The organism is Desulfothermus okinawensis JCM 13304 (genome assembly GCF_054654515.1).
The window spans coordinates 1-57,671 of the sequence record NZ_BAAIEW010000008.1 but is presented as its reverse complement, the minus strand read 5'-3'; the positions used below and the strand labels follow the sequence as shown (position 1 = coordinate 57,671).

Below are 57,671 nucleotides of genomic sequence, written 5' to 3'. Positions count from 1 at the left end.
GTCTTTTTGCCCTTGCTGGCAAAAGACGCCATCCATGCGTGATCCCGTCTCTTATAAGGTATATCCTCAACATCTTTTTCTCTTTCCTCTTCAGACTTAATTGACACCACCTGGGCAGTTCCAGTCTTGGCACCAATTCTTATTCCCTTGGTCTTCAATATATTTGCTGTGCCATGTTTTTCCTCTACAGTGGCAACCATTATTTTCTTTAACCTATCCAAATTTCTTTTTCTAACAGGCAATTTTCCAGAGATAATTATTGGCTCACCCATGGTGATCCTTGGCCTTATAAGCTTTCCTCCATTAACTATAGCACTAATTAACCTTGCTATTTGAATAGGGGTTGTCAAAATAAAGCCCTGACCAATTGAGACATTCAGAGTTTCTCCTTTTTGCCAGGGTGCGTGGAATCTCCTGAGTTTCCATTTCCTTGTGGGAATAAAACCAGATATTTCGCCAATCAATTTTATCCCGGTCTTTTGCCCAAGTCCACACCCTTTTGCAAATTGAGATATTTCATCAATTCCTAAAGATTCTCCTAGCTTATAAAAATATACATCGCAAGATTGCTTTAAGGCCTCCTTAAAGTTTAACCATCCATGTCCTTCTTTTTTCCAGCACCTAAACACCCTGTTCCCAAGTTTGTAAAATCCTGGACAATACTCCATGTGTCTCTGGATATTTGGAATCTTTTCCATGGCCAACATTCCCATAACCAATTTAAAAACAGAACCAGGAGGATATGCAGAGGAAATAGCCCTATTTTGAAGTGGATGTAATTTATTTTTGATTAATTTAATCCATTCTTTTTTTGAAATCCCGTGGGATAGACGGGTACTATCATAACTGGGGACACTAACCAATGCCAATACATCCCCTGAGGTTGGTTCCATAACCACACAGGCCCCTGCCTTATCCTTCATTTTGCTGAAAATAAAACTTTCTAAACTAAAATCCAAAGCAAGTTTTAGGGTCTGACCCTGTTTTCCTTTGTCTATAATTTTTTCTGATAAAGTCCTACCCCAGGCATCAACCTCCAATTTCTTTTTTCCCTTAACCCCTCTAAGTTCTGTCTCAAATACCCTCTCAACACCTGCCTTACCCACAATATCCCCAGGTTTTAGATATGAAAATCTCTTTAGATCATCTTCAGAAGGTTCCCCTACATAGCCAAGTACATGAGCGCCTACCTCTCCATAAGGATAAACCCTTGTGGGATAAGGAATAATTACTACACCTGGAAGCTCATTCAACCTAACTTCAATTTTACATATATCTTCAAATGAGAGGTCTCTTAATATAATAATTGGATTAAAGGGTTTTATACCCTTTTTTTTCCCAACATCAAATCTCTCAAGTAACTCACCTAAGTCTTTATTTAAACTATAAGAAACCTCTTTAATAGAGGCTTCACATTTTTTTCCCTTATAACAATCTTCTCTAATTATCCCTATTGCATAGGCTGGCAGATTCTGTGCAACTATACGATCTTTTCTATCTAATATTATCCCCCTTGGTACATAGATATCCTCAAATCTAATTCTATTTTTTTTTGATAAAATATAGTAATATTGCCCTTTAAAAATTTGTAAGTGCCACAGTCTAATGGTTATGGTCAAAAATAATATAAATATACATACGTAAATTAACTTAATCCTTCCAGAGACGATACTTTCTCCATTTTTAGCAGGCATTAATACTATTGCTCCACACCTTATAGATCTTGATATTCACATCATAATATTTATGTAGTACCAAAAAAATCTTTTTTTTCAAAGAAATATTTATTATATAGAAATGAATAAGACCACCAAAAAAAAGGGAAAAAAAACAAATTCTTCAAATCAGTTGCAAACAATACATGTATATCAATATAAATATCTGACATCTCTGAAATTATAACAATAGATATATGATAAAGTACAACAAAAATAAATGAAAGAATAATCACAAATAAAAAACTATCAGATTTTAAAAATTCCTTTAGCCAAAAATAAAAAAAGCTCACTCCCAGGTAGTATAGAAGTATAGCCCCAAAGGGCAAGTCTGAATATCCCTCTAGAATTAATATCCATAGACATCCAAAAAAGATAGCCTTAACATGGTTTTGTCTTTGAAAAAATAAAACCATTGCCGCAAGATATGGATCCACATGAAAATAACACCTAAAAAATACACCAACGCTTGAGATTAAGCACCACCACAACAAGTCTCTCATTTTTTTAAACTTTTTTCCTGTGGCTTACCTGATATTTGCATTTTTGATTTTTTAATTACCAGTACTTCTTCTATTTGGGATAGGTGTGCACAGGGCTTTATACGTACTTTTTTAAAGAGAGAGGTGGGATCTTTTTTTATAGACACAACAATACCTACAGGAATTCCCTTGGGGAAAATGCCCCCAAGACCAGACGTAACAAACTCTTCATTGGTGTCCAGGGGGGCTGTAATTGGAATGTATTTTACCTCCAATTCTTCTGCTGACCCAAGACCCTGGGCTATGCCTTTTATTCTGTGAATGGTTGAAATAACTGGTATTCTAGAGTTAGTATCAGATATGAGGAGCACAGTGGAAAAATTAAAAGATGTCTTTAAGACTCGACCAATCAGACCCCTTGGCACAATTACTGGAAGGTCTTTGACTATCCCCTGCCTTTCTCCAGAATCTATTAAAATACAATTTAAAAATTCTGATTCATTATTTTTATATAAAAGTACCCTTGCACCAACAAATTCCCAATTTTTAATTGGGTTAAAATTAAGTAGTTTTCTAATCCTATCCCATTCCCGTACCTTTATCTTTAAGGAAATATTTTCCAGCTCTAGCTCTTTATTTTTTTTTATCAATATCTTATTTTCTTCTCTCACCCTTCGAAGATCTATGTAATCCATCCACACATTTTTGATCTCTCTTTGTAAAAACTTTCCTGGTGTAAGGACCAATCCAACAATGTTTAAGCCCATCTCATGGGAGATCCAATCTAATTTATGTGTCTTTACATTCCAAGTAAATAAACCAAGATATATTAAGACTAATAAAACAATCCATTTCATTAAGGTCTTTATATTCTTCATAAATATCTTTTACACATACCCCATATAGTACTCTTAAATCTAGTCTATTGTTACTTCTTTTAGTATATCTAAATTATCTAAAACCATGCCAGATCCCATAACTACTGCAGTCAGAGGATCATCTACAATTGTTATGGGGAGTTCAGTCTCTTCCATAAGCAGTTTATTTAGCCCTTTTAAAAGGGCTCCGCCACCTGTTAACACAATCCCCCTGTCCACAATATCAGCAGCAAGTTCTGGAGGTGTCTGCTCTAATGTTATCCTAACAGCCTGAACTATTGTATTTACCTCTTCTAAAATGGCTTCGCGAATCTCAGGGGCTGAGACTTCAACCTGTTGAGGAATCCCAGAAACTAAGTCCCTACCTTTAACAATCATTTTTTCAGAATCATATTGCCCTGGATATGCGGAACCAATCTGTTTTTTTATCCTCTCGGCTATTCCAAGGCCAATCAACATATTGTATTTCCTCTTAATGTAGTGGAGTATAGCCTCATCCATCTTATCTCCCCCAACCCGCACAGACTTGCTGTATACAATCCCTGCAAGAGATATAACTGCTACCTCTGTTGTACCTCCCCCAATATCCACCACCATATTTGCTGTTGGTTCAGTAATGGGAAGCTTTGCTCCTATGGCAGCTGCCATGGGCTCTTCAATTAAATACACCTCCCTGGCACCAGCACTTTGCGCAGATTCTTTTACTGCCCTCATCTCCACCTGGGTAATACCTGTGGGAACGCAAATCACTATCCGAGGTCTTACCAGTCTCCTGCTATTGTGGACCTGGGAGATAAAATATCTAAGCATTGCCTCTGTTATTTCAAAATCAGCAATAACTCCATCTTTCATAGGTCTTATGGCAACGATATTTCCTGGAGTCCTTCCCAGCATTCTCTTTGCCTCATCACCAACTGCAACAACCTTGTTGTTTCCCTTTTTGTCCTTTTTTACAGCAACTACTGAAGGTTCGTTGACAACTACTCCCTTTCCCTTTACATAGACAAGGGTATTGGCAGTACCTAAATCAATTGCAAGGTCGTTTGAAAAAATACCTAAAATTTTGTCAATTATTCTGTTCATAACTAAGTTCTCTCTAAGTAATTTATTTTTTATGAAGAAAACAGAAACCTTATTTTTCCCGCCCTTAAAAATTGAACTAATAACAGAAAAAAATCTTATTTTAAAGATAGTACTATCAAAGATTAACTACCACCCCAATTTAACCCCATCTATAGAATCAGATATTGGCAAAGGGGCCCTTGATTTTTTTACTAAATACTTCATCCAAAAAAAACACCCCAAAAACCTGCCACCCTTAAATTGGGATATAGTAACCCCCTTTCAAAAAAGGGTTTATATAACACTATTTAAAAACACAAGATTCGGACAATCAATATCATATCAAAAACTTGCACAATTAATTGATTTGAAAAAGGGGCAAAGGGCAGTTGGCGGTGCATTAAACAAAAACCCCTGGCCCATTATAATCCCATGTCATAGGGTACTTAAAAAGAACAACCAGATAGGAGGATTTTCATCTGGTATAAAAATAAAACAGATATTACTCTCTCATGAACAAATTGGTTTTATCAAATAAATCAATCTAATTCATCTGGTCCGTCTAAAATCCCCACTATGGAGATTCCAGTCTCATTTGCCAGTGAAATCGCCCTTTCCTTTTCAAAAAAAAGACTCCTCTCAGCTTCTATAACAAGTACAGTGGCCCCTGCTTCCTTCATCACTTCAATGGTCTTTAAACCCACACTGGGTTGATCAACCACAGGGCTCTGATTGGGTTTAAAAATCTTTATTACCACTAATCCTTCTCTTACTAAAGAACCTGCCCTGAGTATTGTGTTGTTTGTCCCCTCCATAGCCTCTACTGCCACTACCATCTTATCTTTTACCACTATTGTCTGCCCAATGTCCATCTCTCCAAGCCTCTTTGCAATGGGCCAACCATATTTTATATCTTTTACTTCCCTTTTATTTGGCCTTCTCTTTGTCAATATTCCCTTAGGGGCCATAAGAGAAGGAACATATTTTGTAGGAGAAATCACAGCAAAACCTTCACCTGAAAGCTCATCTACCACTGCCTCTAAAAGGGCATTGTCTGAATGGGATTTAAGTTTTAAGAGTAATTTCGCTGCCCGAAAATCAGGTCTAATATTTAATGCCTTGGGTTTATTCACAGCACCTGCAAATACTATTTCATCCACTGCATTTTTTTTAAAAAAATTTATTAACTTTCCCAGCTGCCCCAAATGTATCCATAAGATATTTTCAGTGAGTGCAGATATCTCCTCCCTTGTGTGTCCTTTTATTGCAACCACACAAGGCTCCTTCCCCAGGTCCTTTATACCCTGGGTCACCAAAAAAGGAAATTCTCCTTCTCCTGCAATAACACCAATTTTATTAGACATAGAGCTACTTTATTTTTTCACCGGGGGAACCACCCCTCTTTCACTTTTTTTTACAAAATTTATCATCTCCATGACCTTGTCATCTTCTCCAAATTCCAGTTGAATCTTTTCAATGGCTTCTTCTTGTCTCAACCCTTCTCTCCAAAGTATCTTATATGCCTTTTTTAGTCTTTTTATATCTTCAGAAGAAAAACCTCTTCTCCGAAGTCCAACTAAATTGAGCCCGCGCATACTCCCCCTTTCACCTGCAATAAGTGTATAAGGAGGTACGTCCTGGGCAACCCCTGTCATGCCGCCAATATATGCGTATTTACCAATTCTAACAAATTGATGAACCGCTGTGAGCCCTCCCAATATGGCACCATCTTCTATTATAACGTGCCCAGCCAATGAAGCTGCATTGGCCATTATTACCTCATCACCAAGGATACAATCATGGGCCACATGGGCATATGCCATAATAAGACACCTTGAACCAATCTTTGTTACTCCTCCACCCTCTTCTGTTCCCCTATTTAGGGTCACATATTCTCTTATGCAGTTATCATCACCTATAATTAAATAGCTCTTTTCTCCTTTAAACTTCAAGTCTTGGGGAGGACCTCCAATGCATGCATATGAATGAATGTGATTATTTTTTCCAATTTTGGTATATTTCTTGATTTGGGCAAAGGGTTCTATCCTGCAGCCATCACCAATTTCCACTTCTCCTTCAACAACTACGTATGGTCCAATGTATACACCTTGACCAATGTCTGCTCCTGCATCCACAACTGCTGTTTTATGGATCTCTGTTGCCATTTACACCTCCCTGTGAACTAGGGCCGCTGTGAGAATACCATCAGTTGTTAATGTATCCCCAACCCATGCCTCTGCTTTCATCTTCCATATATTTAATTTGTGCTTTATATAAAATGCCTTTAAAATAAGCTGGTCCCCTGGGTACACTGGTCTTCTAAATCTCACCTTTTCTATACCACTAAACAAAAATATCTTTCCTTCTGGAACATTATCCATGCTGTTTATAGTTAAGATTCCTCCTGTTTGGGCCATTGCCTCTACTATAAGTACCCCTGGCATAACAGGGTAGTCTGGAAAATGTCCCTGAAAATATGGTTCATTTATTGTCACATTCTTAACTGCCACCAAAGATTTGCCCTTTTCAAACTCAATTACCCTATCTACTAATAAAAAGGGGAACCTATGGGGCAGTAGATCCATAATTTTCCTTATATCCATAAATGATTTTCCCATAACTTACCTGTCCTGTTCCTTTTTTACCTGTTTTTCCAATGATTCTATCTTATTCCTTAAATATCGAATTTCCTTATACATATCTGGAAGTTTCTGGATAGTGGAACATGTCCTTAAAAACCTTGTATGTTCCATAATAGGTGCTCCACTATAAATCCCCTTCTTTTTTATGTCCTTTGAAACCCCAGATTTAGCGCCAATAATAACTCCATCTGTGATATTTACGTGGCCAACAATACCCACTTGTCCTGCAAGTATCACATTGTTACCAATGGTTGTTGATCCAGCAATCCCCACCTGGGCAACTATAACAGAGTTTGCACCCACTTTCACATTATGGCCAATCTGTACCTGATTATCTATTTTAGTCCCTCTGCCTACTTTTGTCTCTCCCAAAGCTGCCCTGTCAATAGTTGAGTTGGCTCCCACCTCCACATCATCTTCAATTACTACTTTGCCAATTTGTGGGAATTTCTCCCTGCCTTCATCACCCAAGGCAAATCCAAAACCATCTGCTCCTATTACAACACCTGGATGTAAAATTACCCTATTTCCTATTTCACACCCACCCATTATTACAACATTGGGGTAAATGATACATTCTTCGCCAATTGAAACGTCTTCACCTATATAGACCCCGGGAAAAATTTTAGTGCTTTTGCCAATTCTAGCCCTGGGACCAATGTATACATAAGGATATATGGTAACCCCTTCCCCAACTACAGCATCCTCATGGACATAAGAGAATTCGCTGATTCCATGAAACTCTCCCTGCTCCTTTGCAAACAGGGATACAACCTTTGCAAAGTCCAGATAAGGATTGTCACTTATAATACTATTTTTGACACTATCTTTGTAACTATGGTCCACAATAACAGCACCAGCCCTGGTAGATTTGAGATATTTTGCATATTTTGGATTGGCCAAAAAAGAAATCTCCCATTCCCTGGCATCCATCAAGGTGTTGCAACCCAAAATTTCCACATCTTCGCCAATAAATTCCCTTTTTAAGAGGGCAGCCAGCTGGCTAAGTCTGTATTTCATAAAAGCGCCCCTATAAAATCTATTTTCTGCTTATTCCTCTAACTCCGAAGTCTCAAGCTTTTGATGTGTCTGTGTATGTTATCTGTGTCTGTGGGTGTCTAAAGTTCAAAGTTCAAGGTTCAACGTTTTAGTACTCTTCATCCTTCTTTGCTGTGATCTGTCTCTGTGGTCTGTAACTTCCATACACACACATACACTCACACTTTCACATACAACCTTCGCCCTTCTACCTTCTACCTTTCACTATTCACTAATCACTAATCACTTGATCCATAACCCAATCAATAAACAGAGCTAAAGAAATAGGCATAATCTATTTTTTCCTGGCCCTCCAGGCCTGATTAAACTTAACTATGACCTCTTTGGTAATTTCGATTTTGGGGCTATTGTAAACCACACCACTATTTCTCTTATCTATTATTAAAGTAAAATTTTTCTCTTTACCATACTGCTTTAATACTTTTTCAAGCTCTTTTACTATTGGTTCCCTTAGCTGACGTTCCTTAATCTGCATCTTTTGTTGATATGTTGAATACAATGTCTTAAATTCCTGGACCTTTTGTTTATATTCCAGTTCCTTGTCAATTTGTGCCTCCTGGGTTAACATAAGACGCTGTTTGTCAAGTTGTTGCCTAAGCTTATCAATTGCAGCCTTTTTCTTATCCAGTTTTTCCTTCAAACTTTTAAACTCTGTCTGCAACTTTGCTATTGCTGCCTTTCCAGCTTCACATTTTTCCAACACATATTGTAAATCCACTACACCTATTTTATAGTTTTCACAAAATCCAATATTTGCCCATACAAAAGACAACATTAAAACCCACATTAATACCTTTCTCATATCACTCCTCCTTTGTTTATTTAAAAAAATGTTCCTACAGAAAACTCAAATTTTCCCTTATTATCTTTTAAATTATCCAGGGGATATCCATATTCCAACCTTAAGGGACCCATTGGAGAATTCCACCTAATACCCACACCAACACTTTTGTAGAGGTCTAGATCAAACATCTCATTTTTGTCCCAGACATTTCCAGCATCAAAAAATACCAGACCTATAAGCCCAATATCTTCTTTCAGGGGAAATGTCAGTTCCACATTTGTAAAATAGGTCTTATATCCTCCAACATCATTTCCTTCACTGTCTTTGCAGGAAATGTCTCTATAATCATAACCTCTCACGCTGTTTAACCCACCAAGATAATATCTCTCAAAATCTGGCACATCTTCTCCACTGTTCTCAAATACCATGCCCATTTCATAGTGGAAATTAAATACAAGTTTCCACCAAATATCTTTGTGATAGCCAAACTCATAGCCAAATTTTATAAAGTTGTCATCACCCCCAAGTATTCCACCAGAATACTCTAAAGAGATCTTATTTAAGCTTCCCTTTGTGGGATTAAAGCTCCTATTGGTTGAGTCTCTAACTAATGCACCATACACTGAATTTGACCAGTTACTTCCTTCTAAATCCTTTATCTCGTCACTTGCATATTCGTCTATGTCATAAACTTTGTATTTTTCTGTGGAAAAATTCCAATAGAATCTAGAGAACCTCCCAATTGAATATCCAAACCTCAGAGATCCACCTGTCCTCCCCAGGGTATAATCGTCATATTCCCTCTCAGTATTGTAGAGATCGACTCCAATACCAAGTGGTCCATCATAGAGGTTAGGATTCCAAAAACTCAAAGAATAATACGAAGAAGTTCCACCAAAACTCCCCTGGAATGAAAGTTGATATCCCCTACCAAAGAGATTTCTCTCAGTTACTTTACCTGTAAAAAATACCTTGTCTATACTGGAATAACCTGCACCAGCACTGAAAAATCCCGTACTTTTCTCCTTGACTTTTACCTTAAGATCCATCTCATCCTCTTTGCCCGTTGGAGAAGTCTCAATATTCACATCATCAAAATAGTCCAATTTTGTTAACATCTCTTTGGAAAAATCGATCTTTTTTGCACTGAACCTATCACCATCAGAGATGGCAAGATATCTCCTGATTACATTCTCCCTTGTCTTGGTGTTTCCTTCTATTTCCACCCTGTTAATAAATACCATCTGCCTCTTTATTATATTAAAAATAACATTTACCCTTTTTTTCTCTATATTACGTGAAATATCCACATTTACTTCTGCATAGGCATAACCATAATCTGCATAAAATTTTCTAATAGCCTCTGAATCATCTCTGAGCACAGACCTGTCAAAATATTTATCTTTTTTCTTTAAGTCATCTAATTTAATAAGATTTAAGAGGTCTTTTTTAGGAACAATCAGGTCTCCCTTAAAACTTATATCTCCTATTTTATACCTAATACCTTCTATTACAGTGTATGTAATATAAATACCATCTTTTTTAAATTCAACCTTTGGCTGACCTACTTTTACATCAACAAAACCTTTATTGGCATAAAAAGCCTCAATTGCAGCAACATCTCTATCTAACATCTCTTCCTTAAATACTCCACTTCCTGTTAACCAAGAAAAAATTCCTCTGGTTTTCAAGGCCAGTACATCCTTTACATCATCTTCATCTAATTGTTTCACTCCTTTTATGGTTATTTTCTTTATATAGAGTTTCTTACCTTCATGGATTTTTAAAATTAGCTCAGCCCTACCAGGAGACACATCCTTTACATCATATGAGATCCTGACATTATAATATCCCTTTTTCTTGTATAATTCCCTTATCTTTTCTAAATCAGAACTAAGCACCTTTAAATTCAAAAGTCCTTTAGGTTTTGTATCCATTGTTTCCAATATATCGCTTTTATCAATATTTTTTGCACCTTTTATAATTATTGTCCCAATAATTGGCTTTTCTTTAACAATAAAAGTAACAATTTTACCATCTGATGTGTCTTGAACATCCACTGAAATATCATCAAAATATCCTGTTTTATAAAGCCTTTTTAAATCTTCATCTATTGTCTCCAAATTAAAAACACTCCCCTTAATGGTTTTAAGCCTCATCAATACAACATCAGACCCAAGTACTTTGTTTCCCTTTACCAATATATCTTTTACCACCATCTTGTGATACGCAGCCTCTTTCACCTTTTGAGCCAGTTCTGATACAGCAGACATAAGATCTATTATGGCGTTTTTTGAGATATAAATGGCCCGCGTCCCTCCCAGTTCATAGGGATCAACAACCATTGCATCGATACTAAATCCTTCACCTACTTGAGTAAAACTCCCATACAATCCAAAATCTGCCCCAGCCAATATGGTTAAATCTTTAACTATGCTAGAATCTAATTCAGTAATTCCCTGTTTCTTTAATAAGGACACTGCATCATTTAAAGGATAAACAGAAAAACCCTTTTTTTCCAGTTCCCTTTTTATTAGTTTTGGGAGGTCTTCAATTAAATAAGAATAATTTGAAGATCCATTGTATCCAAAGGGCAGGACCAATATATTCTTTGTTTTGCAATAACCAGAACTAACCAGAAAAACACTTAAAATTATCAACAAACCCAAGATCTTCTTCATTGTATTTTCCCATCTTTTAGTTTTAGAACACGTCCCATTAGATGGGCCAGCTCCATATTGTGGGTAACCAGGATTATTGTAAGTCCCATATCCCTATTTAAATTTGTAAATATTTCACCAATTTTTTCTGCATTTTCTAAGTCCAAATTTCCAGTGGGCTCATCAGCCAGTATCACCTCTGGCTCCCCAACAAGTGACCTTGCAACAGCAACAAGTTGCCTCTCACCCCCTGATAGGGTGTTTACCATCTGTTTTTTTTTATCACCCATTCCAACAAGACTAAGTACATTACCAGCCCTCTCATAGGCCTTTTTTTTATCTATCCCCCTTATAATCATTGGCATTGCCACATTGTCCAGTACATTGAACTCAGCAAGCAAGTGATGAAATTGGAACACAAACCCAATGTATTTATTTCTAAACAGGGCCATTTGAGACTCATCCATTGATGTTAAATCTGTACCCTTAAAAAAGACCCTCCCTGAACTTGGCTTATCTAACCCCCCAAGTATGTGCAACAAAGTACTCTTCCCAGACCCTGAGGCCCCCACAATTGCAACACTCTCTCCCCTTTTTATTTCCAGTTCTACTCCTTTTAGGATCGTCAGATTCTCAGTGGGAAGAACAATGGTTTTAGTTACTCCCTCCACCTTATACAACAACTCATTCATATCTAAGGACCTGCGCTGGTTCTACTTTAGATGCCTGGGAAGCTGGATACAGAGTAGCCAAAAAACAAAGAAGCATTGCCACAACCCCTATTGTCACAAGATCCAGTGGGCTATATTCAACTGGAAGGTGATCCAGATAATAGACATCCTTGGGCAATTTTATAAACTGGTACTTTTCAATGAGATATCCAATTCCCAACCCAAAACAATACCCAACACTGGTTCCAACAAGGCCAATCAAACTTCCCAGCCAGACAAAAATTCTCTTAATCTCTCCCTTTGTTGCACCCATGGATATTAAAATTGCTATATCCTTTTTCTTTTCCATAACAAGCATAAAAAGTGTTGTTATGATACTAAAAGAACCAACCAGGACTATCATGACCAGGATTACACCCATTGCGAATTTCTCAAGCTTTAGGGCAGAAAACAGGTTTTTATTCATATCCATCCAGGTCTGGATAAAAAATTTATGGCCAAGTGTCTTATTTAAAGAAGATGCAATGTCTCTGGCCTTGTACACATCATATAAACTGACCTCAATCCCTGTTACCACGTCTTTTTTAAATCCAATCAATTTTTGGGCAGAAGAAATATTGGTGTAGATTAGAGATGAGTCATATTCATACATTCCAGTATCAAATATCCCAACAACCTTAAATACCTTGATCTTGGGCATAAAACCAAAAGAAGAAGTCCCCCCTGTGGGACTTAACACATTTAAAAAACTCCCAATACCTAAACCCAGCTTAAAGGCAAGCTCTTTCCCAATAATCACCGGAGGGACAGAAGAATCTGATAGATCATCCACAGAACCCAATACCAGGTCCTTATTTAGGTTCAAGACATCCCTGGCAGATTGAGGATCAATACCCCTCAACACAACCCCCTTAACTCCGTTCTGGGAACTTACCATGACCTCGCTATACAAAAATGGCATAGCCCCCTTTACACCGCTAATTCCCTTTATTTTCTGACACAGACCTTTATACTTTCCTATGGGACCCTGGATACTGGTTATTATTATATGGGCATTAACCCCCAAAATCTTTTGCTGAAGATTGTTGGAAAAGCCATTCATAACCCCCAAAACCACTATGAGAGCAGCTACACCAAGGCCAATACCTGCTATGGAAAAAACAGATATCACAGATATAAAGCTGTGTTTTCTGCGGCTTAAAAGGTATTTCGTGGCAACAAAGAGTTCAAAAGAAGACATATCTTTGTGGTCTTATTTGTCTTTTTCTGGCTTAAGTAATGGGAACAATATAACTTCCCTTATGGATGGCGAATCTGTGAGCAGCATAACGAGCCTATCGATCCCTATCCCCTCACCTGCAGCAGGGGGCATCCCATACTCCAGGGCACGAACATAGTCTTCATCCATAAAATGTGCCTCTTCTTCTCCCTTTGCCTTTTCTTTTGCCTGCTCTTCAAACCTCTTTTTCTGATCCCTGGGATCATTAAGTTCTGAAAAGGCGTTTGCCATCTCCCTTCCTGCAATGAAGAGCTCAAATCTGTCAGTGATTGATGGGTCTTTATCATTCCTTCTAGATAGAGGTGACACCTCTGTTGGATAATGGTATATAAAGTGGGGTTGTATTAACTTTGGTTCAACCAACAGATCAAAGAGTTTTGTCTGGAGCTTTCCAAGGGTATCATATTCTTTTACATTTTCTCCAAGTTTCGTAACCAGCCTTTTTGCACTTTCAATGTCTTGATATTGGTCTTTTGAGAGGCCGCCAATCTTTTCCAATGATTCATAAAACCCAAGCTTGTTCCACGGTGGAGTGAGGTCTATCTCATTTCCCTGGTAAATAATCTTTTGAGAGCCCAATATCTCCTCTGCCAGGTAAGAAAACATCTCCTCTGTAACTTTAAACAGGTCATTGTAGTCTGCATAGGCCATGTAGAATTCTAACATGGTAAACTCTGGATTATGTTGTGTGGATATACCTTCATTTCTGAAATTCCTGTTTATTTCATATACCTTCTCAAAACCCCCTACCAAAAGCCTTTTTAAATAAAGTTCAGGGGCAATCCTAAGATAAAGCTTCATACCAAGGGCATTATGATATGTCTCAAAGGGCCTGGCAGTTGCCCCCCCTGGGATCACCTGCATCATAGGAGTTTCAACTTCCATAAATCCCCTTTCGTCTAAATACGCCCTAATCAACTTAAGGACCCTGGTCCTGGTTCTGAATATCTCCCTGGCCTTTGGATTGACAATCAAATCCACATACCTCTGTCTATACCTTACCTCAACATCCTTTAAACCATGAAATTTCTCAGGTAAGGGGCGAAAAGATTTAGTCACCAATTCAAAGTGGGTTACATTTAGGGTTAGCTCACCTGTCTTTGTAAAAAAGGGCTTTCCAATAACCCCAATAATATCACCAATATCCAATTTTTTGAAAAATTTATAGGCATCAGTGCCAAGCTGCTTTTGCTGCAAAAATATCTGGATCCTATCAGATTGATCCTGTATATGTGCAAAAGTGGCCTTACCAAATGACCTAATGGACATAACTCTTCCAGCTACCACAATCTTATCTTCTACTTTTTCCAACTCTTCATTTGATAGGGATCCATAATTTTCTTTGACTTCAATTATGTCTTGTTTTTTTCTAAAGGTATTTGGAAAAAGATTTATACCTTGTTTCTCTAAACTCTCAGCCTTTTCAAATCTCTGTTTTATTAAGTTACTCCTTTGCTCTGTACTGTTCAATTTTCACTCCTTACATAAAAATAAAATTAACTAAATCCATTGGCATACACTAAAAAATGGCCCATAAGGCCCAGCCAATAAAAATCCAGCAATCAAGCTTTAATAAGTTAAAAAGATTCTCCAGTCAAGGAAATTGAGACCAACCAAGGCATGGTCAATCATCCCCAGGACACAATCCTCCAACTACCTTACCGTCCCATGAGACTGTATCCTCTTCTGGTTCCACATGGATTATAATATGGGAATTTGGTAGTTCTTTCTGGATATCCTTCTCTATTTCACAGCAAATATCGTGACTTTCCTTAACTGTCATACCCCCTGGAAGTAAGAGGTGAAATTCAATAAATCTTTTTGAACCTGCCCGTCTTGCCTTTAAACCATGCCATTTCCCCTTATCGTTCCTGTGCTTTTTTATTATAGACTTAATCTTCTCCATCTCATTATCTGGTAGGGCATTATCCATAAGCCCTGAAATTGACCTTTTTAATAGGGGATAAGACATCCTTAAGATATTTAAGCCAATAAAAATACCCAAAATAGGATCTACAAACCACAATTTTTCTGGGCTTAGATACATAATTGAAAGGCTAAAGACAAGTCCCATGGAACTTAGCACGTCACTTAAAAGGTGTTTTGCATCTGCTTCCAAGGCGATGGAGTTAAATTTTTTTGCACCTGTAAAAAGTAAAAGAGAGGTTAGTAAGTTTATTACTCCACAAACAATTGAGAGTATAACCCCATATCCAATGCATGAAATAACATGTGGATTGATTATCCTGTTCACACTACTGTATAAAATAGCGAGACCAGCTATTAAGATAAAACCCCCTTCCAATGCACTGGAAAAATACTCTATTTTACCGTGCCCATACAAATGGTTCCTGTCACTGGGACGCTGACTGATAATTACAGAATACAATAAAAATATACTTGTAAATAAATTTATAAAGGACTCAAGTGCATCTGACAAAATACCTATACTTGAAGTTATATAATAGGCCCAAAATTTTATGAATATTGTAATAATAGAGGCAAAAAGAGAATAATATGCAAATCTCCTCATAAAATAGCCCTAATAATTAATAACAGTATACTGGAAAACACACCACACCATAAGAGAAAATCCAGGAGTCCTTCTATATCCTTTGCACTCCAGGATTTTATCCCTCCTATCCTGGGCTTTATCTTTTTTCGACCAAAGTATATGAACTCGCCCCCCATTTCACAGCCAAATATCCAACCACATGCTGCCATGGGTAAACCGCCATTTGGGCTCTCCATTTTTTTGGCATCCCTTAAGGCCAACTTAAACTTTTTGTACCAATCTTTATCCCTTGACTTTATAACATAAAATAGGAATAGACAAAAAAAGGTTATCCTGGCAGGGATATAACCAAAAATATCATCCATCCTGGCCCCTGCCCATCCAAGCTCTCTCCACCTATGATTTTTGTATCCCCACATGGAATCCATTGTGCTAACTGTTTTATAAACCCAAAGGAGGACAGGGCCACCTACAATTAAATAAAAAAATGGAGCAAAAAATCCGTCATTTATGTTTTCACTGAGAGTCTCTGCAAGGGACTTTAATATGTCTTTATGGTCCATATTAGAGGTGTCCCTACTAACCAAATAGGAGAGTTTTTCCCTTGCCTCTTTTATTTTATTTTCCTTGCACAGATCTAAAACCTCTCTACCCTTTTCAATAAGACCACCAAGTGATAGACCTGCATATGCAAAATATATAATAAATAATACCCCTATAACTGGGAGTGATGTAACTAAAAAGACCAACATTCCAACCAGAGCACAGGTAAAAATTAAAGAGATAATCCCTGCTACCCTTAAAGGGACCTTTGTTTGAGTCCTGGAAATGTTCTCCAATTTCTCCAATAATTTCCCAATAAATCTCACGGGATGAGGCCATATTTCATAATCTTTAAATATCAAATCCAGTAAAAAAGCCAGGAAATAGAAATAGATGTCCATTAAACTTTACTCCAACCCTTAATCTGTCTGTAGGCTTCATACACGCAAATGGCAACTGCGCTAGAGAGGTTTAAACTCCTGGTCTTCCCCCACATTGGAATGGATACATTATGCGGATATGCCCCTAAAAGATAGTCGGGTATTCCCCTGGTTTCAGGACCAAAAACCAAAAATTCATCCCCAGAAAACCTCAACTCATAAATTGATTTTTTAGCTCTTTTTGAAGTCAAAACCAATTTTTCTGGCTCAGGCATGAGGGCATCTAAAAATTCATCCCAGCTTTTCCACACAGAAAGATTTAGATGGGGCCAATAATCCAGTCCTGCCCTTTTTAAATATTTATCTTCTAAGCTAAAACCAAGGGGCTCAATTAAGTGAAGGGGAGTGTTTGTGGCCACACAAAGACGGGCTATATTTCCTGTATTTGGAGGAATTTCTGGTTCAAACAATACTACCTGCATATGAGTAAATTCCAGGAGAGCAAAAAAAATTAGCTAAGGTTATAAGGATGGACCTAAAATAAAAAATGGGCGGTCAGGGATTCGAACCCCGGACTTCCACCGTGTGAAGGTGGCACTCTAACCACTGAGTTAACCGCCCAATTAAAATTATCTTAAACAAAGTAAAAGGAAAGTTCAAGAAATAAAAAACAAAAAAATCTGAGCACAAATACCCTTTTTAATTTCACTTCCTCATATTGCATTTATCGCTTCCCCCAGCCTAATTTTTTACTAACACCACCCCATAAAAAAACTCCCTAAAATCATTACTGAAATTTATACTAACCTCTTTCTCTATCTTAATCTTAATATCCCTATTATTTTCTACCAATTTCAAAATCTGCCCTTCATTCTCCTCCCTGTTCCAGGTACAGGTTATATAAACTACCCTACCATATGTGGAGATGGTTTTCAGGGCCTTATTTAATAATCTTTCCTGAACTTTGGTTACCTCCTTTAGAAATCTATGATCAATTCTCCACTTTAAATCAGGTCTCCTATTAATTACACCAAGTCCAGAGCAAGGACTGTCAATTAATATGGTGTTGGGGCTTTTTTTTAATGGATCTGATTTTGTACAATCTGAAACAAAGACAGGAACATCATCTAAACCAAGGCGGGATATCTCTCTTTTAAGACCTTTAAGTCTATTTATATCAATATCACTGGCCCAGATTGGTGCTTTGTCTTCCTCTAATAAAAGTGTTAATTTCCCTCCAAAACCTGCACACATATCCCATATTGGGAGATTCCATTTGTCTTTACTCAAGTCAAATAATATTTTCTGGGATTCAAAGGATTTTCTACTAATTATTCCCTCTTGTTCTAACCTTTCAATATCTATATCTGAAGCATCTTCCAGGGCAAATAAACGATCTTCTAGTTTTTTATTTGTACTTTTATTTTTAGTTAGTATATTTATAACTTCTTTACTAGATCTTTTTTTCTTATTAATCCTTATTCCAATATATGGTTTAATAATGGATTTTTTTAAAAAAATTTCTGCATCTTCACAACCATATTGTTTTACTAAAAGATCAACCAGACATATGGGAATTGAATAATATATTGAATAAAATTCCTTTCTTGATCTTGTGTTTTCTAAATAAAATTCCCGAGATATAAGTTCTTCTTTATTTCTACAAATAGTCCTTAGAACGCCATTTGCAAGTGATGTTAGCCCCTTATTAACTTTTTTTTTAATAAATTCTACATAGAAATTTACACTTGCATAATCTGGAATCCTATCAAGATATAAAATTTCATAAACACCAAGGCACATACATAATACAAATCTCTCTGGCAACTTTTTAAATTGTCCCCTGATTCTGCTTTTTAAAACAAAATTTAACCTTGCTTTTAATCTAAAATATGCATATACAAGCTCAGTAATAAGTGCACAATCCCGCCTTTTTATATTGACATTAGATAAAACCATATCCAGGGCCTTTTGGATATGCATTCCCCTTTTTATTTTTATAATAGTATCTAATGCTATTTCTCTTGGAGACTTAGTCTTATTTTTTCTCACTCCCGTGATCCTTAAGGAACTTATCTAAGGCCCATCTTACTTTTTCAATGGAGACAAGCGTATCTATACATGGACCGCATGGTCTTATATTGAGTATCCCAAACACAGGCAGAGGATATACATCCTGGATGCCAGATGCCAAATCCCTCTCACACGCAACAGCAATAATAAACCTGGGCCTGTTTTCCACTACTATGCGTCTGGCAATAGTACCTCCAGTGGCAATTGCCATTCTTATCCCATATTCATCTCTTAAATTAAGGAGTTCCCCTATTGGGCATTTTCCACACCGACTGCAATTATCGATGTTGTAGGTAAGTCTATTTTTACATCTACTGTTTTGCAAGCAATGGGGAAGTAGCATTAAAATCCTATCAGGGTCATATTTTATACCTTCATTTAAGACCATTTCATTATTTATATTTATAAAAGAAGCCCGTACCTTTTCCTTTGATATACCAACGAGTTCCCCTACCAATCCCATGAGGGGCAAAAAAATCTTTGTAGTAAGTCCCCTTGTTTTTCTTGAAAAAAGTATTGGCCTTTTAAATAAAATTGATAGGACTAAAGATGAAGAACTCCATAATACAAGGAGTATAATAGAAAAAACTAAAATTCCAAGGAGAATTGGTGCAAGTGGATGGATATTTGAAAGACCAATTACAGGGATCAACCAGAAGAAAAGCAAAAATATTACAATAACTGCAGATGATGCAAGTAGAAGGGATATAAATATCCTTTTTTTTACAGAAATTTCGTTTTGTATCTTTTCACTTAATTTTGAATATAAATTATCATCCATAACTTGTCATTTATTAGATACATATCCACACACAAATTGTTCAGGTGTTAATATTCTGGAAGATTCAGGTTTTAGCCTTGAGACCAAATATGACCTGTCAATACAGGCAATTTCCAAAAATCCATCTCTTATACCTAAAATTTTACCAGGTGATACCCCCTTGCTTAATCTATCCCCAATTTGTCCTGGATACAACTGGATCTTAATTGATCCTTTTTTTCCTTTAAAATAAAAAAATGCCATTGGCCATGGATATAGTGCCCTAATTTTGTTGTGTATATTTAATGCTGAGTCCCTCCAGTCTATCAGACCCATATCTTTGGATAATTTGGGCGCATAGGATGCACACCTATCATCCTGCTTAATTGGTACAATTTCTCTGTTTTTGATTTTCTCAAGGGTCTTTATTAATAGATCGCCTCCTATTTTAGCGAGCTCATCGTGTATTTCCTTAGATGTATCGTTTATCCCTATTGCAAGTGCCTTTTGAGCAAGTATTGGCCCTGTATCCAGGCCTTCATTCATTTGCATAATAGTTACACCAGTAACCTTTTCTCCCTTTAAAATAGCCCACTGGATTGGGGCTGCTCCCCTATATTTTGGAAGTAATGATGCGTGAACATTGACAGTACCATAAGTGGGTATTGAAATCACATCTCCAGGCAAGATAAGACCATAGGCAACAACCACAAAAATATTGGCTCCAAATTTCTTCAGAGATTTCTTTATATTTTCATCTGTTAAAGTATTGGGCTGGATTACAGGAATGTCTTTTTTTAAGGAAAGTTGTTTTACTGGAGTCTGAGTTATTTTTCGTCCCCTCCCGGCCTTTTTATCAGGCTGGGTAACTACCAAAACAACCTCTCCCCCATCCCATAACAAAAGCCTGTCTAAGACAACTCTAGCAAAATCAGGACTTCCAAAAAAGACTATCTTCATTTTTTTTGGGTCCTTTTTGCAATTTTCTTCAATTTTTTCTCATACATTGCCTTTTTTAACCTTCCAGCATAATCTATAATGAGCTTGCCGTGTAAGTGATCTATTTCGTGTTGGATACAAACAGAGAGCAGATTCTGGGCACATATATCATGTTCTTTTCCATCTAAGTCCAAAAATCTTACCTTTATTTTTTCTGCCCGTTTAATATTGCACCTAAATCCAGGAAAGCTAAGGCAACCCTCCTCACCTTCTATATCACCCTCTTTCTCATAGATCTCAGGATTGATTAATACCATTGGATTTTCCCGCTTATCTGAACCAGATAGGTCTATGGTAACAATCTTCTTACAGACCCCTATTTGAGGGGCAGCAAGCCCAATTCCCTTGTTTTCATACATGGTATCCAACATATCCTCTGCAAGGTCCTTTATCTCCTTGTCAATGGTGGTTATCTCTTCTGTCTTTACCCTTAGTCCTGGGTCTGGATAACAAACAATTTTTCTAATCCCCATACAATACCTCTTAAATTATTAGATCCTATTTGGTTTCCCTAACCTTTATGCCAACTTCACGAAGTTGTTTTTTGTCAACACTTGAAGGTGCATCGGTTAGTAAACATGCTCCCTTTTGTGTCTTTGGAAATGGAATAACTTCTCTGATGCTTGATTTATTTAAAAGTAGCATGATTAATCTATCAAATCCAAAGGCTATGCCACCGTGGGGTGGAGCACCATACTTTAGTGCATTTAACAAAAATCCAAATTTTTCCTCTGCTTCTTCCACACTGATTGAAAGGGCCTCAAACATCTTCATCTGCATCTCATATGAATGTATACGTATTGAACCTCCACCAATTTCATTTCCATTAAACACAAGATCATAGGCCCTTGCCTTTGCATTTTTGGGATCTGTTAGTATCTTGTCTGCATCCTCATCTTTAGGAGATGTAAAGGGATGATGACAGGCCTCCCACCTTTTTTCATCACTATTGTACTGAAATAGTGGAAAATCCACAATCCAAACAAAATTCATTTTATCTGAATCAATCAAGTCAAATCTCTGGGCAAGTTTTACCCTCAAATTTCCAAGGGCATCATTTACAACCTCAGGTGAGGCAGCCTGGAAAAATACTATATCCCCCACTTTAAGTCCCAATTTTTCTGCTATCTTCTCTTTCTCCTCCTCACTCATAAACTTCACAATTGGTGACTGCCACTCATTTTCCTTGATCTTTATCCATGCAAGTCCCTGGGCACCAAAATTTTTCACATATTCAGTATAATCATCTATTTCTTTTCTTGAAAGAGACGCACCACCTGGTACCTTTAATGCCTTTACAAGGGGTGCCTTTGCAAACAGCCTGAAATTGGATCCCTTAACTATTTCTGTAATATCTTCTAAAAACAGTTCAAACCTGGTATCTGGTTTATCAAGTCCATACCTTTCAATTGCCCTGTCATAGCTCATTCTTGGGAAGGGTAGAGAGAGATCCACACCCAATGTATCTTTAACAAGGGTGTAAATCATTTTCTCAGATATATCCATTACATCTTCTTCTTCCACAAAGCTCATTTCCATATCTATCTGAGTGAACTCTGGTTGTCTATCTGCCCTTAGGTCTTCATCCCTGAAACACTTGACTATTTGATAATATCTATCAAGACCTCCAACCATAAGTAGCTGTTTAAATAGCTGTGGACTCTGGGGCAGGGCAAAGAATTTTCCATGGTGCAGTCTGCTGGGTACCAAAAAATCACGGGCCCCTTCTGGAGTGGATTTGGTCAAAAAAGGAGTCTCTATTTCTAAAAAACTATTTGAGTTCAGGAAGTTTCTTATGCAAGAAGCGGCCTTGTGCCTGAAGATTATGTTTTCCTTTAATTTATTTCTCCTAATATCCAAATATCTATATTTGAGTCTCAAGTTTTCTGAAACATCAATCCTGTCTTCTATTAAAAAAGGTGGCGTCTTAGAAATATTTAAGAGTTTCCAATCAAGTACAACCACCTCGATTTCACCAGTGGTGAGCTTTAAATTCTCCATGCCCTCAGGCCTTTTCCTCACCTTTCCTTTAATTGCCAAAACATATTCAGACCTCAACACATGGGCCTCAGCATGGGCCTTTTTGTTGTATTCAGGTGAGAAGACCACCTGAGTTAGACCTTCTCTATCCCTTAAATCTATAAATATAAGTCCCCCATGGTCCCTTCTATATTGAACCCAGCCCATTAAACACACTTCTTCATCTAAATTTGCACTTGTTAACTCTCCACATGAATGGGTCCTTTTCCAACCTCCTAATGAGGCCAAGATTTCCCTAGCCCTCTTTTCAGCAAGGGCAATTTCTTCTTCAGTTTCAATCCTTTTTATATCCTGCTCCATGAAATACTCCTTAATTTTAGTTGTTCAAGGTTCAACGTTTTAGGTTCAAAGTTCAATGTTCAACGTTTTAGATGCCCTTCACTAATCACTTTATCCATAACCCAATCAATAATCGGAGCTAAAGAAATAGGCAGAGTTAATAAAAATGGCTAAAAAGAAATTTTTTCTAATCCCTCCAGAGCCAACTGTTTTTGTTCGCCACTGGTTAAATCCTTCAGGGTAACAACTCCGTTGTTTAACTCGTCTTCTCCTATAAGAACACAATATCTCGCACCTATTTTATTTGCCCCCCTAAGATGGGCCTTTACACTCTTAACATCATATGAACAGATACACTTAAATCCTCTATTTCTAATTATAGAAGAAATTTTATAAGCAAAATCCAATGCATTCTTGTCAATAGTTGCAATGTAAAAATACCTACATTTTTCTTCTTGCACCTCCATTAACTGGGCAATTCTCTCCATTCCACACGCAAATCCAATACCTGGCAAATCAGGACCACCAAGCTGCTTTATAAGACCATCATATCTCCCACCCCCAGCTATTGCAGATTGGGCACCAATTCCAGAGGCAACTACCTCAAATGTGGTCCGTTGATAATAGTCAAGCCCTCTCACAAGGTTTTTGTTTATATTGACATCTATACCTTCAATTTCAAGGAGATCCAGCACCTTTTTAAAATGAATCTCACAATCAGCGCACAAAAAATCAAGGATCTTAGGTGCTTTTCTATACATATTTTTACATGATTGAACCTTGCAGTCCAGGACCCTTAAAGGATTTTTCTCTCTCCTGACCTTACAATCTTCACAAAGTAGATCTTCATCTATTTTTGACAAAAATTCTCTTAAGTTATCTAAATATGATTTCCTACACCCACAACATCCAAGGGAATTTACCTCAAGGGATATGGACCTAATTTTTAGTCTATTAAAAAAATCCATTAGCATTATAATGAGTTCTGCATCTATGTAAGGAGACCTACTTCCAAACACCTCTACATTTATCTGGTGAAATTGTCTCTGTCTCCCCTTTTGAGGCCTTTCATAGCGAAACATGGGACCAATTGTAAAAAACTTGGACATGGCCTCTTTTGAGTATATCTTGTTTTCAATATACGCCCTAACGACCCCGGCTGTTGCCTCAGGCCTCAAGGAGAGACTCCTTCCTTTTTTGTCCAGAAAAGAAAACATCTCCTTTTGAACCACATCTGTCTCATCCCCAATGGAGCGTGCAAAGAGCTCAGTTTTTTCCACTATGGGGGTCCTCATCTCTGAAAAACCATAGAGAAAAAACACTTCCCTGGCCACCTTTTCCATTAAAGAGTATTTTTCTACCTCTGGTGGATATAGGTCTGCAAAACCTTTAATCTTTTTTATCATGGTATCTACTTTTCAATCCTTAATAATATGTTAGGGTTATCAATAGGAACAAATAATATTGCGTATAAACCAAATTCATAAAAAATCACACCTACCCCACAAAGGAGATATTGTGAGACTAAATGGAATTAACATTACAGTCTCTTGGGTAAAGCCCATTCTAAAAGGTGAAACAAAAACTTCACTTATGGGCTAAAGGTTAACTCACCGAAAAGGTTTTATAACCCCTAAAATGAAAAGTTGATAATCTATCCAACACAAAATGTCAAAAAGGAATAAATGCTAAAGATTGCAGGAATCTCTGCATTCACAGCTTATTTGAGATAGGGCGTAGAGGATGCGTTTTTCCTTTTCAAGGCGAGTTACATCCAGAGTAAATTCAGGGGATTTGTCCAATAAATCAAGGAAGTTTTCCCAGGTGGGGAATTTATCAAATGGTCCCTTTAATAAAATTTCTCCATCCTTTGTGCTTGAGACAATAAATTTTTGGGTATCTGTTACAATGGACAGTCTGGCTGGACCTCCCTTAATGAGCCTTGCAAGGGAAACAGCCTCCCTTACATATGTCTCTATCTCACCTGCACAAAATATAATTACAGCAACTGGTCTATCTTCTAAACATACGGTAAAATCTATACTTCTAACAAATCTTTTTTTATCCACATCAAACTCTATCTGTACTTTTGATTTAATATTGGCCCTGGGATACCCCTTATCTTTAACAATAATTTTTGCAATATCCTGTCTCAAGTCTTCATAGGTGGTTGCATCTATCTCTTCTCCTGTGAGATAGTCTTTTATCTTAAATCCCAATCTTACCTCATGCATATATGCTCCCTTAATTTTTTTCTCCTCTGTTTATCTGCATACATTGCATTATCCGCTTCCCTAAAAAGCTTATCCCTATCCAATTCCTTTGAACTACTCACAGCAAAACCTATGGACATACTGGCCTCAAATACCTTCTTCTCGTCTAAATTAAATTTACAAATTTTGTCGTTTATCCTTGATATCACTTTCCTTGCCGCTATATCATTGCTTTTAGGTAGTATTATCCCAAATTCATCTCCCCCAATACGTGCCACCACATCTGATTTCCTCACACTGGACTTTAAGATAGTGCCACAGACCTTGATATATTCATCTCCCATTTTATGTCCAAGGGTGTCATTTACATATTTTAGTCCATCTAGGTCAGCAATAATTAGGGCAACTGGCAGACAACGACAATTTTCAAGTCTGCTAAACTCTTCCTCAAAATAATAGCGATTGTATAGCCCTGTCAATGGGTCGTGAAAGCTTATAAATTTTAGCTTTTCCTCCAACTGCTTTCTTTCAGTAATATCCATAAGTGATGCCAAAAAACGACCATTTGGTAAGGGACTTACAATTAGTAAGACCTCCTTTTTATTTTTTCTTCTGTCTATAAAAGTAAACTCATATTCAGAAGGCACACTTAAAGGATCAATCTTTCTCTTCCTGTAATATTCCAGCATCCTGGGAAGATCTTCTTTGTCAATAAATTTAGTCCATTCAATTTTTCCTATAATTTCATCCTTATTATAACCTGAGAGTGTCTCAAAGGCCTGGTTGGCATTTACTATTTTATACCCGTCAATGATGATCATGGGAGAGGTTGACCCCTCAAAAATGGTCCTGTAATACCTTTCCCTCTCCTCTAACTCCCTCTTTGCCCGTAGCTCCTCGGTTATATCTCTGACTATACCCCTAAAACCAACTTTTTCCCCTTTTTCGCTATATATTAGATCTACTGAGGTCTCAACAAAGATCTCTTTTCCCTTTTGAGTGGTAATCTTCCAGTTAAAAAATGTAACTGGTTTTTCTTCTCTATATACCTTATTAAAGACATGGAATACCTTTTTAGCATACTTAGGTTCTGCATATTCCCTGTTGTTCATTCCTATAAGCTCTTCTTTTGGATATCCAAGGGTCTTTGCTATCGCCTCATTTACATATACAAAATTTCCTGCCAAATCTACTTCAAAGTATCCAATGTTTGAGGTATTTAGAACCCGGCGCAAAGACTCTTCTCTTCGTCTTAGCTCTAACTCCATTTTCTTTCTATCATCAATATCCAATAGTTGACCCAAGATGTACTGATCCTCCCCAATTTCCACAATAGAAAAATGACCTTCTAGATATTTTTCTACTCCTCCTTTACCTTTTCCTTTGAACTCATATTTTGGAAGGGCTCCATTGTCCCTAAATCTCTTGGACACCTGCTTAACCATAAATTCCTTAAAATCCTGGTGGATTAGTTCAGTGAACTTGATCTTTAGAAGCTCGTCTCTACTGTATCCAGATATCTCACACATTTTTTTATTCACATATTTAAAATATCCATCTCTTCCCAAGAGGTAGATGGCAATTGGCAAACTTTCTGCTAAAAATTCAAACTCGGTAAATTTTTCTTTACTTAAACCCATGACCCCGTTCTCTTAATCATCCTTTTTGCATAATAAATATCTGCATTTAAACTATGTGTCAATAATAACGAAAAGATTTTATTAGAACAAAACATATATTGGGCACAAAAAAACCACAGGTATACCACTAACCCTAAGTTAAATTACCCTTGACACATGGGAATTTTAGTGTTTAAGTAGCACAACTAATAGGCGCGTAGCTCAGGGGGAGAGCACTTGCTTGACGCGCAAGGGGTCAGGAGTTCAAATCTCCTCGCGCCTATTTTTAAATAGGGAGGCTCAAACAAAGCCTCCCTATTTAGATTTTTAGGGAGGTAAAAAAATTGCAAATTTTTGTAAATGACAAGAGTGTGGAAGTGGACAAAGGAACCATCATTATTGACGCACTTAAAAAATATCTATCCAAGGGAAAACTCAAAGATATTATAGCTTGCAAGGTAAATGGCATAGCCACTGATTTATATTGCAAAATAGATACAGAAGGTGCAAAATTAGAGCCTATTTCAATTAACTCAAAAGAAGGTTTAGAAATACTCAGGCATTCAACGGCCCACCTAATGGCTCAGGCTGTAAAAAGGTTATTTCCCCATGTGAAAGTTGCAATTGGACCTGCAATTGAAGATGGTTTTTACTATGATTTTGATGTGGAATCCCCCTTCACCCCTGAGGATATAGAAAAAATTGAACAAGAGATGAAAAAGCTGGCTGAACAAGACATAAAGATTGAAAGGAAAATCCTTAACAAAGAAGAGGCAAAAAAACTCTTTCTTGAGAAAAATGAGACATATAAATTGGAGCTATTAGAAGAAATAGAAGACCATACGGTCTCAGTTTATATACAAGATGATTTTATTGATCTGTGTAGAGGGCCACACGTACCATCCACATCATATATAAAGGCATTTAAACTCCTATCCATAGCAGGGGCCTACTGGAGAGGCGATGAAAACAACAAGATGCTCCAGAGAATATACGGTACATCATGGCCAAGCAAAAAAGAACTGAAAAAATACTTGAATATGTTGGAAGAGGCAAAAAAAAGGGACCACAGAAAATTAGGTGTCCAGTTGGATCTATTTAGTTTTAACGATGAAGTGGGTCCAGGCATGCCTATTTTTCATCCAAAAGGTGCCCTGGTGAGGACTATTTTAGAAGATTTTGAGGTAAAAGAACATCTAAAGCGTGGATATCAATTGGTGAGAGGTCCACAACTACTTAGAAAAAACCTGTGGGAAAAATCTGGGCATTACGATAATTACCGTGAAAATATGTATTTCACTAAAATTGATGAACAGGAATATGGATTAAAGCCCATGAACTGCTTGGCTCACATGCTCATTTATAAATCAAAAATAAGGAGCTATAGGGACTTACCTATTAGGTACTTCGAACTTGGAAAGGTAAACAGACACGAAAAATCAGGTGTACTCCATGGACTTCTCAGGGTAAGGGAGTTTACCCAGGATGACGCACACATAATCTGCAGGCCAGATCAGCTTTTAGATGAAATTGTCAATATCTTGCAGTTTGTACAAGATGTTATGACCCTTTTTGGCTTTGAATATGAAGTGGAGATATCCACCAGGCCAGAGAAATCAATTGGTTCAGACCAAGACTGGGACAGGGCAACAAATGCATTAAAACAGGCCCTGGAATATATTGGAATGGAATATGGCATATGTCCTGGGGAAGGTGCATTTTACGGCCCCAAAATAGATATTAAATTAAAAGATGCCTTAAACAGGAAATGGCAGTGCGCTACAATCCAGTGTGACTTTACCCTCCCAGCCCGTTTTGATCTCACATATATTGGAGAAGACGGGAAAAAACACAGGCCTGTTATGCTCCATAGGGTAATTTTAGGGGCAATTGAGAGATTTTTGGGGGTATTAATTGAGCACTATGCAGGAGCCTTTCCCACCTGGCTGGCCCCTGTTCAAGCGAGGATATTAAATATAACTGATGAACAACTTAACTATTGTGAAAAAGTGTATAATAAGTTAAGAGATGCAGGTATTCGAGTTGAAACAGACTTCAGGAATGAAAAATTAAATCTAAAAATTCGTGAATCCCAGGTTGAAAAAATTCCCTACATATTGGTTATTGGAAACAGAGAAGTAGAGGAAGAAACTATAAACGTAAGGATTAGGGGGAATAAGACCCTCGGGCCAAAAAAAATAGAAGAAGTGGTAGAGTTAATCAAACAAGATTGTATAGAACCTTTTAAAAGGGGAGGGATGAGCTATAGCTTCGCCTGTTAAAGCAAGACGCAACGAACAAATTAGGGCACCTAAGGTGCGGGTGGTGGATGCCTCAGGAAAACAGCTTGGTATAATGGATACCAAAGAGGCCTTAAATATAGCCTATGACCAGGGATTGGATCTGGTAGAAGTAGCCCCTCAGGCAGATCCACCAGTATGTAAGATAATGGATTATGGCAAATATGTTTACCAACAGCAGAAAAAACTGCAAGAGGCAAAAAAGAAACAGGTTCAGGTTCAACTAAAGGAAGTAAAGCTAAGGCCTAAGACTGACGAGCATGACTTAAACACCAAAATGAATCACATCAAACGATTTTTGAGCAAGGGTGATAGATGTAAGGTCACTATATTTTTTAGGGGCAGAGAAGTAATCCACAAACACCAAGGTGAAGAAATGTTGAACTATATCATTAAAGAGCTTGAAGATATAGCAAAGATTGAACAAGGTCCAAAGTTTGAGGGAAAAAATATGTTTGTTATATTTGCCCCAAAGGCCACAAAAGGTCCCAAAAAATAGAGTTAAAATTATAAAAAAATATATCTGGAGGTAGTATGCCAAAATTAAAGACACATAGGGGTGCTGCAAAGAGATTTAAAGTAACGGGAACTGGTAAGATAAAGAGAAGAAAAGCATATCACAGCCATATTTTGACCAAAAAGAGTCCCAAGAGAAAAAGAAACTTAAGAAAGCCAGCACTGGTTGATTCAGCTAATTTAAAGGGTGTAAAAAGGGTACTTGGATTATAATTTCTTGAGATTTTGACATAATATTTTGGAGGTTTAAATAAATGAGAGTAAAGGGTGGTTTTGTTACAAGGAGACGACACAAAAAACTCCTAAAAATGGCTAGAGGCTTTAGGGGTGCCAGAAGTAAGGTTTACAGGGTTGCAAAAAATGCTGTTATAAAGGCCCTGAGTAATTCATATGCCCACAGAAAAAAGAAAAAAAGGGATTTTAGAAGGCTGTGGATTATGAGAATTAATGCTGCAGCTAGAGAACATGGACTCTCTTATAGTAAATTCATGTATGGCCTAAAAGAAAACAATATCCTTTTAAACAGAAAGGTATTGGCAGACATGGCTATTAATGACAGAGAGGGATTTTCAAAACTAGCAGAAATAGCAAAAACAAAGGTGTAGAAAATTGGCCAGAGACTTAAAAGGGTTTTTGGACGAATTAGAAAAAATAAAAAATAGCTTTTCAGAGGAAATATCCAGGGTATCCTCCTCCAATGAGGTGGAAGAGATCCGTGTAAAATTCCTTGGAAGAAAAGGGGAGCTCGCCAGGGTAATGAAACAGCTCCCCCATCTACCAAACAAAGACAAACCCCAGGCAGGAAAAGTTGCAAATGAAATAAAAGTTTTCATCACACATGCTATAGATGAAAAGCTAAAAAAAATAGAAGACCAAGGATCAGATAAGGGACTTGTGGATATTACCCTGCCAGGGAGAAATAAATTTTTAGGTTCCCTGCATCCTATTACAATAACTATTCAAGAAATTTGTTCAGTTTTTAGATCCCTTGGTTTTGAGATTGTAACCGGTCCTGAGATTGAGACAGATTTTTACAATTTCGAGGCCCTAAATATCCCCAAGGATCACCCTGCCAGGGATATGCAGGATACCCTTTACATAACAGACAACATACTCCTGAGGACCCATACATCACCCCTTCAAATAAGGACAATGTTAAAGGCCAAACCACCAGTTGCAGCTATTGCACCTGGTAAGGTATATAGAAGGGATTCAGATCTTACCCACTCTCCCATGTTCCATCAAATAGAGGGTTTTTTAGTTGATAAGGATGTAAATATGGGAGACCTTAGGGGAACATTGACTTATTTTGTACAAAATATCTTTTCCAAGGATACAAGGGTGAGATTCAGGCCCAGCTTTTTTCCATTTACTGAGCCCAGTGCAGAAGTAGACATAAGTTGTGTGATTTGCAATGGCACAGGTTTTGTTGATGGTAATCCCTGCCGTGTATGCAAGCAGACTGGTTGGGTGGAGATACTTGGATGCGGGCTAATAGATCCCAAGGTATTTGAGGCTGTTTCTTATGACCCAGAAAAATATTCTGGATTTGCCTTTGGGCTAGGAGTGGAAAGGGTAGCCATGCTAAAGTATGGGATCAATGACCTGAGAATATTCTTTGAAAATGACATAAGGTTCCTTGACCAATTCGTAGACTTTCCTGCCTGAACACATGTTTTGACTATTTTTGACAATATAAAAAGTAACCAGTACATATAGAAAGTTTTTTGTTGTTAATTGAAAATGTTAAAGGCGGTTTTCAGGGGGAAAGTAAAGGACCTTGTTTAAACAAGGGGCATTTAAGTATCCCTTTTATATAAAAATTTTCTAAATCATCGTATAAAGGATAGGTTATGTATCTCAGTGTCAAATGGTTAAAGGAATTTACCCCATATAATGGAGATGTGGACAAACTTGCCCATGTACTTACAATGATAGGGCTGGAAGTTGAAGAGGTCTTAAATCCCTTTGAAGAAATCAAAGATATAGTTGTGGGATATGTCGTAGAATGTGAAAAGCACCCAAATGCAGATAAACTCAAACTGTGCAAAGTTGACATAGGTAAAGGGCAACTCCTTCCTGTTGTATGTGGGGCGCCAAACATAGACAAAGGTCAATATGTAGCATTTGCCCCTGTGGGAGCTCAACTTCCAGGAGGCCTTAAGATAAAAAAGGCCAGGCTAAGGGGTGAGGTATCCCTTGGTATGATCTGTTCAGAGAGGGAACTTGGACTCTCTGATGACCACTCAGGTATTATGGTCCTAGAGTCTGTGTATGAACCAGGGACAAAATTAATAGATGCTCTGGATTTAGATACAACTGTATTTGACATTGGCATTACTCCAAATAGAGGGGACTGTTTAAGTGTCCTTGGAATAGCCAGGGAAGTTTCTGCATATTTTGGACTACCCTTAAATTTACCTAAAATTGAAATTAAAAATGTAGAGATAGATAGGCAACCACATGTGGATATAGAGATTCAAGACCCTGAAGATTGCCCCTTATACGCAGCAAGGATAATCGAGGGAGTAAAGATAAAACCAGCTCCTGCATGGATGAGACACAGACTAATTGCCATGGGATTTAGACCAATCAACAACATTGTGGATGTCACAAACTATGTACTTTTGGAATTTGGGCATCCCTTACATGCCTTTGACAAGGACTTGCTAAAGGGAAATAAAATTAGAGTTGGCAGACCAGAGGGCAAAATTAAATTCAAGACACTAGATGCACAGGAGCGTGAAATTAATACAGATGACCTACTTATCTGGGACGCTGAAAATCCCGTTGCTCTGGCAGGGATTATGGGAGGATTTGACTCCGAAATCAACAATAATACCCAAAATGTGCTACTTGAATGCGCTGTGTTTAAGCCCTCAAGGATCAGGAAAACAGCAAGGAGACTGTCCATTTCATCTGAAGCAGCTTACAGGTTTGAAAGGGGAGTTGATCAACTTGGAGTACAAAGGGCAATTGATAGGGCAGCTTATTTAATAGCCAGATTTGGGGGAGGCTCAATTTTAAAGGGGATTGTAAAAAATGAGCCCAAAAAATTTACAAACTCCCATATATTGTTTAGACCCAAAAGGGCTATTTCCCTCCTTTCCATAGATGCAAAAACAGATTTTTGTACAGATGTTTTACGTAAACTTGGATGTGAACTGACCCCAATAGACAATGAAAAATTTGATGTGATTCCACCAAGTTATAGATTGGATCTAGAAAGAGAGATCGACCTTGTGGAAGAGGTGGGGAGGATTTATGGACTGGAAAAGGTCCCTGCAACCTTGCCCAGGATATCCAAATCATTTGAAAAAATAAAAGTATACCATGGGGCAGACTACAGCTTTCTATCCAAGATAAAAGAGTGGGCCAGGGGGACAGGACTCCAAGAATGCATTACATACAGTTTTGTTGACAGAGATGAATTACTCTCCCTTGGAGAGGCTGAAGACACAATGGTTTTTGTTGCAAATCCCCTATCCAAAGACCAGGATACCATGAGGACATATCTAATAACAGGTCCACTTAAGGCAATTAGGACTAATTTGGACAGACTAAATAAGGACTTACACTTCTTTGAAGTTGCAAAGGTCTTTATAAAAGATGAAAATTCTGAAACCGGTGTATTAGAAAAAAATAGACTTGCCATAGCCCTGCATGGAAAAAGAGAGCCAGGACATTGGTCCAGTGAAATCAAACATATTGATTTTTTTGATATAAAAGGGCTTGTTGAACACCTCTTTTCAACACTGGGTCTTAAATCTCAATTACAATTTAAACAGACCAATAAATATCCCTTTCTAGATGTTCAAGCTGAAATATATTTAAACGAAATAGAAGTTGGATTTATTGGTTTGTTGCACAAAAAATTAAAAAAAGAATACCACGTAAAAAACGATGTGTTCCTGGCAGAGCTGTTTTTAGATGAAATTTTTGATATTGTAAAATCAAGGAAGGTCCAATTTAAAAATTGGTCTAAATATCCTCCAGTTTACAGGGACATGACCATAGTGTGTCCACAGGACCTATCATATGAAAAAATAATAAACACCTTAGAAGAAGGCAAATTAAGTAGGGCTCAGCAGTGGTCCGCATTATTGGAAGGGATCAATTTAATAGATTTATATACGCCTAAAGATAAAATTGAAAAAAGAATAACCCTAAGGATGACATACAGGCATCCAGAAAAGACTTTAACAGACAGAGAAGTAGATAAGGTACATGGACATCTGGGTAAATATATTTTGGATAAATTACCTGTAAGATTCCCTTAAAAAAATGGAAAGGTTGGGCCGCAGATACTACAAAATAGGTGAGGTGGCCAGGGTTGTTGGTGTTGAACCATATGTACTCAGGTTTTGGGAAGGGGAATTTACTCAGATAAAAACCATAAGGACAAAGGGCGGTCAGAGATTATATCCACGGGAAACAGTAAAAATAATACTTAAGATAAAACGCCTTTTATATGACCAGGGGATGACAATAGAAGGTGCAAGGAAGAAACTCAAGGAACAGGAAAGGTGGAATTTATTTGTTAAGGAGATTAAAGACCAGTTACTTGAGATAAAAAGGATATTAGAATATTAGTCTAGTCTATTTCATCTTACAGGGAGTCACTCTATCTTTGCCCATTTTCTTAGAATTATACATTGCCTGATCAGCAGCCAATAAAAGATCTTCTTTTTTAAGATTTGTCCTTGGAATAACACTGCATACTCCTATTGATACGGTTACAACCCCGTGGGTTGAAAAACCGTGTTCTATCCCAAGTTCCCTAACTTCTCTCCTCACCTTTTCAGCCAGCTTTAAACATTCCTCTAAGGATACATGGGGAAGAAGCAAAACAAATTCTTCTCCACCATACCTGGCAGCTATCTCGTGAAATCTATTGGCATTTTTTGCAAGGGCCTTGGCTACCATCTTGAGCACATGATCCCCAGCCTGATGTCCATAATTATCATTGTATGCCTTAAAATCATCTATGTCTAAAAAGACAATCCCTATTGGATATTTATATCTCTGCCCATTTCTCCACTCTTTTTCAAAGGTATAGTAAAAAAAATCTCTGTTATAAAGGGTTGTAAGGGGATCTCTTTTGACTTTTTTCTCAAGCAAAATATTTATTTCCTTAAGTTCATGTCTTTCACTCATTAGTTTTTGGTTCAAAAGAAACTTTATTCTATCCTCTTTTTCTAAATAATAACTACCAAAAAGACTCATTATGGCACCTGAAATTAAAACCAAATTACTATTAAAAATTATATCCCCATGTCCCTTCATAATAAATGGAGATGATAATCCATATAATAGACACACACTAAATGAAGAGAATAGAGCACATTTAAAATTGAATCTAAATACTATATTTCCACATATAACTACAAGAACTATACCAGAATAGTAATGAAGGACATTTTTATGATGACTTAAAAAAAGCATAAAAATAATTGACGCTGATACTAGAATAATTAAGATGGAAAGTAAAAAGTCAATCCTTTTTCTTAAAAAAGATATCCTTTGAGAAACTATACCCAATATCATAAGTGGAGTTACAACTCCAAGTCTTATAAAAAGTGATTTTTCCCATACATCAGGAAGCATTATATAATCTGCAAAGATAAATAGATTGTAGAGTATAATCCCCAATATTCCCATAACAACAAATTCTTTCTCCCTCTGTTTAAACCTCTCTTCTTGATACAACCTCTCCAATGGGGATGGGAATTTAAGGAATTTAAAATAGGTTGCTGAGTCCAAATCTTTAATTGTCCTATTTACCAGGGCAACTAAGGGAGGGAACCTTTTATTTCTTTTTGTCATATATAGAAACCTAGAAGAGTTTGGATAGGGCTGGTTCAGTGTAAACCCTCTGCTCCCACTGAACCAGCCCTATTTTTCAATAGAAAAGAAGGGAAAAACTAATATTCCTTAGGCAGGTTGTCAAGCTGGGCTTTGGTAAACACAGGTCCGTCCTTACATACGTAATATGGACCCACATTACACCTTCCGCAGATACCTATTCCGCACTTCATGCGGTTTTCCAGGCTCATTATTATCTGTTCCCCTTTCCAGCCCAGTTTGTCTAGTACTGGTTGGGTGAATTTTATCATCACAGGTGGTCCGCAGATTATTGCCACTGAGTTATCTGGATTTGGTGCTACCTGTTCTGTTATTGTGGGAACAAAGCCAACAAGGCCATCCCACCCTTCTACCTCTCTGTCTATTGTGATATGGCAGTCAACATCATCTCTTTTTTGCCACTCTCTCCATTGATCGTGATATAGAAGGAGTCCTGGTGTCCTTGCTCCATAGATAAAGGTAATTTTTCCATATTTTGGGCGATTGTCTGAATGAAGGAGCCATACCATGGTGGAGCGAAGGGTGGTTACTGCATATCCACCTGCTATTATCACTATGTTTTTACCTTCTAGCTCTTTTAAAGGATAAGGATGACCCAGTGGACCCCTTACTCCCATTACATCACCTTCTTTCATGGAATGGAGCTTGGTGGTTACCTTACCTATTCTAAATACTGTAAAAAGGAGATTTTCTCCTTCTGTTGGAGAAGATGCAATACCTATTGGGGATTCCCCATAGCCAGGTATTGAAAGTTCTGCAAATTGACCTGGCATGTAATTAAACTTCTTTGCATCTTCTTTGTTTATAAACTCAAATTCAAAGGTCCGAAGACTCTTGTCTTCTGTGGCTATCTCTACTCTCTTTATCCTTACTGGATATGGTTTATATGGATTCTTCATAGCCATCTCACTTTTTGTTTTTATTTGTTCATATTATTTACTACATCCCTGACATCTATATTGACAGGACATACCTGAATGCACCTACCACATCCAACACAGCCAATGTCACCATCTAGCTTAATTGGCATATATTTGAATTTGTGCATAAATCTCTGCCTTACCCTGTGTTTTTTTGTTCCCCTTGGATTATGACCTGATGCATGTTGGGTAAATAACCAGCTCATGCATGTATCCCAGTTCCTTACCCTCCTTCCATATTCTCCCTTGGTCTCATCCTGGATATCAAAACAGTGACAGGTTGGGCAATAAAAAGTACATGCTCCACAATTTATGCAACTCTCATGTACCCTATCCCAATAGGGATTTTCATATACCTCTAAAATCTCCCTGGATAAGATGTTATCCATAGATAGTCTGGTAGTTATCTTATTCTCTGCATCTTGTTTTAGCTCATCTACTTTTTTTATATCCTCAGAAGATGCATCCTTAAAATCCCCAACAATTTCTTTACCCTTATCTGTTAGGGGCTTTAAAAGGAGTTTATCACCTAGATCTATCATAAGTACATCAAGACCATCTTCTCCAAATGGAGACGAACCCACCTGGGTACAAAAACAAGTAGAACAGGGACTTAAGCATGCAAGGCCAATTAAGGTAGTCTTATCCCTTTTGTCCTTCCAGTATACATCCAATGAATCTTCATCCCTCATAAATACCTTATCCAATATGGAAAATGCCCTGGCATCACATGGACGAATATTGAAAACCACTCTATTTTTCTCTAAAGGTGGTATTTCCTGTAAAATCAGTCCATCTTCCGCCCTCTGGTTGTTTTTAAACTCAAACATGCACTCTGTTTGGGGGAAAAACAGCCCCTTTGGGGAAAGGGAAGTATTTTTAAAATCAAACAGGACCTTAGATACATCTTCAACTTTAGACCAGGCTACATCAACACCCTTTTTGGTCGGGGCAAACACATCCCCCAACTTAGATACCTTGTCAAAGAGCTCTTTTATATCTTCTTTTGCCAAATATTTATATCCCATAGCTAATTTCCTTTTTATGGGGTTATAAATTCTTCTGGATCATTGGGCCTATAAACACTAAGTGGTGGAGTTGCGCCTATCTCCATTCCTGGTTGATAGTCATACATCTGCCTTATATCTTTTTCTATTTTAGAAGTTAGTACCCTCATCTTGATCCCCATTGGACAGGCAGATTCACACGCACCACAGTCAACACACCTTCCAGCACAGTGGAATGCCCGCAGGATATGAAAAGTATATACATCTGCCTCATCCTGGGTCTTTCCACACCACTGGGGCCTTGATTCATCCACAAAACACTCACTACAATAACAAAGTGGACACACATTCCTGCATGCATAACACCTGATGCAATCCTTAAATGTCTCTCTGAATTTCTCCCATCTCTCATCAATGGACAGATTCTCCCATGGTGCTGCAACATTGTCTATATCTCCGCCCCCTATATCCTCACCTTTCTCCCCTATAAATTCATCAAAAAGCACTGCATTTCTATGCACACAGGTGAGGCAGTTTTGTCTTAAGACCTCTTTTTTGTTTATCACCTCTTCAAATCCATCACCACTGACAATTATCTTGTCCCCTTCTTCCTTTGCCTCATAGATCTCTTTTCCACCGATCTTTTCAATAACCTTCCATCTATCCACCATCCCAGGAGACCAGATCCCAAGGATATAGACATTTTCCCTCTTTACCTGGTTTTCATTTATAAGACCAACTATGGACCTACTAACACACCCCTGGGCCACAACTGCTACCTTGTCCTGCCTCTTTATCAAAAAATTAGCCAGGTTCTTTGTACAAAAACTTGACCAGATGAGGTTGTCACAATCTTCTTCTGTATATGCAAAGTATGGGGCATCAACTAATGGGATTGTACCCTGTCTATATCCAAGGACACAATCTACCTTTTTGTCCTTTAAAAGGCGCTTTGCCGCCTCCCTTATCTTATTGGTATATTCTTCTAACATATTGCCTCCTACATTGTGACGTCCAAGGTTCCAGGTTCAATATTATATAAAAAACCTTGAACTTTGAACGTCGAACGTTGAACTTTCATCTATCCCAAATTTATTGCAATTGGTTTTAAATCCTTAATTAGCTTCTTCTTTTCTTTAGCAGGTCCAACGCTTCTTACTGCTTCAACTATCTGCTTGGCCTTTTCCTGAAACCTCCCTGCCTCTGCTGAGGATATCCATGTAAAATGCAGCCTCTCTGGCTCAATCCCTATGTATTCAAGTAAGTTCTTTAAGACAGCGAACCGCCGTCTAGCGAACAAATTGCCACTAATATAGTGGCAGTCGCCTGGGTGTCAGCCAGATACCCATACGCCATCTACACCCTGCCTAAACGCCTCCAATATGAACTTTGGGCTCATACTTCCAGAGCAGGGGACTCGAATAATTCTGATATTTGCAGGATATTCCATCCTGCTAACACCAGCTAAATCAGCTGCTCCATAGCTACACCAGTTACATAAAAATGCAACTATCTTTGGTTCAAAGTTCGTCATCTTAGTTTCTCCTGGGTATAAAGTTTTTATTTTTACAGGACCTAAAGGGGAGAAAATCCCAAGTAGGTCCTGATATCATTTTGTGTTAAACTGCCAAAGCCTCTATCATTGCAAATACATGCTGGTTGTCCATTCCTTTCAAGGAAATTGCCCCAGATCTACAAGATGCCATACAGAGACCACAACCCTTACACAGGGCTGGATTGATCTCTGCCTTACCCTGATTTGGTCCTTCTTCTTCCACTATTCTTGGGGCAGAGTATGGACAAACTGTCACGCATACACCACATCCAACACATTTTCTTTGATCAACAACAGAAACTTCACCACTTGAATAGATTTTCTGTTTGGCCAAAAGCGTAATTGCCCTTGATGCAGCAGCAAGTCCCTGGGCAACAGATTCATCTATTGACTTTGGATAATGGGCAAGACCGCAAAGGTATACACCATCCATTGCAAATTCAGATGGACCAAGTTTTGCGTGCTTTTCAACAAAAAATCCATCTTCATTTAATGGGAGTTTATAGAATTGTGCAAGTTTTTCATCTTTGTATGGAACAATTGCTGTTGCAAGGGCTAATAGATCAGTATCAATCTCAAGGGGCAGACCTGTAATATGGTCTTTTATTTTTACAATTAACTTATCCCCATCTTTGGTAACAACAGGTTTCCCATCCAGGCTGTATCTTATAAAGATAACTCCCTTCTTCCTTGCCTCTTCATACAGATATTCCTTCTCACCATAGGTCCTGATATCCCTATACAAGATAAATACCTTTGCATCTGGATTTCTTCTCTTTATCTCCAGGGCACTCTCAATTGAATGGGTACAACATACCCTAGAACAATAGGGCCTATCCTTTTCCCTGGACCCAACACATTGGATAAATACTGCTGTTTTCACGTCCTCTAACTTGGGATCATCTTCCATAAACATCTTATCTAACTCAGTATGAGTCTTGATCCTATGGTCTTCTCCATAGAGATACTCTTTTGGCTGATATTCGGTAGCCCCAGTTGCAATTATGGTTACACCATGATCAATGGTCTGTTCACCTGATCCATTTTTTATTGTGGTCTTAAAATTACCAACAAAACCATCAACTGCAACTATCTGGCTATTTAAATGAATATGTAGATTATCTAAGGACTTTGCCTCAGTAATTAAGTTTGAAACCCCTTCCTGAATTAATTCTCCTGTCCATGTTTTAAATAATTTTAAGGCATTGCCACCAAGTTTATCTGAACGTTCAACAATATGTGTCTCATATCCCTGTTTTGCAAGGTTAATGGCCGCACTTAAACCTGCAACACCACCACCAACAACCAAGGCCCTCTGGTCTATGTTCAGTTCTATTTCCTTCAGAGGTTCTTTGTAAACCACCTTATTTACTGCCATTCTCACCAGCTCTTTGGCCTTTTCAGTGGCGATCTCTGGATTATATCTGTGAACCCAGGAGTCCTGGTTCCTTATATTCACCATTTCAAACATATATTTATTAAGCCCTGCCTTCATCAAGGTCTCTTGGAAAAGGGGCTCATGGGTTTTAGGTGTACACGCAGCCACAATAACCCTGGTTAGACCCTTTTCCTTTATAACCTCGGTTATCTTGTCCTGGGTATCCTGTGAACAGGTATACATATTATCTTCCACATAAACCACATTGGGCAAAGTTGCTGCATAATCTCTAACAGCAGGCACATCTATTACCCCAGCTATATTTGAACCACACCTACACACAAAAACCCCTATTCTTGGAGGCTCTCCAACTATATTCTTCTCCTCTGGGACTTCTATTTCAGTGGTCTGGGTAAATCTTACGTCACTTAAAATTTCTCCAACAGCTGCAGCTGCTGCTGATGAATCCACAACTGCTGTGGGAATATCCTTTGGACCTTGAAATGCTCCACATACAAAGATTCCATCTTTTGAGGTGGAAACAGGCTTAAAACTAGATGTTGCACAGAACTTACCTTCAGTTAGATCCACACCTAAAACTGATGCAAGTTCAATGCTATCTTTTGCAGTCTCAAGGCCAACGGATAGTACAATCATGTCAAACTGCTCTTCTTTTATCTCCCCTGATTCATCAAAATACTTTACAACCAGATCGTCACTTCCAGGTACTGGGTTTATGGTATGGATTCTAGATCTTATAAATCTCACACCATGCTTTTCCTTTGCCTGTTCATAGTATTTTTCAAAATCTTTTCCATAAGTCCTCATATCCATATAAAAAATTGAACAATCAAGATCAGCCCCTGCGTGTTCTTTTGCAATTACTGCCTCTTTTATTGCATACATACAACAAACAGATGAGCAGTATCCGTGCTCACACCTATTTATATCCCTTGAGCCCACACACTGGAGCCATGCGATTTTCTTTGGCTCTTTGTGATCAGAAGGTCTCACTAGATGACCACCAGTAGGACCAGATGCAGATAAAATCCTCTCAAACTGCATGGAGGTAACCACATTTGGAAATAGGCCATATCCATAGGTGTCAAGTCCCTTTGGATCATATGGATTAAATCCAGGGGCCAATACAACTGCTCCAACATCTAAGACTTCTTCTTCCTTTGTCTGAGCATGTGTCTCCAGGGTAACAGCTCCAGCACCACAGGCCTTTACACACTGGAAACACTCACAACAATAACTACAATTAATACACCTCTCAGCCTCTTTTCTTCCCTCTTCTTCTGTTAAACCCAGTTCAACCTCTTTGAAATTTCCCCTTCTCTCTTCTACTGGAAGCTCTCTTTCCTTTGCCCTTGTCTTTTTTGACTCATTTTCTGGTATGGGCCTGTACTCAAAATCCTCATCTATCTTCTTAGGCTCTCTGCCTGCTTCTAGGTCTTCTCCATTTAAATACCTCTCAATGGAGATGGCCACCTCTTTTCCTGCTGCTACTGCTCCAATCACTACCCATGGACCACTCTGACAATCTCCACCTGCAAATACACCTTTCTTATTTGTTGCATAGGATATTGAATTGGTCTCTATGGTTGACCACCTGGTAAAATCAATCCCTGTCACATCCTCTAAACAGGATGTATCTACCCTCTGCCCTATTGCAGCAACTACCTGATCCACATCTAAATCAAACTCACTATCTGGTACTGGAATTGGGCGTCTCCTACCAGATGAATCAGGCTCTCCAAGCTCCATCTTTATACACCTTAAGCCAACCACCTTACCATCTTCATGTAAAATCTCTTGAGGTGCTGCTAAAAATAGGAATTTGACTCCCTCCTCTTTTGCAGCATGCACCTCCTCTGGTAAGGCTGGCATCTCCTTTTCTGTCCTTCTATATACTATGGTAACCTCTTCTGCGCCAAGTCTTATGGCTGCCCTGGCAACATCTATTGCAACATTACCACCACCAATTACAGCTACCTTCTTCCCTGTGGGGACCTTGCCTGTTAAATTTACCTCCCTTAAATAATCTACTCCCTGCCTGACTCCCTCTGCCTTCTCTCCAGGAATACCAAGTTCAATCCCTTTATGTGCTCCTATTGCTATAAATACTGATTTATATCCCTGGTTAAACAGATCATCTATTGTAAAATCCTTGCCAAGCCTCATGTTGGTCTTAATTTCAACACCTAAATTGGTAATTACCTCAATCTCTCTATCAAGTACATCCCTGGGCAACCTGTGCTCTGGAATCCCAACACGAAGCATTCCACCAGGCTTTGGCAAAGCCTCAAATATAGTGGACTTGATCCCCCTTCTGGCTAAATGATATGCACAGGACAGACCTGCTGGACCAGATCCGATTATTGCTACCTTCTCTTCCCTTTCAGGAGCACACCAAATCTCCACATCCCTTGGATCAAACTTGTCAGCTGCAAGCCTCTTTAATGCACGAATAGCCACAGGTTCATCTAATTCTCCCCTTCTACATGCCTTTTCACATCCAGCAGGACATACCCTTCCAAGCACCCCTGGGAGTGGAAGCTGCTCCATTATAATCTCCAGGGCCTCCCTATACTTGCCCTGTTTTACCATCTGAACATATCCCTGAACATTTATCCCTGCAGGACATGTGAGTCTGCATGGGGGTTTTTGCTCTGCCTTTAATATGGCATATGCACTTGGTACTGTCTGGGCATACTTCTTGGATGTTGCCTTCTTTAAACTCATCCCCTGATTGTATTCATCTGGCAACTCCACTGGACATACTGATGCACATTCACCACAAGATGTACATTTTGTAACATCAATATACCTGGGAGATTTTTCAACCTTTACTTTGAAATTCCCAACAGAACCCTCAATTTCTTTGACCTTGGCTTTAGTGATTATGTTGATATTTGGATGGCGGCCGAACTCGACCAGCTTAGGAGAGATGATTCACATTGCACAGTCATTGGTGGGAAAAGTCTTGTCAAGCTCTGACATAACCCCACCAACACCAGTACTCTTCTCTACCAAATGGACCTTAAAACCAGAATCTGCTAAATCAAGGGCTGCCTGCATGCCCGCAATACCCCCTCCAACCACCAAAACCGATCCATTTTTGTTGGATGGATTAATTTTAGTTTCCATATGTTTCTCCTTATACCTTGGTCATCAATTTATATAGTCTTTTACCAAAAATCAGTAAAAAACTACATTTCAACCTTCCCTACCTTAAATTCATTAAAAAATCAGCTCAAACAACGAGTACCCATCTTTTACAAAATGTTACTGACCTTCTAATTAATTAACAACCCATTGTCAACTGCCCTGAAAAAACTAAGGGGAAAAAATTAGTTGCCCAAATTGTATTAACTTCTTTTTAATTTGTGGACAATTTCTACATATGTAGAATTCTCACACAATACCAATAACCTATTTAAATATATTAACTTTTTAAGCAATGGTCTGTTTCAGCAATATAAATTGTAGTATTTTTCTACACCCATTTTAAACCATTTTTTCACTCATAAAGAATATGTCCAAGCAACTAACTGTTTTTATTAAAAAATTAAAACCTTCACTAAATGGCACACCAGTTGCTTATATTAAAGAAAACACAACTAAAAAATAAAAAAACAGGAGGAATATCATGGGTAGAAAGACTAACATAGACACCAGGTGGACAGGTTATGGTTCTGTTTATGAAAAGGTTAATTTTTTAACAGGCACAACAGATGAAGGAATTGACGTGGTATTAGGTGGCCAAATATGGAAGGTTAAACCAGACAAAAAAGACAAAGTTAAAAATCCATGTCTATGGATGCAGGCTGGAGTAGTTAATAGAAAGAGCTGTACAAATTTTTATGATTGTACAACCTGTGCTTATGATAAGGCCATGATGAAAAAGGCAAAAGAAGGAAAAATAATAAGCTGGCAGGATGCAATGAGAAAACTCCCTCCACACAACAGGATTTGCAGACATACCTTGACTCAAAGAATTCCATTTAGGCTATGTGCATATGATTATCATTGTGACAAATGTGATTTTGACCAATACTTAGAAGATGTACTTACACCAAAAGAGGCAAGCAGGGCAACTGAAGTTTACAATATAAAGGGATTTGATCTGCCAGTTGGCTACTATTTCCACAATGGACACACGTGGGCAAGGATAGAAAGCGGTGGATACATCAGGATTGGTATGGATGATTTTTCCTTAAAACTCTTAGGGGAAATGGAAAAATTCGAGCTTCCGCTAATGGGTAAGGTCTTGGATCCAGATGCGCCAGGTTGGGGACTTAAGAAAAAGGACAAAGAGGCAGAAGTGTTAGCACCTGCAGGTGGGATTATTTGCGAGGTAAACCACAGATTATTCGAAAATCCCACTGTTGCCAACAGATCTCCATACGAAGATGGATGGATGTTTTTGATCAGGACAAATGACATAAAGGTCAGCATGAAAAAACTAATGGATGATAAGGAAAGCATGCCCTGGTTAAAACAAGAGGTCTCTGTTTTAGAAAACATGGTGGAACACGTTGCAGGACCCCTGGCAGCAGATGGAGGTCTTTTTGCAAACAATATCTATGACAACCTCCCACAACTTGGTTGGGAAAACTTAACTAAAACATTTTTAAAAGTCAGGTAGAAGACTCTGTATAATCTCCAGGGCGACAAAAGGAAGATAGTCGTCCTGGAGATTATAAAATTATTTCCCCAGGAGATGTGAAAGATGTCTGTCTATTACAACCCAAAAAAATTGTGTATTTGGTCCATTGCACGGGTTATAAGAGAAGTGGAGTGCAAAAATGGGTTTGACTGTTATACTTGCATATTGGATAAGGCCCTAAATAAAATTGCTAATACAAATGAACTCTTAAAAAAACAAGGTATTCCACCAAAAGGTAGAAAAGGACGAATTGTTCATTGGAAACAAAACCTTTTGTCCCTTGAACCAAACAAGAGGCCATGTATCTACTCCATTAAAAACAAAACTCCATTTAGGCCATGTATGAATGATTATGATTGTCCCAAATGTGAATTTAACCAATACTTTGAGGACGTATATTCTGTGTACGCAGAGATTGATCAAATAAGTGAAATGAAAGTAAAAGGCTTTAAGTTCCCCCATGGCTATTATCTCTCAAAGTATCACACCTGGATGAAACTTGGAAATGGCTCCACTGTTATTATTGGAATGGATGAATTTGTTTCAAGATTATTTGGTCCATTTTCTGAAATTAAACCACCAGTTTTAGGCAAAAAAATTACAAAAGGGAAAAAACATATCTTCCTAAAAAAATCAGACAAAATGACATACCTATGTGCTCCAGTAAGTGGTATCGTCTTAGATGTAAATCCAGATGTGTGGGAAGGAAAGTTAAAAAAAGACAATCCATATACAAAAGGATGGATAATTAAGGTTCAGGCAACCAGCCTTGCTACAGAGATAAAAGATTTAATGTTTGAAGAAGAGGTATTAAACTTTTTATCCCAAGAAGTGGATCTTTTTTTAGGCGAGGTTGAAAAGACCTATGGTGCCTTGGCTGCAGATGGTGGAAATTTAATAGAAGACATATTCACCAAAGCACCCCAATTAGATTGGGATTTCTTTTCAAGGAAATTTCTCAGGTACAATGATTAATATCACTTACTTAAAGTTCTCAATTTATCCTTAATCATTGTTTCACAGAAAAAACAAAACCTGTTTTCCTTTTTATCCACATCTTTTATAGTTCTGCAATAGTGCATAATGCACTTTTTGTCCCTGCAATGGGTAAGTCCAAAGGTATGGCCTAATTCGTGCAAGACCTCCTTTACTATTCTTTCCTGAAATCTAATAAGATTAGTTGGGCTACGGTCTTCTGGCATTAATCTGTAGAGAGATACTATTGCACTTTTACCATCTAGCTGGGCTTCTCCAAATACATAGGTTAATATGGGAATAAATAGATCTTTATTTGTAATGGCAATGACCCTTATACAATTTTCTGGGACCAACTCTTCCAATTTTTTTAAGATTTCTGTAGAATAATATTGATTCCTACCCTCGTGATATGCAAATTCCACATTATCCAACAGGTGAATTAGTTTAGCATTTAGGCCCAAGGTATTTTTAATTTCGTGCTCAAGGGGATCTAAGAACCATTGTTCCTTTAATTCTATAGGATTTATCCCAATAAAAGGGGAAGAATCTGCCATTAATCACGCTTTAGATTGTATTTTTTTATTTTGTTATACAAAGTAGATCTATCTATACCAAGGAGCTTGGCAGAGAGGGATATATTCCAATTTGTTTTACTTAATATATTTAAAATATACTCTTTTTCCAATTCCTTTAGGGGAAGAGTTTTTTTGGAAAAAGACAATTTTTCATCTTGATCTCTTTCTTCACCTACTCTTTTGAATATGGGTAGGTCTTCAGGTTGGATAATTTTTCCTCTGCATATAACCACAGCTCTCTCTATTGCATTTTTGAGTTCTCTAACATTTCCAGGCCAGTTGTGAAGCATCATTAAATCTAGGGTCTGACGACTTATTTTTTCCACACGTTTATTTGTTTCTTTGCTAAATTCCATTAGAAAGTGTTTTGCCAAAATGGGAATATCCTCTTTTCTCTCCCTTAAAGGAGGAAGGTGAATAGAAAATACATTTAATCTATAATAGAGATCTTCTCTAAACCAGCCTTCAGAGATCCCTTTTTTAAGATCTCTATTTGTTGCAGCCAACACCCTTGAATCAAGTGAAATAGGTTTTGATCCACCAACCCTATAAAATAACTTTTCTTCTAATACCCTGAGCAAATTCACCTGCATCTTTAAAGTGAGTTCTCCTACTTCATCTAAAAATATGGTTCCTCCAGTTGCAAGTTCAAGCTTTCCCTTTCTCTGGTCCCTGGCATCTGTAAAAGCCCCCTTTTCATGCCCAAAAATCTCGCTTTCCATGAGTTGTTCAGGTATGGCCCCACAGTTAATTGCAACAAAAGGTCCATCACACCTCTTAGAATGGGAGTGGATAGCCCTTGCGACCAGTTCCTTGCCAGTGCCGGTCTCTCCAGTTATTAGTACCGTAGATTCAATAGGCGCAATCCTTTTTATAAGTTCAAAAACTTCTTGCATTTTAGGGGAATGACCAATCAATCTGTCAAACTTTGCCTTTTCTTTTATGGTCTCTTTTAAATAGATATTTTCCAATTCTTGTGCTTTATTTTGTAATATCCTCTCAATCAACATACTAAGCTCATCTGGTTCAAAGGGCTTTAACAAATAATCCTGTGCTCCTTTTTTCATTGCCTCAACTGCTGTTGTAATGGACCCATAAGCTGTGATCATTACAACAGAGCTCTCTGTGTCTATTTCTTTTATCTTTGACAAGACTTCAATGCCGTCCATTCCTTCTAATTTTATATCTAAAAAAACTATATCAAAGGATTCTTTGGTGACCAGGTCAATGGCCTCTTCTCCACTGGCTACTGATGTAACATCATACCCATCCCTCATGAGCCATGCAGCAAGTGATTCCCTTAAAATCATCTCGTCGTCTACAATCAAAATTTTTGGAACATTGGAAGATATTTTCTTTTTAACCATACTTTTCCTCTGCCTGGGTAATTGGAAGTTTGATGATAAATAACGTACCTTTATCATTTAAATTTTTGACTTCAATGGTTCCAGAATGATTCTTTATAATGCCATATACAACAGATAGACCAAGTCCCACTCCCTTACCTTTCTTTTTTGTGGTAAAGAAAGGCTCAAATATCTTATCTCTTACCCCTTCTGGTATACCAGGTCCATTGTCCCCAAACATTATTTTTACAAATTGTCCCATTTCCTCTGTCTTTACACAGATCTCTTTATCTTTCTGACCTTCCATTGCCTCTATGGCATTTGAAATTAAATTTATCAATACCTGTTTTAGTTGTTCTCCATCTGCCACTATCACTGGCAGGTTTGGATGTAGTTCCCTTTTTATTTTCACTTTGTTTATCTTAAGCACATTTGAACACAAAAATAATACATCGTTAATCACATCATTTACATTAATTCTACTAAATTCACTCCTTCTTCCCTTTGAAAAGGTAAGGAGATTAGATGTTATACGGCTAATTCGTCTAATCTCAGACTCCATCAAATTCAGATTTCTGCTAAACATATTGATTTCCTTGTCCTCAACAGGTCCTTCATCAATAATTCTCTTCATAAGTATTACTAAATTTAATATTCCTGAAATAGGATTGTTTATCTCGTGAACAACAGATGCAGCCAACTTCCCCAGGGAGGCCATCTTGTCTTGATGTCTAAGTTCCCTTTCCCTTTCTTTAAGTTCCTCTTTTGTTTTTTCCAACAACATCTCAAGTTGCCTGTATATCTCACTGTGTTGATGTATATGTTCACTAACATCACGACTTATTTCCACAAAATGGATCAAGGTATTGTTTTCATCAAATATGGGATATAGAGATATCTCAAGATATACTACTTTGCCCTCCCTGTTTATTCTTGGCATTATTCTCTTACAACTCTTTCTGGTTTCCAGGGCTGTCCTTACTGGACACACAAATTGATCAAAATGACATTCTCTATTGCTCTTTTGAAAAATTTCATAACACTTTTTTCCAATAACCTCTTCTCTAGAATATCCCATTTTTTTCAAGCACACATCATTTATCTCTTGAACTTCCATATCTGGAGAAATTATCAGGATGTTTTCATCAATACCGTGGATAATTGCATTTAATTGCTCAAGCTGGGTCTTTATTTTTCTTGTCTCAGCACTTATGGCATCCCAAAAGAGCCTGAAAACTGTATATGATACTATTCTTATATTTACAGGTCTTGATTTAAGGATTTCCTTAAAAAGGTCATGGTCATCTACCAATACAATAATGACATCTATGGATTCCCTGGGATTGTAGAGGTCTTCTATCTTTGTAAATGTCTTCCTTTTAAATCTCTTTGCAAGTTTCATTGCTGGGGCTTTTTCATCTGGCCATGCCACTGCATGTACTTTTGCCTTTAATTTTTTGGTCTTGGAATAATACCTAACAGTGGTCTCTAAAACCTCTGACGCAAAATCATCGCCTCCTATAAGGGCTATGCGAATAATACCATCTTTCAAGACAAAACCTCCATAAAACAAAATGTTAGCTAATCTGTCTATACCACTATAACACTAAAGGCAAAGTTATACAAGAAGGTATAATAATTGAGAAGTTAACTAAAAAAAGAAAGGGCTTGCTTTAAGCAAGCCCTTTCTTTTTTCTCCATTGACTTAACACCTATATTTAAAGGCCAAGTTCTCTTAAATCATCCCCCAAATATTCCCTCTCATTTTCACCAAGACAACCCATAGACAGACAAATTATGGTCCAAAGATGAACTGCGTGAAATCCACCTTCATAATATTCACTTAAATCGTGAATCTGGGAATGGCAATTATGGCAAGGAGTTATGCAATACTGGGCACCTGTTTCCATTATTTGCCTGAACTTTATCTTCCCGTATTGACGTCTTTGATCCTGAAATCCAGTTGCCTGCAAAAATCCACCACCACCACCGCAGCAGAAGTTGTTGGATTTATTGGGATACATATCCACAAAATTTTCTTCACCAACACAGGCCTTGACTACAAAACGTAAATCTTCTGCAACTGGGTCACCAAAAGATTTTCTCACAAGCTGGCAGGGATCTTGAACTGTAAATTTTACCTTAAGGTCTTTGTTCCAATCTGAAGAAACAGGGAGTTTTCCTTCCCTTATCCACTGGGCGTATAATTGAACTATTGATTTTACTTCAAAATTTCTTTTGATGTTGAATTTGCGTATTCCTTCCAGGAATGCAAAAAGTTCGTGTCCTCACTCGGTGTTTAGCCATACCTTACACCCAAGTTTTTCCACAGCCTCCACTTTGTTCCTGACGATCCTCTCCCAGGCTTCGTCGTCTGATAAAAACATACAATAGTTTTCAGCTGCCCAACCTTGGGTACTGTAGGTCCAATCTGCACCAACTATGTGTAAAATCTTCCACAAAGGAACCATCTCATCTGGCTCTGTTACTGGTTCCCTGGAATTTTGATTTAGAAAATAATATGCCCCCTCTTTATCAATGGGTGCTTCCATATCCTTAAAACGGGGTTGGGTCTCCCTCACTTCCTCAAGAACATCTTCCACAACAAACTTAAAGTCCTCTGAACCAGCCCCCATTGCACTGTTTCCAGGATTATTCAATGCTACATCACACGATGCCCGAATGCCCTTGGGCCTCTCCTCCCTTGGCCAGGACTGCCTAGCATAATATACCAATCTTGGTATATCTATATTCATTGGACAGGCATGAACACAACGTCTACACTGGGTGCAACACCAGACCCAACCAGATTTTGTTACCTCTTCATCCAATCCCAAGGCTGCCATCCTCAAAAATTTTCTGGGGTCCATACCGTCTATTCCTGATGCTGGACACCCAGAGGAACATGCTCCACATGTTAGGCAGAGGTTTAAATTCCCACCTTCAGGCAAAATCTCCATAACCTTTTGCATAAAGGTGGTCTTTTTCTCTTCTCTGCCTATTTTTAAGGCATTTTGAGACATAATTTCCTCCTTACATACTCCATTTAAAGGGCTACTCAAATTTCTATACAAATTCTTTTGATTAGCATCTATATAAGGTTAGTTAAACTTTGTCAATTGGGAGCCATATTTTTTATATTGGTTTGATAATGTGTGTTGAACAAGAAAATAAGATAGATCAAATACTAGCATAGTGCAAAATCTTCTGTTTTCCTGTAAATTTATTTTTTTATTTCTTTCTTGACATAAAAATTTAGTTTCTGCTAGTAGGGTGAATGAATATTCATTCAATAGTTATTTACTGGTCAGTAACCTAAAAAGTTACACGGGTTGAGGGAAAGTTTTTAATTTTAATTTATATGGGAGGTATGTTATGAAAAGGATAAAACGAGCAGCTGTATTAGGTGCAGGTGTAATGGGTGCAACCATTGCAGCTCACCTTGCCAATGCAGGAGTTAGAGTGGTTTTACTGGACATTGTGCCAAGGGAACTAACTGAAGAGGAAAAGGCCAAGGGGCTAACATTGGAAAGTCCTGAAGTCAGAAACAAGATAGCCAATACTGCCCTCAAAAATCTCCTAAAAATGAAGCCAGCTCCTTTTCTTTTGCCAGAATACGCAAAATTAATAGAAACAGGCAATTTTGAGGATCATCTGGACAAGTTAAAGGACTGTGACTGGGTAATTGAAGTTGTTGTTGAAAACATGGACATTAAAAAAAGCTTGTTCAAAAAGGTAGTTACCCACTTAAAGGAAGATGCAATCCTTTCAACAAATACTAGTGGTTTATCAGTAAATGAGATGGCAACTGTGATGCCCGATGATGTGAAAAAGAGATTTCTAGTCACCCACTTTTTTAACCCACCGAGATATATGAGGCTCATGGAGATTGTGGGGTGCAATGAGTGCGATCCAAAAGTAGTGGATTTTATGGCTGATTTCATCAACCAGAGATTGGGCAAAGGTATTGTATTTTGTAAAGACACCCCAAATTTTATTGGTAACAGAATTGGTGTATACTCCATAATGAAGTGTATCCATCACATGTTGGATATGGGGCTTACTGTGGAAGAGGTTGACGCAATTACTGGAAGGCCCACAGGGCGTCCCAAAAGTGCAGCCTTTGGTACCACTGATTTAGTTGGTTTAGATACAATGGTACACGTTGCAAATAACTCTTATGAGCTTTTGGTTGATGACGACGAGAGAGAAGCATTCAAGATGCCTGAATTCATCCTAAAGATGGTTGAAAATAAACAGCTCGGGAGAAAGACCAAGCAGGGTTTCTATAAAAGGGAAGGAAAGCAAAAATTTTACTGGGATTACGAAGCTGGAGAGTATAAGCCAGTTACCAAGCCCAAATTTGACTCAATCAAGCTGGCAAAAATGGCCAAGACCACTGGAGAGAGGATAAAGGCTCTAATTCAGGGACAAGACAAGGCTGCTGAGTTTGCATGGAGGATCTTGAGGGATACCCTACTCTATTCCTTTAAACGTATTCCAGAGATAGCTGACGATGTGGTCAATGTGGATAATGCAATGAAATGGGGATACAACTGGGAACTTGGGCCATTTGAAACCTTTGATGCAATTGGAATAGATTACTTTGTGGAAAGGGCAGAAAAAGAAGGAATCAATGTACCTGAAAAACTAAAATCCATTAAAAGTTTTTACAAGATAGAAAATGGGAAAAAATACTATTACGATATTATAAACAATAAATACAAAGAAGTTCCAACCAGAGAAGGCACCATCAACCTTGCCCTTATTAAGACCGACGAGAAAAAGATTGTGGCATCCAATGACAACGCATCTATTGTTGATATTGGCGATGGAGTATTTTGCCTTGAATTCCACTCCCCCCAAAACTCAATCAGTGATGATATGTTGGATATGACCTTTAAGGCAGTCGATATTGCTGAAAATCAGGGAGTTGGCCTTGTAGTTGGGAATCAGGGAGAGAGATTCTCTGTTGGTGCAAACCTATTTATGGTGGCAGTGGCCATTGAGCAAAAGGCCTTTGACCAAATCGAAGCTGGTGTCAAAAAATTTCAATCTGCCACAATGGCCTTAAAATACGCTGCAGTACCAGTTGTTGCAGCACCATTTCAGATGACCTTAGGTGGCGGATGCGAATATTGCCTCCACTCTGACGCCATTTGTGCCCATATTGAGACCTATATGGGACTAGTAGAAGTTGGCGTTGGTCTGCTTCCAGCAGGAGGTGGAACAAAGGAACTCTGTGTTAGGGCAGTAGAAGAGGCAGAAAAACTGGGGGTAAATGTACAAAATATAATCGTTAAATACTTCCAAAACATTGCTATGGCCAAGGTATCCATGGGCGCTGCAGAGGCATTTAAACTGGGATATATGAGACAGGGCGATCAGATCACAATGGATATTGACAGTCTAATTGGAAACGCTAAACAGATGGTACTTACCCTAGCAAAGACCTATAGACCCAAGACCCCTATGCCATTTAAGGCCCCTGGTAGGGATATTGCAGCAACAATTAAGAGCCAACTGTGGAATATGAAAATGGGAAATTTTATAACTGAATATGAATACAAAATGGCTTCTATGATTGCTGATGTGATTTGTGGTGGAGACGTTGATCCTGGAACATTGATTACTGAAGAATATGTACTTAGACTGGAAAGAGAGACCTTTGTTGAGCTATGCAAACAAGAAAAAACACAGGAAAGGATCAAACACATGTTAACTACCAATAGACCGCTTAGAAACTAATTTAATTTTTGTTATATAAACCATTTATGGAGGATATCTATGAGAGCAGCATATATATTAAAGGCAGTTAGAACACCTGGATGTAAGGCAAAAAGGGGCAAATTTGCTAATGTAAGGCCTGACTATCTGGGTATTGTTTGTTTAAAGGGACTTTTAGAAAAAACAGGTGTGGAACATGAACTCATTGAAGATGTAATTGTTGGTTGTTCATTCCCTGAAGCAGAACAGGGAATGAACGTGGGCAGAATGATCGTTCTTGGTGCAGGTCTACCACATACTGTTCCTGGAGTCACTGTAAATAGGTTCTGTTCTTCTGGCCTGCAGACCATAGCCATGGCAGCAGAAAGGGTCATGGCTGGATTTGCTGACTGCATAATTGCAGGTGGTGTTGAATCAATGACCAAGGTACCCATGGGAGGTCACATTCTCAGTGCCAATCCTGATCTTGTATTGGACTGGCCAGAATCCTATGCATCAATGGGTATTACCGCAGAACTTGTTGCTGAAAAATTCAACATTACCAGGGAAGAGCAGGATCAATTTGGTTATGAAAGCAATATGAAGGCAGTTAAGGCTATAAAAGAAGGTAAATTCAAGGAGGAAATAATTCCCGTTAAAGTCACCAGGACAAAAGTAGTTGGTGATGAGCTCATAAAAACCGAAGAGATAGTTGACATAGACGATGGCCCAAGGGCTGATACTACCCTGGAGAAAATGGCAAAACTAAAATCTCCATTCAGGGCTGGCGGATCTGTTACTGCAGGAAATTCGTCCCAGATGACAGATGGCGCAGCACTTTGCATGGTTGTGTCTGAGGATTTTCTAAAAAAGATAGGTAAAGAGCCCATGGCAAGGTTTGTTGGCTATGATGTAAAAGGAGTTCCACCTGAGCTCATGGGAATTGGACCATCTCGTGCCATACCGGGAGTTTTAGAAAAAACTGGACTTAAATTAGATGATATTGGTCTCGTTGAATTAAATGAAGCCTTTGCATCACAGGCAATCTACTGCATTAGAGAAGTGGGACTCAATCCTGAGATTGTGAATGTAAATGGTGGTGCAATAGCACTTGGTCACCCACTTGGATGTACAGGTGCAAAGCTAACAGCAACCTTGCTACATGAGATGCACAGAAGAGACGTCAAATATGGTATCGTGTCCATGTGTATTGGTGGTGGCATGGGTGCAGCTGGAGTATTTGAAAAGGTATAAAAAATCCTTTAATCTAACTTAGTTAGCCCGATGTTTATCATTTTGATAAACTCGGGCTAATAAAAAATTCCTACAAAAAATCACCTTTAAAAAAGCCAGGTTAACTAGCTGGCTTTTTTATTTTATGCCCAGGGACGAAATCTAAGTACCCACACGGGGATTTTTAACCCCAGTTTATCTATTTTGATAAACCCAGATTAAAAATTTATAGAAAAAAATTTCCACTTAGTTTAAATATTACTGTTAATATATTGGTGGAATCCTTATAAACATAAGATAAACGGTGGGACATCTCTTTTACAAGATATATTCCAAGTCCCCCTGGACGAAGTTCATCAAGAGAAGAATTCTTATCTATGGGCTTAGACAAGTTGTATTCAAGAGGATTAAATTGCTTACCCTTGTCCTTAAAAATCAGGATAAGATAATTTTTTACAATAGAAAAATTAATTTCAATGGTTCCAATCCTATCTCCAGGATAGGCATATTTACATATATTTAAAGTGATCTCTTCTAAAATAAGACCTATGTTGTCTAAGTCATTCTTATTTACTCCATGGTCTTTTAATCTTTCTAAAATTTCTTTATTTATCAGAGATACCTTTGAATAATCTGCTTCACATAAAAAAGACCCTTCTACCTTCTTTTTACCCTTTAACTTCTTCAATTGCATCCTCCAGGGTTTCATAAACAGGAAATATAGAGTTAAAACCTGAAATCTTAAATACTTTTGCAACCATTGGTTGAAGGTTACAAAATACATATTTCCCACCAATGGATTTAATTTTTTTTCCTATAGTTAAAATGCTTCTTAACCCTGCTGAACTAATGTACTCGAGCCCGTGTAAATCCACAATCACCTTATCATCTCCATTATCTAAATAAGATAAACATTCTGATTCATATTTTGATGCAGTATTGGCATCTAACCTTCCATTTACCATAACTATAATAAAACCCTCCTTTTCCACCCTTTGAAGCTCCATATAAAACCTCCCTTTAATTAACACAAAAATCTAAAGTTGATTTTAAATATAATTTTTTATATCCTATAACAAAATTTTATCATATCCTTTTTAAATAACTATCTCAATATTTTCAAGGTTAGAAATAAATGAAGAAAAAAATTATTTCCTTAAAATGGAAACTCATCCTACCTCTACTTTCTTTATTTTTCATAATGGCATTGGCTATTATCTACATAACCTCTGATATAATCAATAAATCTACAAGAAAACTAAGCAATCAACAAGTAGAAAATGTTTTATATCTAGTACAATTAAATATAGATAACATGTATAAAAATCTATTATATTCAAAAATAAAGGATATTATAAATACCAAAAATTTTTTAAAATTTATCAATAACGAAATAGCAATATATATTAATCATAATAAAAACAATCTGAATAAAACTTATCTTAATAAATTTATTTCAAGATATAAGATTTTTAATTCATATTTTACATTTCATATAATCTTAAAAAAAGATAAAATTATCTTCAATAGTAATCATAATATAAAGTTTAGATTTTTATTAACTCTACATGATCTTAAGGGAAGGTCACTAAAAAATGTGATAAGTAATATATTAAAATCCCATAAAAGTGAGTTTATTATATTCAAATATAAAACCAAAATGATTATAGGATATTTAAAAACTTATCATAAAGAATTTGTAGTCGCAAGTTTTATGGGTATTCAAGGTTTACAGGATGAAATAGAAAAAGAAAAAAACAATATGGTAAATATAATTCAACAGAGCATGGACAAGATTAAAATAGCAACTTCTGGATATTTATTTATACTAAGTTCCGATAATTTCGCAACAATCTTTCCCACATTAAATTCCAGTTCAATAGGTACAAAATTTAAATTTAAAATAAAACCCCAAATTGTAACTTATCTTTCTAAAAAGGAAAGCTACGAACCTGCCAACTTTTATTTTGATGTAAACGGAGAAAGATATATCACTTCAATCAGGTATTTTCGTCCATTAAAATGGTATATAGGATCTGTAATCCCTGAAAAAGATATATTAATGCCTGGAATTAAATTAATAAAGATACAAGCAATGGTAGTAATATCTATATTTTTTGCCAGCTTATTAATAGTCCTTTTAATAATAACAAGAACAATAGCCCCCCTAAAACGTCTTACACACCTTACTGCAATGGTGGCAGAACACGATTTTTCAAAAGGAAGTCTCAATATTGAAGAAGACTTTAAAAAAGATGTTCACAGAAGGGATGAAGTAGGTGCACTAACTTCATCATTTTTAGAAATGCAGGACAAATTAGAAAAAAATGTAACTACATTGCTAAACCTAACCGCGCAACAAGAAAGGCTGGAGAGTGAACTTAGGATTGCCCGGGAGATTCAAATGGGCATCCTGCCACCATTTGAACCAAAACCACCATTTTCAAATATTGACTTTTATGCATACTTACAACCTGCTCGAGAAGTTGGAGGAGATCTTTTCCATTATTTTTTTATAGACAAAAAGAGATTCTGCTTTGCAGTTGGAGATGTATCAGATAAGGGGGTACCAGCAGCATTCTTCATGGCCATGACCATGACCCTCCTAAAAAACAGTGCAATGTCACAACCTGATATAGGAAAAGTTATAACCTCTATTAACAATGAATTATGCCAAAATAATCCAAATAACATGTTTGTTACCCTATTTGCAGGCATATTAAATTTAGATACTGGACAAATCCAGTATGTTAACGCAGGTCATAATCCTGTTATTCATATACCTGTAAATAAAAAACCATATTTTTTAAAAGAAATCAGTGGACCTGTTATAGGTGCAATGGAGGGAATGGATTATGAGACCTTTTCTTTAAGACTTTTACCTGGAGATCAATTGTTCCTATATACTGACGGGGTTACAGAAGCAATGGATGGAGAAAAAAATTTATATGGAGAAGACAGGCT

At 37.6% G+C, this 57,671-nt stretch carries 50 protein-coding genes, 2 tRNA genes and 1 pseudogene (1 of these 53 running past the window's edge); 14 read left to right on the top strand and 39 right to left on the bottom strand.

What is annotated here, in order from left to right:
- The 4 genes in view from mrdA to ACYQ0O_RS04605 are tightly spaced (at most 50 nt apart) and all read right to left on the bottom strand, a layout consistent with a single transcriptional unit that may run on beyond the window.
- Positions 1-1,694, bottom strand: partial view of a penicillin-binding protein 2 gene (gene mrdA, locus ACYQ0O_RS04620; protein WP_459891086.1) — the 5' portion only. 115 nt of this gene lie to the left of the window's left edge; 1,694 of the gene's 1,809 nt are visible here — the first part of the coding sequence; its start codon is at positions 1,692-1,694; its stop codon lies beyond the left edge, outside the window.
- Positions 1,695-1,744: 50 nt separating this feature from the next.
- Positions 1,745-2,218: a hypothetical protein gene (locus tag ACYQ0O_RS04615; protein WP_459891084.1), complete on the bottom strand. Its 474-nt coding sequence runs from the start codon at positions 2,216-2,218 to the stop codon at positions 1,745-1,747.
- Positions 2,215-3,075: a rod shape-determining protein MreC gene (mreC, locus tag ACYQ0O_RS04610; protein WP_459891082.1), complete on the bottom strand. Its 861-nt coding sequence runs from the start codon at positions 3,073-3,075 to the stop codon at positions 2,215-2,217. Before mreC ends, ACYQ0O_RS04615 begins: the two co-directional genes overlap by 4 nt.
- Positions 3,076-3,114: 39 nt before the next feature.
- A complete protein-coding gene (locus ACYQ0O_RS04605; RefSeq protein ID WP_459891080.1) occupies positions 3,115-4,158 on the bottom strand; it encodes a rod shape-determining protein in 1,044 nt (347 codons plus the stop codon).
- Between the two features lie 31 nt (positions 4,159-4,189).
- Here ACYQ0O_RS04605 and ACYQ0O_RS04600 point away from each other — a divergent pair, with 31 nt between their 5' ends.
- Positions 4,190-4,675, top strand: a complete 486-nt coding sequence (locus ACYQ0O_RS04600; RefSeq protein ID WP_459891078.1) for a methylated-DNA--[protein]-cysteine S-methyltransferase — start codon at positions 4,190-4,192, stop codon at positions 4,673-4,675.
- Between the two features lies 1 nt (position 4,676).
- On the opposite strand, the gene ACYQ0O_RS04595 is transcribed toward ACYQ0O_RS04600, so the two are convergent.
- The 21 genes from ACYQ0O_RS04595 to ACYQ0O_RS04495 all read right to left on the bottom strand — a co-directional run bounded on the left by ACYQ0O_RS04595 (position 4,677) and on the right by ACYQ0O_RS04495 (position 26,674).
- A complete protein-coding gene (locus tag ACYQ0O_RS04595) occupies positions 4,677-5,501 on the bottom strand; it encodes an LpxI family protein (protein ID WP_459891076.1) in 825 nt (274 codons plus the stop codon).
- Between the two features lie 9 nt (positions 5,502-5,510).
- Positions 5,511-6,302, bottom strand: coding sequence for an acyl-ACP--UDP-N-acetylglucosamine O-acyltransferase (gene lpxA, locus ACYQ0O_RS04590; protein WP_459891074.1), 792 nt, complete (start codon positions 6,300-6,302; stop codon positions 5,511-5,513).
- Positions 6,303-6,755: a 3-hydroxyacyl-ACP dehydratase FabZ gene (fabZ, locus tag ACYQ0O_RS04585; RefSeq protein ID WP_075068559.1), complete on the bottom strand. Its 453-nt coding sequence runs from the start codon at positions 6,753-6,755 to the stop codon at positions 6,303-6,305.
- A 3-nt stretch (positions 6,756-6,758) separates the two neighbouring features.
- Entirely contained in the window at positions 6,759-7,799 is a 1,041-nt protein-coding gene (gene lpxD, locus ACYQ0O_RS04580; protein ID WP_459891072.1) for a UDP-3-O-(3-hydroxymyristoyl)glucosamine N-acyltransferase, read from the bottom strand.
- Positions 7,800-8,112: 313 nt separating this feature from the next.
- The gene (locus tag ACYQ0O_RS04575; RefSeq protein WP_459891070.1) at positions 8,113-8,640 is read right to left on the bottom strand and encodes an OmpH/Skp family outer membrane protein; all 528 of its coding nucleotides are present in this window, start codon (positions 8,638-8,640) and stop codon (positions 8,113-8,115) included.
- Positions 8,641-8,660: 20 nt separating this feature from the next.
- A complete protein-coding gene (gene bamA / locus ACYQ0O_RS04570; protein ID WP_459891068.1) occupies positions 8,661-11,303 on the bottom strand; it encodes an outer membrane protein assembly factor BamA in 2,643 nt (880 codons plus the stop codon).
- Entirely contained in the window at positions 11,300-11,974 is a 675-nt protein-coding gene (locus tag ACYQ0O_RS04565) for an ABC transporter ATP-binding protein (RefSeq protein ID WP_459891066.1), read from the bottom strand. Before ACYQ0O_RS04565 ends, bamA begins: the two co-directional genes overlap by 4 nt.
- Positions 11,967-13,193: a lipoprotein-releasing ABC transporter permease subunit gene (locus ACYQ0O_RS04560; protein WP_459891064.1), complete on the bottom strand. Its 1,227-nt coding sequence runs from the start codon at positions 13,191-13,193 to the stop codon at positions 11,967-11,969. The genes ACYQ0O_RS04565 and ACYQ0O_RS04560 overlap by 8 nt, the downstream gene beginning before the upstream one ends.
- 12 nt (positions 13,194-13,205) lie before the next feature.
- Positions 13,206-14,702: a lysine--tRNA ligase gene (gene lysS / locus ACYQ0O_RS04555; RefSeq protein ID WP_459891062.1), complete on the bottom strand. Its 1,497-nt coding sequence runs from the start codon at positions 14,700-14,702 to the stop codon at positions 13,206-13,208.
- A 154-nt stretch (positions 14,703-14,856) separates the two neighbouring features.
- Positions 14,857-15,765: a cation diffusion facilitator family transporter gene (locus tag ACYQ0O_RS04550; RefSeq protein ID WP_459891060.1), complete on the bottom strand. Its 909-nt coding sequence runs from the start codon at positions 15,763-15,765 to the stop codon at positions 14,857-14,859.
- The gene (cbiB, locus tag ACYQ0O_RS04545) at positions 15,762-16,691 is read right to left on the bottom strand and encodes an adenosylcobinamide-phosphate synthase CbiB (RefSeq protein WP_459891058.1); all 930 of its coding nucleotides are present in this window, start codon (positions 16,689-16,691) and stop codon (positions 15,762-15,764) included. The genes ACYQ0O_RS04550 and cbiB overlap by 4 nt, the downstream gene beginning before the upstream one ends.
- Entirely contained in the window at positions 16,691-17,152 is a 462-nt protein-coding gene (locus ACYQ0O_RS04540; protein WP_459891056.1) for a tRNA (cytidine(34)-2'-O)-methyltransferase, read from the bottom strand. Before ACYQ0O_RS04540 ends, cbiB begins: the two co-directional genes overlap by 1 nt.
- A 66-nt stretch (positions 17,153-17,218) precedes the next feature.
- Positions 17,219-17,291 (bottom strand) — tRNA-Val (locus ACYQ0O_RS04535).
- 120 nt (positions 17,292-17,411) lie between these two features.
- The gene (locus ACYQ0O_RS04530; RefSeq protein ID WP_459891054.1) at positions 17,412-18,722 is read right to left on the bottom strand and encodes a transcription antitermination factor NusB; all 1,311 of its coding nucleotides are present in this window, start codon (positions 18,720-18,722) and stop codon (positions 17,412-17,414) included.
- Entirely contained in the window at positions 18,709-19,524 is an 816-nt protein-coding gene (locus tag ACYQ0O_RS04525; RefSeq protein ID WP_459891052.1) for a DUF116 domain-containing protein, read from the bottom strand. The genes ACYQ0O_RS04530 and ACYQ0O_RS04525 overlap by 14 nt, the downstream gene beginning before the upstream one ends.
- Before the next feature lie 6 nt (positions 19,525-19,530).
- Positions 19,531-20,463, bottom strand: coding sequence for a methionyl-tRNA formyltransferase (gene fmt / locus ACYQ0O_RS04520; RefSeq protein WP_459891050.1), 933 nt, complete (start codon positions 20,461-20,463; stop codon positions 19,531-19,533).
- Complete coding sequence (gene def / locus ACYQ0O_RS04515; protein ID WP_459891048.1) at positions 20,460-20,975, bottom strand: peptide deformylase; 516 nt, start codon at positions 20,973-20,975, stop codon at positions 20,460-20,462. Before def ends, fmt begins: the two co-directional genes overlap by 4 nt.
- Before the next feature lie 25 nt (positions 20,976-21,000).
- Positions 21,001-22,842, bottom strand: coding sequence for an aspartate--tRNA ligase (gene aspS, locus ACYQ0O_RS04510; RefSeq protein ID WP_459891046.1), 1,842 nt, complete (start codon positions 22,840-22,842; stop codon positions 21,001-21,003).
- A gap of 149 nt (positions 22,843-22,991) precedes the next feature.
- On the bottom strand, positions 22,992-24,227 hold the full coding sequence (gene hisS / locus ACYQ0O_RS04505; RefSeq protein WP_459891044.1) for a histidine--tRNA ligase: 1,236 nt from the start codon (positions 24,225-24,227) through the stop codon (positions 22,992-22,994).
- Between the two features lie 282 nt (positions 24,228-24,509).
- Positions 24,510-25,055 (bottom strand): type I restriction enzyme HsdR N-terminal domain-containing protein, encoded by a 546-nt coding sequence (locus tag ACYQ0O_RS04500; protein WP_459891042.1) that lies wholly within the window; start codon positions 25,053-25,055, stop codon positions 24,510-24,512.
- Positions 25,043-26,674 (bottom strand): sensor domain-containing diguanylate cyclase, encoded by a 1,632-nt coding sequence (locus tag ACYQ0O_RS04495; protein WP_459891040.1) that lies wholly within the window; start codon positions 26,672-26,674, stop codon positions 25,043-25,045. Before ACYQ0O_RS04495 ends, ACYQ0O_RS04500 begins: the two co-directional genes overlap by 13 nt.
- A 190-nt stretch (positions 26,675-26,864) precedes the next feature.
- Between ACYQ0O_RS04495 and ACYQ0O_RS04490 the strand changes: the two genes are divergently transcribed.
- The 8 genes from ACYQ0O_RS04490 to ACYQ0O_RS04455 all read left to right on the top strand — a co-directional run bounded on the left by ACYQ0O_RS04490 (position 26,865) and on the right by ACYQ0O_RS04455 (position 34,062).
- A tRNA-Val gene (locus ACYQ0O_RS04490) sits at positions 26,865-26,936 on the top strand.
- Between the two features lie 61 nt (positions 26,937-26,997).
- The gene (gene thrS, locus ACYQ0O_RS04485) at positions 26,998-28,935 is read left to right on the top strand and encodes a threonine--tRNA ligase (protein ID WP_459891038.1); all 1,938 of its coding nucleotides are present in this window, start codon (positions 26,998-27,000) and stop codon (positions 28,933-28,935) included.
- Complete coding sequence (infC, locus tag ACYQ0O_RS04480; RefSeq protein ID WP_459891140.1) at positions 28,919-29,452, top strand: translation initiation factor IF-3; 534 nt, start codon at positions 28,919-28,921, stop codon at positions 29,450-29,452. Before thrS ends, infC begins: the two co-directional genes overlap by 17 nt.
- A gap of 35 nt (positions 29,453-29,487) precedes the next feature.
- A complete protein-coding gene (rpmI, locus tag ACYQ0O_RS04475; protein WP_075068548.1) occupies positions 29,488-29,682 on the top strand; it encodes a 50S ribosomal protein L35 in 195 nt (64 codons plus the stop codon).
- Positions 29,683-29,723: 41 nt separating this feature from the next.
- Positions 29,724-30,074: a 50S ribosomal protein L20 gene (rplT, locus tag ACYQ0O_RS04470; RefSeq protein WP_459891036.1), complete on the top strand. Its 351-nt coding sequence runs from the start codon at positions 29,724-29,726 to the stop codon at positions 30,072-30,074.
- Between the two features lie 4 nt (positions 30,075-30,078).
- The gene (gene pheS, locus ACYQ0O_RS04465; RefSeq protein WP_459891034.1) at positions 30,079-31,137 is read left to right on the top strand and encodes a phenylalanine--tRNA ligase subunit alpha; all 1,059 of its coding nucleotides are present in this window, start codon (positions 30,079-30,081) and stop codon (positions 31,135-31,137) included.
- A gap of 185 nt (positions 31,138-31,322) precedes the next feature.
- On the top strand, positions 31,323-33,749 hold the full coding sequence (gene pheT, locus ACYQ0O_RS04460; protein WP_459891032.1) for a phenylalanine--tRNA ligase subunit beta: 2,427 nt from the start codon (positions 31,323-31,325) through the stop codon (positions 33,747-33,749).
- 4 nt (positions 33,750-33,753) lie between these two features.
- Positions 33,754-34,062 carry a MerR family transcriptional regulator gene (locus ACYQ0O_RS04455; protein WP_075068547.1) on the top strand — a complete coding sequence of 103 codons (309 nt, stop codon included), beginning with the start codon at positions 33,754-33,756 and terminating at the stop codon, positions 34,060-34,062.
- A 6-nt stretch (positions 34,063-34,068) separates the two neighbouring features.
- On the opposite strand, the gene ACYQ0O_RS04450 is transcribed toward ACYQ0O_RS04455, so the two are convergent.
- From ACYQ0O_RS04450 to ACYQ0O_RS13290, 8 genes and pseudogenes are all read right to left on the bottom strand, one after another.
- Entirely contained in the window at positions 34,069-35,295 is a 1,227-nt protein-coding gene (locus ACYQ0O_RS04450; RefSeq protein ID WP_459891029.1) for a GGDEF domain-containing protein, read from the bottom strand.
- Between the two features lie 98 nt (positions 35,296-35,393).
- The gene (locus ACYQ0O_RS04445) at positions 35,394-36,233 is read right to left on the bottom strand and encodes an FAD/NAD(P)-binding protein (RefSeq protein WP_459891028.1); all 840 of its coding nucleotides are present in this window, start codon (positions 36,231-36,233) and stop codon (positions 35,394-35,396) included.
- A gap of 20 nt (positions 36,234-36,253) precedes the next feature.
- Positions 36,254-37,282: a 4Fe-4S dicluster domain-containing protein gene (locus ACYQ0O_RS04440; protein ID WP_459891027.1), complete on the bottom strand. Its 1,029-nt coding sequence runs from the start codon at positions 37,280-37,282 to the stop codon at positions 36,254-36,256.
- Positions 37,283-37,296: 14 nt separating this feature from the next.
- A complete protein-coding gene (locus ACYQ0O_RS04435) occupies positions 37,297-38,253 on the bottom strand; it encodes a (Fe-S)-binding protein (protein ID WP_459891025.1) in 957 nt (318 codons plus the stop codon).
- A gap of 89 nt (positions 38,254-38,342) precedes the next feature.
- The gene (locus ACYQ0O_RS04430; protein WP_459891023.1) at positions 38,343-38,795 is read right to left on the bottom strand and encodes a hydrogenase iron-sulfur subunit; all 453 of its coding nucleotides are present in this window, start codon (positions 38,793-38,795) and stop codon (positions 38,343-38,345) included.
- An 85-nt stretch (positions 38,796-38,880) separates the two neighbouring features.
- Complete coding sequence (locus ACYQ0O_RS04425; protein WP_487247193.1) at positions 38,881-42,942, bottom strand: NAD(P)-binding protein; 4,062 nt, start codon at positions 42,940-42,942, stop codon at positions 38,881-38,883.
- A 27-nt stretch (positions 42,943-42,969) separates the two neighbouring features.
- Positions 42,970-43,023: pseudogene (locus tag ACYQ0O_RS13295) on the bottom strand (4Fe-4S binding protein); the annotation flags it as partial.
- A gap of 129 nt (positions 43,024-43,152) precedes the next feature.
- Positions 43,153-43,347 (bottom strand): FAD-dependent oxidoreductase, encoded by a 195-nt coding sequence (locus ACYQ0O_RS13290; RefSeq protein ID WP_075068541.1) that lies wholly within the window; start codon positions 43,345-43,347, stop codon positions 43,153-43,155.
- Positions 43,348-43,849: 502 nt separating this feature from the next.
- Here ACYQ0O_RS13290 and ACYQ0O_RS04420 point away from each other — a divergent pair.
- Entirely contained in the window at positions 43,850-44,848 is a 999-nt protein-coding gene (locus ACYQ0O_RS04420) for a glycine cleavage system protein H (protein WP_459891019.1), read from the top strand.
- Between the two features lie 84 nt (positions 44,849-44,932).
- Positions 44,933-45,844, top strand: a complete 912-nt coding sequence (locus ACYQ0O_RS04415; RefSeq protein WP_459891017.1) for a glycine cleavage system protein H — start codon at positions 44,933-44,935, stop codon at positions 45,842-45,844.
- A gap of 2 nt (positions 45,845-45,846) precedes the next feature.
- On the opposite strand, the gene ACYQ0O_RS04410 is transcribed toward ACYQ0O_RS04415, so the two are convergent.
- The 4 genes from ACYQ0O_RS04410 to ACYQ0O_RS04395 form a co-directional block, all read right to left on the bottom strand.
- Positions 45,847-46,401, bottom strand: coding sequence for an archaemetzincin family Zn-dependent metalloprotease (locus tag ACYQ0O_RS04410; protein ID WP_459891015.1), 555 nt, complete (start codon positions 46,399-46,401; stop codon positions 45,847-45,849).
- The gene (locus ACYQ0O_RS04405; RefSeq protein ID WP_459891013.1) at positions 46,401-47,789 is read right to left on the bottom strand and encodes a sigma-54-dependent transcriptional regulator; all 1,389 of its coding nucleotides are present in this window, start codon (positions 47,787-47,789) and stop codon (positions 46,401-46,403) included. The genes ACYQ0O_RS04410 and ACYQ0O_RS04405 overlap by 1 nt, the downstream gene beginning before the upstream one ends.
- A complete protein-coding gene (locus tag ACYQ0O_RS04400) occupies positions 47,782-49,320 on the bottom strand; it encodes a two-component system sensor histidine kinase NtrB (protein WP_459891011.1) in 1,539 nt (512 codons plus the stop codon). The genes ACYQ0O_RS04405 and ACYQ0O_RS04400 overlap by 8 nt, the downstream gene beginning before the upstream one ends.
- Before the next feature lie 166 nt (positions 49,321-49,486).
- The gene (locus ACYQ0O_RS04395) at positions 49,487-50,791 is read right to left on the bottom strand and encodes a (Fe-S)-binding protein (protein ID WP_459891009.1); all 1,305 of its coding nucleotides are present in this window, start codon (positions 50,789-50,791) and stop codon (positions 49,487-49,489) included.
- Between the two features lie 352 nt (positions 50,792-51,143).
- On the opposite strand from ACYQ0O_RS04395, the gene ACYQ0O_RS04390 reads away from it, so the two are divergent.
- Positions 51,144-53,516 carry a 3-hydroxyacyl-CoA dehydrogenase/enoyl-CoA hydratase family protein gene (locus ACYQ0O_RS04390; RefSeq protein WP_459891007.1) on the top strand — a complete coding sequence of 791 codons (2,373 nt, stop codon included), beginning with the start codon at positions 51,144-51,146 and terminating at the stop codon, positions 53,514-53,516.
- A 39-nt stretch (positions 53,517-53,555) separates the two neighbouring features.
- Positions 53,556-54,728, top strand: a complete 1,173-nt coding sequence (locus ACYQ0O_RS04385; protein WP_459891005.1) for a thiolase family protein — start codon at positions 53,556-53,558, stop codon at positions 54,726-54,728.
- A 205-nt stretch (positions 54,729-54,933) separates the two neighbouring features.
- Here ACYQ0O_RS04385 and ACYQ0O_RS04380 read toward each other — a convergent pair whose 3' ends face one another.
- Positions 54,934-55,395, bottom strand: a complete 462-nt coding sequence (locus tag ACYQ0O_RS04380; protein WP_459891003.1) for an ATP-binding protein — start codon at positions 55,393-55,395, stop codon at positions 54,934-54,936.
- Positions 55,376-55,714 carry an STAS domain-containing protein gene (locus tag ACYQ0O_RS04375; protein ID WP_075068531.1) on the bottom strand — a complete coding sequence of 113 codons (339 nt, stop codon included), beginning with the start codon at positions 55,712-55,714 and terminating at the stop codon, positions 55,376-55,378. The genes ACYQ0O_RS04380 and ACYQ0O_RS04375 overlap by 20 nt, the downstream gene beginning before the upstream one ends.
- A 128-nt stretch (positions 55,715-55,842) precedes the next feature.
- Here ACYQ0O_RS04375 and ACYQ0O_RS04370 point away from each other — a divergent pair.
- A partial coding sequence (locus ACYQ0O_RS04370) for a SpoIIE family protein phosphatase (protein ID WP_459891001.1) occupies positions 55,843-57,671 on the top strand: 1,829 nt, incomplete at its 3' end.

Coding starts and splice junctions, on each gene's coding strand:
- def (WP_459891048.1), bottom strand. CDS start 20,975: ATGGGGATTAGAAAAATTGTTTGTTATCCAGACCCAGGACTAAGGGTA.
- ACYQ0O_RS13290 (WP_075068541.1), bottom strand. CDS start 43,347: ATGGAAACTAAAATTAATCCATCCAACAAAAATGGATCGGTTTTGGTG.
- ACYQ0O_RS04435 (WP_459891025.1), bottom strand. CDS start 38,253: ATGTTAGAAGAATATACCAATAAGATAAGGGAGGCGGCAAAGCGCCTT.
- ACYQ0O_RS04410 (WP_459891015.1), bottom strand. CDS start 46,401: ATGGCAGATTCTTCCCCTTTTATTGGGATAAATCCTATAGAATTAAAG.
- rplT (WP_459891036.1), top strand. CDS start 29,724: ATGAGAGTAAAGGGTGGTTTTGTTACAAGGAGACGACACAAAAAACTC.
- ACYQ0O_RS04550 (WP_459891060.1), bottom strand. CDS start 15,765: ATGAGGAGATTTGCATATTATTCTCTTTTTGCCTCTATTATTACAATA.
- fabZ (WP_075068559.1), bottom strand. CDS start 6,755: ATGGGAAAATCATTTATGGATATAAGGAAAATTATGGATCTACTGCCC.
- pheT (WP_459891032.1), top strand. CDS start 31,323: ATGTATCTCAGTGTCAAATGGTTAAAGGAATTTACCCCATATAATGGA.
- ACYQ0O_RS04425 (WP_487247193.1), bottom strand. CDS start 42,942: ATGAGTTTAAAGAAGGCAACATCCAAGAAGTATGCCCAGACAGTACCA.
- ACYQ0O_RS04605 (WP_459891080.1), bottom strand. CDS start 4,158: ATGAACAGAATAATTGACAAAATTTTAGGTATTTTTTCAAACGACCTT.
- ACYQ0O_RS04390 (WP_459891007.1), top strand. CDS start 51,144: ATGAAAAGGATAAAACGAGCAGCTGTATTAGGTGCAGGTGTAATGGGT.
- bamA (WP_459891068.1), bottom strand. CDS start 11,303: ATGAAGAAGATCTTGGGTTTGTTGATAATTTTAAGTGTTTTTCTGGTT.
- ACYQ0O_RS04595 (WP_459891076.1), bottom strand. CDS start 5,501: ATGTCTAATAAAATTGGTGTTATTGCAGGAGAAGGAGAATTTCCTTTT.
- ACYQ0O_RS04560 (WP_459891064.1), bottom strand. CDS start 13,193: ATGTCTTCTTTTGAACTCTTTGTTGCCACGAAATACCTTTTAAGCCGC.
- ACYQ0O_RS04525 (WP_459891052.1), bottom strand. CDS start 19,524: ATGGATGATAATTTATATTCAAAATTAAGTGAAAAGATACAAAACGAA.
- rpmI (WP_075068548.1), top strand. CDS start 29,488: ATGCCAAAATTAAAGACACATAGGGGTGCTGCAAAGAGATTTAAAGTA.
- ACYQ0O_RS04445 (WP_459891028.1), bottom strand. CDS start 36,233: ATGAAGAATCCATATAAACCATATCCAGTAAGGATAAAGAGAGTAGAG.
- ACYQ0O_RS04540 (WP_459891056.1), bottom strand. CDS start 17,152: ATGCAGGTAGTATTGTTTGAACCAGAAATTCCTCCAAATACAGGAAAT.
- ACYQ0O_RS04600 (WP_459891078.1), top strand. CDS start 4,190: ATGAAGAAAACAGAAACCTTATTTTTCCCGCCCTTAAAAATTGAACTA.
- ACYQ0O_RS04415 (WP_459891017.1), top strand. CDS start 44,933: ATGTCTGTCTATTACAACCCAAAAAAATTGTGTATTTGGTCCATTGCA.
- hisS (WP_459891044.1), bottom strand. CDS start 24,227: ATGATAAAAAAGATTAAAGGTTTTGCAGACCTATATCCACCAGAGGTA.
- ACYQ0O_RS04405 (WP_459891013.1), bottom strand. CDS start 47,789: ATGGTTAAAAAGAAAATATCTTCCAATGTTCCAAAAATTTTGATTGTA.
- lpxA (WP_459891074.1), bottom strand. CDS start 6,302: ATGGCAACAGAGATCCATAAAACAGCAGTTGTGGATGCAGGAGCAGAC.
- ACYQ0O_RS04450 (WP_459891029.1), bottom strand. CDS start 35,295: ATGACAAAAAGAAATAAAAGGTTCCCTCCCTTAGTTGCCCTGGTAAAT.
- ACYQ0O_RS04565 (WP_459891066.1), bottom strand. CDS start 11,974: ATGAATGAGTTGTTGTATAAGGTGGAGGGAGTAACTAAAACCATTGTT.
- ACYQ0O_RS04440 (WP_459891027.1), bottom strand. CDS start 37,282: ATGGGATATAAATATTTGGCAAAAGAAGATATAAAAGAGCTCTTTGAC.
- ACYQ0O_RS04385 (WP_459891005.1), top strand. CDS start 53,556: ATGAGAGCAGCATATATATTAAAGGCAGTTAGAACACCTGGATGTAAG.
- fmt (WP_459891050.1), bottom strand. CDS start 20,463: ATGAAGATAGTCTTTTTTGGAAGTCCTGATTTTGCTAGAGTTGTCTTA.
- cbiB (WP_459891058.1), bottom strand. CDS start 16,691: ATGGACATCTATTTCTATTTCCTGGCTTTTTTACTGGATTTGATATTT.
- ACYQ0O_RS04500 (WP_459891042.1), bottom strand. CDS start 25,055: ATGCATGAGGTAAGATTGGGATTTAAGATAAAAGACTATCTCACAGGA.
- aspS (WP_459891046.1), bottom strand. CDS start 22,842: ATGGAGCAGGATATAAAAAGGATTGAAACTGAAGAAGAAATTGCCCTT.
- mreC (WP_459891082.1), bottom strand. CDS start 3,075: ATGAAGAATATAAAGACCTTAATGAAATGGATTGTTTTATTAGTCTTA.
- ACYQ0O_RS04575 (WP_459891070.1), bottom strand. CDS start 8,640: ATGAGAAAGGTATTAATGTGGGTTTTAATGTTGTCTTTTGTATGGGCA.
- ACYQ0O_RS04455 (WP_075068547.1), top strand. CDS start 33,754: ATGGAAAGGTTGGGCCGCAGATACTACAAAATAGGTGAGGTGGCCAGG.
- ACYQ0O_RS04420 (WP_459891019.1), top strand. CDS start 43,850: ATGGGTAGAAAGACTAACATAGACACCAGGTGGACAGGTTATGGTTCT.
- lpxD (WP_459891072.1), bottom strand. CDS start 7,799: ATGAAATACAGACTTAGCCAGCTGGCTGCCCTCTTAAAAAGGGAATTT.
- ACYQ0O_RS04615 (WP_459891084.1), bottom strand. CDS start 2,218: ATGAGAGACTTGTTGTGGTGGTGCTTAATCTCAAGCGTTGGTGTATTT.
- ACYQ0O_RS04375 (WP_075068531.1), bottom strand. CDS start 55,714: ATGGAGCTTCAAAGGGTGGAAAAGGAGGGTTTTATTATAGTTATGGTA.
- ACYQ0O_RS04495 (WP_459891040.1), bottom strand. CDS start 26,674: ATGGGTTTAAGTAAAGAAAAATTTACCGAGTTTGAATTTTTAGCAGAA.